Genomic DNA, 57,671 nt, shown 5'->3' with positions numbered 1-57,671 from the left:
CGCGAAGGAGCTGCTGGAGAAGCTCCTCAAGCAGGGTCTCAAGAAGATCGGCATGGAGATCCTCAAGAACGAGGCGATCAACCTCGGCATGGACGCGGGCATCCAGGGCCTGCAGATGGCCAAGGGTGACCGCAAGGACTGGGACTGGTCGAAGACCTCCGACGCGGCGATCTCCGGCGCGGTCGGCGGCGTCGTGGGGGCGGCGTCGGGATCGATCGGCCGCGGCGCGACCGAGGGGCTTTCGCACAGCGCGGGCGGCCAAATCGCGGACGCGGCCATGCGGGCCGGAGCGCGGGGTGCGGTCGAGGGGGTCGCGCAGACCGTCGGGCAGGCCGCGGTGACCGGGGACCTGGGGTCGTTGACGCCGGAGCAGCTGCTGATGGGTGCTTCGAGCGGGGCGGTCGGGGGTGCGGTCGGGGGCGCCAAGGAGCAGATGCACGCGGTCCACGAGGCGAACATCCCGCGGGCTGACGCGGACGGTGACCCGGGTGGCTCTGGTTCCGGTGGGTCTGGTTCCGGTGACTCTAGTGAGGCGGGGGAGTCGCGGCGGGGGGCTTCGGAATCGGAGCCTGAGTCTCGCGGGGAGGCTTCTTCGGGAGCTGAGTCCCGCGGGGAGGCCTCTTCGGAGCCGGAATCGCGTAGGGAGGCTTCTTCGGGGGATGAGTCTCGCGGGGAGTCGTCTGGGTCGGATTCTCGTCGCGAGTCCTCGGAGCCGGAGTCTCGTGGAGAGTCCCCGGAGTCTCGTCGTGAGTCGGCTGAGGCTGGGTCTCGCGGGGAGGCCTCCTCGGAGCCGGCGTCGCGGAGCGACGAGCCACGTCGCGATGGCTCCTCCGAGCCCGAGTCGCGAAGCGAAGGGCCTCGCCATGAGGCCGCCTCCGCGCCGGAACCGCGGGGCGAGCAGCCGCGTCACGAAGCTTCCTCTGCCTCCGAGTCAGGGGGCGCAGAACCTCGTCACGAAGCCTCGTCCGCGCCGGATACGCATAGCGAGCAACCACGCCGGGAAGCCGCCTCCGAACCGGAGTCGCGGAGTGAAGAACCGCGTCGGGAGGCCGTGGAGTCCCCGTCGCGAGGCGGCGAACCGGGGCGTGAGGCGCCGTCGGTGGCCGAGCCCGCGTCGCCGCAACGGGCGGACAGCAGGCAGCAGGCCGCGCCGGTCGCCGAGCACCGGGCTCCGGAGGCGTCACGACCCGGCCCGGACCAGCAGCCGCGTCCGGCAGCGGAGCAGCGCGAGGCCCCGGCTTCGGCACCGAGCCAGCCATCGACGGCCGCCGGCGCACCCCAGGGCGGCTACGGAATGGCCCCGCCGCCGGGATTCGGCGCGGAAGCGGGCCGCCAGAGCGGGGGACGTCCCCAGGACAACGTCGGAGCGGCCGGTTTCGCGGGCGGTTCGAGCCAGCCGTTCGCGGCGGATGGCGGGCCGGCACCGTTCCAGAACGGACCGTCACCGCAGCAGCAGCCGCCTCCGGGCGGATTCCCGCCTCCGCAGCCGGGCGGCCTCCCGAACGGCGGCGGCCCAGGACGCCCGGCCGGCCCCGCCCCGCGACAGGGCGGCCCCCTGCCCGGCGGCGGCGACCAGCCGCGACGTGTCCCGCCACCGGACCCCCGCCGGATGCTGCAGGGCGGCCAGCCGCCGATGCCGCCGGCCGGGTACCGCCCGGGAGGGCAGCATCCGCAGGGCGCACGGCCTCCGCACGGTGGCCAGCCGGGCGGGCAGCCTCCGCACGGTGGCCAGCCGGGCGGACGAGCACCCGGCGGGCAACCTCTGCACGGGGCACAACCAGGCGCCCAGGCACTGCACGGTGGGCAAGCAGCTCAGCCCAGTGGCCAGCCGCCACACGGAGCCCAAGGTGGCCTGCCGCCGCACGGCGGGCAGGCGGTCCATCCCGGCGGGCAACCACCGCACGCAGCACAAGCTGGCGGCCAGCCGCCGCTTGGTGGGCAAGCAGTCCAGCACGGCGGGCAACCGCCGCATGGTGCGGTGCCGGGGGGACAGCCGCCGGTTTCTGGTGGGCAGGTGCCGCGTGGTGGGCAGGCGCCTCAGGCTGGGGCGATGCCGCCTCATGGTGGGCAACCGGGTGCGCGGCCGCCGCACGGTGGGGGACAGGTGCCTCAGGGTGGGCTGCCCCCGCAGGATCCGCGGCGGATGCCGCCGCACTCGGGGATGCCGCCGCAGGGTCCGCCGCGTCCGCCGGTGGCCGGTGGGCAGCGTCCCGCCGGGTATCCGAACCAGCCTCGCGGGCCCCAGGGCCCGGGACCGCACCCCGGTGGACGGCCGCCGATGCCGCCCCCGCCGGGTGGACGGCCGCCGCATGATCCGCGGCTGGGGCCCGCTCGGCCTGCCGGGCCGCCGCCGCAGGTTCCGCCGCCGCGGTTCGGGCCGCCGCCGGAGCACCTGCCGCCGCGGGGGCCGTTCGAGCCGCCGCGGCCGGTGGACCGCGCGCCGGAACAGCCGCGGACGCAGCGGCCGTTCGAGCAGCCGGCCCAGGACCGCCCGGTCCCGGCGACCGAGCCCACGCAGCAGCCCCGCGCCGAGCGGCCGGATCAGCGCACGCCTGCGCCCACCGAGCTGGGAACACCCGCCGAACGCCCGGTGGACGGCAGCACGCCCACGACCGAGCACACCCCTGCCCAGGACCTCCCGGCCGAGCAGGCAACACCCACCCAACCCCCAGCCGACGGCAACTCGCCCACAGCCGAGCACACCCCTGCCCAGGACTTCCCGGCCGAGCAGCGCACCCCGGCTCACGAGAGCCCGGCGAACGAACCCTCACCCACCACTGGCCACGAGAGCGACCACGGCCGCCCAGCGGAGCAACCCACGACCGAGCGCCCAGACCAGCGCACGCACGAGCAAGACCACGCCAGCGAACAACACGCCGAACACGAACCCGTGGCCGAGCAGCGAACGCCCGCCGAGCAGCACGCGCCCGAACAAGACCACGCCGGTGAACAACACGAGTCCCCGGCCGAGCGCGACCAGGCCGAGCACGAGGGTGCCCAAGAGCATCCCGACCAGCAGACGCCCGGCGATGAACCCCTCGCTGACCAACACCCGCCCACGTCCGACGAGGCGCCGCGTGAGCGGGACTACGGGCAGCCCGGCCTGGACGAGCCCTACCTCACCGATCCTCGGTTCCACACCGATGATCCCGCCGGCATCCGGCGGATCGAAGACACGTTCATGGACTCCGGGAAGACGAGCAGCCAGGACGGTGAGTGGCGGCACGAGCAGCTCCACCGCGAAGCTCGGGCCAAGCGCGACGAGTGGCACCCCGGGATGTCCGACGCCGGGGCCGTTGCCGTGCACGCCTACACCCGGACCGAGATGGTCGGGCCGCTCAACCACGCGCTGCGGATGGGTGGTCCCGAGCTCGTCCACCTCGCTCCGCAGGCCGCCGCGCTGGTCTCCGGGCTCAATGAACTTCCGCCGCACGAAGGCGTTGTCTCGCGGCGGGTCGACTTCAAGGGCGACCTTGGGCGGCTTCAAGCGTTCCTCGCGCGGTTCCACGATGGCGCGCACATCACCGAGCCGTCGTTCCTGAGCTCGTCGAAGGTCGACGCGCAGCACCCGCGCAGCAACTTCCCCGGCGAAGTCGAGATGCGGATCCAGTCGAAGACCGGTCGTGACGTCGAGAAGCTGGCCAGCATCGGGCACGAACGGGAAGTGCTCTTCAAGGCCGGGACGCAGTTCAAGATCACCGGCATCGAAGAGGGGCCCGGTCACCCCAACCACAAGCCGGCGCCGGTGCGTGGGGAACCGCACTACGTCGTGCACGCCGAGGAGATCGCGCCCGGGGAGCCGGGGCATCTCGGCGAGGCCGACGCGCGCGACGCCGTCGAGCAGCGCCGTGCCGGTGAGCGTGCCGACGAGGACCGGTTCCAGCGCGAAGCCGACAAAGAGCTCGCTGAGTTCTACGAGAAGCACCCCGAACACGCGCCGAGCAACGACTTGGCGTCGAAGCTCAACCCCTTCGACCCGCCGGGTGCGGAGCCGCTGCCCGAGCGGCCGCCGCCGGCCACCGGGGAGCCGGACGGCGGCTGGGCGCAGCTCGCCGAGCCGCTCGTTCCCGGTGGTCAGCCCGTGCTGCACGCCGGGTCCGTCGAGACGCCGCAGCAGCACGCGCGGCTCCTGCGCGACGCCGTTCCCGAGCTCGCCGGGGTCAACACGCGCAACCACTACAGCCCGGCGGGCCTGGAGAACGGCTACCGGACCAACGCCGCCGAGTCGATGGTCGCCTTCGATCGGCGGATGAACGGCGAGGACGTCGTCGCCGGGCCGGCCCGGCAGCAGAGCCTCAGCGAGCAGCTGGGCGGCCAGTGGAGCGGCAAGGACAGTTTCGACGGCGTCGCCCGTGACCTCGGCGAACGGCCGGTCGGTGCGCGCAGCGCCGTCGCCTTCGAGACGCCCACCGGGGAGTCGCGGCTGGTGGCCGCCGTGCACACCGAGCACGGGGTGCTGTTCGCCGATCCCGTCACCGGGCGGCTCGCCGAACTGCCGCACGACGCCACCGGCATCCACACCATGCCGCTCGGCGGCGGGGACGCGCCGCCGCACCACGTCGCCGAACCCGACACGATCGGCGACCGGCTCAACCCGGCGCCCGAGCGGGTCCCGCACGACGAGGGCTACCTCTTCGACGACGACCACCGCGGCACCCCGGCCGACCACGAGAGCATCCGCCGGGCGGTCGGCGACGAGGACACCTACCAGCAGGTCCACGACCGCGCGCTGGCCCGCCGGGACGCCGCCGGGCTGCCGGTGACCGACGAGGGCGCCGTCGCACTGCACGGCTACACCCGCGGCGAGTACGCCTACGACGTCAACGAGGCCCTGCGCCGCGGCCCGGACCACCCCGGCTTCGACCTCGCGCAGCAGAACACCCGCGCGATCATGGACGGCCTCAACCAGATCCGGCCCGAGTCCGGCGAGACCATCCGCGCCTACGACGTCGGCGGCGATCCGCACCTGGCGGACCTGGTCGCCAAGCCGTACGAGCCGGGCTCGGTGGTCGTCGAGCCGGCGTTCTCCAGTGCGTCGATCAAGACCGACGAGTTCTCGACGTCGAAGTTCGGCGACGACATCGAGCTGCACGTGCGGTCGGACAACCTGCGCGACATCTCGAAGCTCGCCGAGAACCCGGGCGAGCGCGAATCGCTGTCACCGCCCGGAACCCAGCTGCTGGTCCACGAAAAACGGCTGGAGATCGGGCCGGACGGCCGCCGCAAGTGGGTCATCGTGGCCGAGGAGATCGGGCCCGGCCACCCGCGCTACCTCGAGCCCGAGGCCGCGCGGGAGAAGATGGCCGCGCGCCGCGCCGAGAACGACCACAACGCGGCCGAGTTCGAACGCCGCAAGCAGGCCGCGATCATGGAACGGCTCGGCGGCCTCGGCGAGCCCGAGCACGTCACGCCGCAGCCGGAGCACCCGTCGGTCCACGACGTCCACGACGGCCCGGCCGAACCGCCGCCACCTCCGGTGTCGGTGCACGACTACTCGCGGCTGGCCCGTGCGACGAACCCGCCCGCCGAGCCCGCCATCCACGCGGGCGGGACGACGCCGTCCGAGCGCGCGGCCTACGTGCACGACCGCCACCCGTACCTGCGGGACGTCAACCCGGGCTTCCACCAGCCGGGTGCCCTCGAAAACGGCTACATGACGAACTGCACGCGCGGTCCACGGGCGTACATGGACCAGCTGCGCGGTGTCGACACGACGGCCGAGCCGATCCTGCCGCACGAGATGGGCAGCCGCGGCACGCTCGAACACCTCGAGGGCGAGTTCGGTGAGACGTTCTCGGCCCGCGGCAGCTACGACGACGTCATCCGCGAGATGCGCGGGATGCCGGTGGACCACCACGCCGTGGTCGCGGTCAAGTACCCCGGCCCGAACGGCGTCGAGTACGGGCACGTGGCGATGGTCGTGCACACCCGCGAGGGCGTGGCGTTCATCGACCCGCAGTCCGGCGACCTGATGCACCTGCCGCAGCCGGCGAACAGCATCAAGCTGATGCACATCGGCACGCCGGACGAGGTGCACGCCCGGACGGAGAGCCACAGCGAGCACGGCCCGGACGAGGCGCACGGCGGCGGCTACGGCGCCGCGGAGCCGGTGGGTGCGCACGCGGCCGCGGAACGCTTCCTCGCCCGTGAGGACCTGCAGGCCGCGCTGGCGCACCCGGACCTGGCGAACGCCCGCGTCGAGGCCAAGGACGAACTGGGCCGCGCCCACGACCTGGGCCCGCTCAAGGACTACCTCGAAGCGCAGCTGCCGAACCGGCCCGAGCTGGTCCGGCTGCTGAGCGACGAGGCCAACGCCTACATCGCCGACTCGCTGGCCAAGCGCCCGCTCGCGCTGGGCAACCTGCTGGCGCACGACGAGGCCGTGCGGATCTTCGAGGACTCCCTGCAGGACGTCCACGAGCAGCGCGAGCACGGCACGCTCCCGGAGGAGATCCCCGCGGAGCCCAACCACCTCGAGCTCGGCGAGACCGAGCGCCGGGTGTCCGAGGAAGCGACCGCGGACAACGCCCGGTACGAGGACGCCGACCGCCGTCAGCCGCCCTACCCGCGGGAACACCTCGGCAACGCGACGGAGTTCAAGAAGTACCTGGACGGCGTCTACGAACGCGCCGAGGTCGCGATGGCGAAGCTGCGCGAGGTGGTGCCGGACATCGCGGCCCAGACCGAAGGCGAGCCGGACCTGCGCAAGACGCTCAAGGGCCGGGGCCGCGCCGAGGACAAGATCGAGTCCAACTACGGCGGCGACCCGTCGCGGCTGACCGACATCGCCGGCGGCATCGTCCGCTTCGACAAGATCGAGATGCTGTACGCCGCTTTGGAGAAGATCCGGGCCCGGGACGACATCGAGATCGTCGAGTTCGAAGACCGGTTCGTGAAGCCGCAGCCCGCCGGCTACAGCGACCTGCAGATGAAGGTCCGGATCGACGGGCACGTCGCCGAGTTCCGGCTGCACCTCAAGGCGGTCGACGCCGTCTCCGCCTACGACCACGCGCTCTACGAGGTGCGCCGGGACATCAAGGCCCGGGCCGTCGACGAAGGTCCCGGGCCCGATCCGGAGACGGGCAAGAAGCGGCCGCGGCCGTACACCGCGGAGGAGCAGGCCCTGATCAACGCCCTGCTGAAGCGGGAGCGGGAGAAGTTCTGGGAAGCGCTGAACAAGAGGCCGGAGCAATGACGATCGAGACGCCGGCGTACTTCCGGCACCACGACAGCCCGTACCGGCTCGACAAGACGGCCGACGGCGGGCTGGCCGGGTACATCCTGGACTGGAAGACCGGACGGTTCGTCGAGGACAACGACAAGATCGACGACGTCCTCTTCGCGCAGGCCGGGGACATCGGCGCCCTGACCGAGCAGCAGTTCGTCATCCGGACCGAAGACCTGCGGCGGGAGTACCTCCGCGGCGGCGGCCCGATCTTCGCCCTCTACGACACGATCAGCGCCATGCACTCGGTGGCCCGCGAGGAAGGGCGGCCGCTCGGCCGGGAAGAGGCCGCGCTCAAGGTTTCGCTGTACCGCCGCACCTTCAAGATGTGGGAGGACGAGTTCGCCCGCCTCGACGCCGGGCAGCCGCCGACCTTCAGCTACACCTCGACCCTGGCGCGATGATTCACGTGGAACATCGACTTTCGCCCGACGAGCAGCGCACTCTCCTGGTGCGGCTGGGAAAGCTCGTGCGCGAGCACCGCGTCAACGCCGGCGTGCCCGCCGTCGCCGACTTCCGGCAGCTCGGCAAGCACACCGAGACCGCGGGCCACAACACGGCCATGCCCGACGAAGCGGCCGAACTCTTCACCGAGCTGCGGGCCGGCATGTACACCGAAGGCCGCGGCACCTGGCTGCAGGCGCGGTTCGCGCTGAACCCCGACGGCAGCTTCGACTTCGACTTCGCGCTCGACGACGATCCGGTGTGGACCGATCCACCCGAGCCGGCCGACTACCCGGCGGAGCTCGCCGCGTTCCCGCGGGCCGACGAGCACATCCCGGACTGGTGGCGGCTACGGGCGCAGCTACCACTCGGCGTGGTGTTCCGGCACGCCGAGATCGGCGGCCCGGACGTCGAGCGGCCGCCGCTGACCGACACCGAGGTGCCGCTCGTGCTGCAGTACCTCGAGCGCGAGGCCGTGGTGCACGAAACCGACGACGAGCGCTTCCACACCGACGGCACGTGGATCTGGTCCGAAGCGGTCCCGCTGCTGCTCGCGAAGCACGGCGTGCCGCCGGAGCCGGACCTGGTCACGCACATCCGGCGGCACCACTTCCAGCCGCCGTACGTCGAGCCGCTGGTCCGGCGGACCGCCGAGGCGGACCTCCGCGGCGAGCCGCGGCCGAAGCCGTCCCGCGCCGACGTGAAGAAGACCGCCGGGGACGTCGTCGCCGAGCTGGAGACCACGCCGGACCCGCAGCTCGGCGACGAAGAGCTGCTGACCGTGCTGGTGCAGCGGCTCGGCGAGCACGGGGTGTGGCCCGAGGCGTACCGGGTCGGCGAACGCGCGGACGGCGCCTGGTGCCTGAACTACACGCCCGACGGCTGGGAAGTCGCCGCTTACGCCGGCGGGAAACCTCGCGAACCGAAGTACTTCGCCCGGCTCGAGTACGCCGCTCAGCAGTTGCTGGGCGCGTTGCTGCTGCACCCGGCCCGGATGACCGCCGGGCACGAAACGCCGCTGGAAACCGCCAAAGAGCTCGACGACTGGCCGGTGCACCCGGCACCGGGTGAGCCTCCCCTCACCCTGCTCCGCAACAAGCGCATCACCAGGCTGGTGGCGGGTACGGTCGTCCTGCGCTTCGGCGAGGAACCGGGCAATCTCGTTCACCACGGGGAGGTACGGTTCGCCACGACGTCGCTGCCGCTCGAACGCGAACGGGTGCGGCGGAGCTACCGGCTGAGACGCCCTCTGCACGTGATCACCGGCATCACGGTTCCGTGGGCGAACCTGCCGGGTGGCGCGGTGGCCTTCGTGCTGCCGAAGACGATCGCCGAGCACGAGTCCGACGGAAGCCTGGAGAGGATCGAATAGGTGGAAGCGGCGGAAGCGATTGCCAAGGTCGGCCAGTGGCTGCGCGCGGTGCACGGTCCGGACGTCTCCGGCCCCGCCGGCCTGCGGGTGGACACCGAGAAGGTGCTGCGCATCCCCGAGGGCTGGTCGGTGCCCTACAACACCATCGCGTTCCTCGACGAGGGCCGGCCGGAGAAGGAGATCTTCCCGCCGCCGTCGGTCGTCGTCCGCGAGCCGGACGGCGAGCTGCGGCAGGCGCACCCGCACCCCGGCGGGCTGTCGGTGCCGGTGGCGTTCCCCGGCCAGGAGAACTGGCGCGAGGTCGTCGACCCCGAGTACGTGAAGGCCGGGCTCGGCGAGCTGGGCGTGCCGCTGCAGGCCGTCGCCGGGTGGGTGAAGGTCGACGCCGACGGCAACCAGACCGGCGAAGAGCGGGAGAACCCGGAGTACAAGGCCGGGCCGATCCGCCGCGGCTACCCGAAGCCGGAGAACACCCTGGAGACGCTGCTGTCGTTCGGCAGCGTCGGCTGGCTGACCCGGGAGCTGCTGCTCATCGGGTTGATCCGGTGCGAGGTGTACGTCCCGCTCGACCTGGAGACCGGCAAGACCGACCGGTTCTACTTCGCCGAGGAGCGCAACGAGCTCAAGGTGTTCAGCTCGACCCGGCACCTGCCCTCGCGCGAGCACGGCTGGTGGAAGGTCGACGTCGCCACGCTGGCCGAGTTCGAGCACCCGCCGAACCTCGTGATCAACGGCGGCCCGACGACCATCGAGGACGTCTCCAGCGGCGAGCTCGCCGAGATCGTCAAGCGGTTCCCGCGGCACGAGCCGCGCATCGACGTGCACGGCCGCTGCCCGGAGGCGGAGGAGGACCTGAACCGGGTCGCCGCCGAAACCGCGTCCCGGATGGGGCTGCCGGATCCGGTGAAACCGCCGCTCAAGGCGGCCGAGAAGGCGCGGCGGCGCGGCTTCGAGCTGACGGCCGAGGAATGCGCGAAGACCGTGCTCGGCGAGTCGTGGCTCAAGCGGCTGAGCATGCCGGAGCCGCCGCGGAGCAAGCCCAACGACCTGCGCGCGAACGGCCTGGCCCCGGCGTACGACAACGCCGGGCGCACGGTGCCGCGGCTCGACACGTTCGGCAAGTACTTCGAGCGGGACCTCGACGGCTTCCGCTACGGCTGGCAGCGCGTCACCGGTGCGTTCGTCGGCTTCGCGCTCGGCGAGGCCCTCGGCGCGGCCGTCGACCGGATGATGCTGCACGACATCCACGCGAAGTTCGGCATCGAAGGCGTCACCGACCTGATCCCGGCGTACGACCAGCCCGGCCGGATCGGCTCGCTGACGCAGCGGCTGCTCTTCTACACCGAGGCCGTGATCCGCAGCCCGCACCGCGAGCAGCCGGAGTCCCGCGAAGCCGAGCAGCTCTTCCCCGACGTCGTCCGCGGGGCACTGCAGCGCTGGCTGCGCACCCAGGGCGCGCCGATGGACGCCATCGACGGCTGGCTCGTGCAGGTCCCGGACCTGCACGCCCGGCGTGACATCGACGACGCCGAGCTCAACGCCTACCACCAGCTCGCGACCGGGGCGGCCGCTGCGCCGCCGATGTCCGGCCCGGCTGCCCTGATCCCCGCGTTGCCCGCCGCGCTGACCATGGCCGGGCCCGGCAGCGGGCTCAGCGGCGGGGCGCGGCAGGCGGTGCGCGAGCTGGCCGGCGTCACCCACCCCGACGAGCAGGACCTGGCCGCCGCGACCTACCTGACCTGGCTGTTCGAGCACGCGCTGACCAAGGAGGCGTTCAGCTTCCCGATCTGGAACACCAGCCGCGAGGTGCTCAACCCGGACAACCAGTTCCAGCAGGGCCCGGAGTGGACGGCGATCAAGGACCTGGTCGCCGAGTCGGTGCCGTTCTTCGGCGAACACGGGCTGCCCGACCTGCGGATGCCCGAGCTGATCGGCGACGGGAAGACGACGCTCTCAGTGCTCGGACGCGCCTTCGCCGCGTTGTCGGGCTTCGAGAACTACCCGGAGCAGGCGCTGCTTCGCGCCGTCAACCACTCCGGCCGCAGCGCGCTCACCGGGGCGATCGCCGGGGCCCTGCTCGGCGCCCGCACCGGGATCCCCGGGCTGCCGCAGAAGTGGGTCGACCAGCTGGAGCTGCGGTACCTGGTGGAGAACGTCGCTTCGGACGCCTACTGGCACTTCGACCGGCACTCGGCGCTGAGCGCGCTCGGCGACGCCTGGATCGAGCGGTACCCGCGGCATTAGCGCGAGGATGGGGAGAATGGACGAAGAGGAAGCCGCCGCTCGCGCGCGGGAGTGGCTGCGCACGCGGCCCGGCGGCGACCGGCTGCGGATCCGGCCGGAGTTCACCGCGCGCCACGCGGACGGCTGGCGCTTCACGGTCAACGCGGCCGCCTACCTGGACGGCACCGACATCGGCGCGGGCCTGTTCCCCGGCCCGGTGGTGTTCGTGCCGGACGAGGGCGAAATCTCGCTCGACCAGGCGGCGATGGCGAGCACGCCCGCCGAGGCCGAGTGGCGCCCGGACGTCGACCCGGAGTTCGACGAGAAGGCGTTCCCCGAGCTGGACCTCCCGGTGCGGGCCGTCCGCGGCTGGACCCGGGCGGACGGCGAGTACCGGGTCAACGAGCAGTACACCCCCGGCCCGGTCTGGCGCGGGTTCCCGCACCCCACGACCGACGCCGAGAAGCTGCTGAACTACCTGGCCGCGAACTGGATCAGCCGCGCCGAGTTCGTCCGCGCGCTGCTGGACTGCGAGGTGCTGGTACCGCTGCCCGACGGCGAACCGCTGCTGCGGCCGGTGCCCGGCAAGGGCGAGCGCGAAGTCATCGCCTACACCTCGTCGGCGAAGGTGCCAGGGCGCTACCCGCGCCGGTGGCGGGTCCTGGTCCGGGAGCTGCCACCGTCGTCGGGGCTGACGCTCGACCCCGGCACCGGGCTGGTCCGCAGCCTCACCGCCGCCGAACTGGGCACGACCGGCGAGCGCCGGCCGATCGTGGAAGAGCCCGCGCCGGAAGCCGGGCCCGAGGTCGCCGCGGCGCTGCCCGCGCTGGTCGCGGAGTTCGGCGTCGAGCCGCCCGACCTGCCGGAACGGCACCTGCGGTACGCCCTGGACCACGCCCGCGACCAGCACTTCGAGCTGACGCCGGAGGAGTGCGTCCGGTACCTGCGCGGGTTCGCCTGGCAGTACCGCAACGGCGTCCGCCGCCGGGCGGGCCAGGACCCGGAATGGCCCGCCGACCTGGGCGCGAACGGCCTGATCGCGCACGTGGACGAAGACGCGCGGCCCAGGCCGGTGCCGTGGACGTTCGGGAAGTTCTCCGCCTTCGGAACCCCGCCCGACCGCTTCGCGTGGCACCGGATCGTCGGCGCGTACGTCGGCTTCGCGATCGGTGACGCCCTAGGCGGCGGCGCGGACCCCGCGAACTCCCTGCCGATGGGCGGGCTGACGCGGCACCTGCTGTTCCACACCGACATCGTGCTGCGCGGCCTGCCGCCGGTGCCGACCGGTGACGTGCCGGCGACGCTGCCCGAGCCGGACCCGGTCGGCTGGCTCGCCGTCGCGACCCGGCACGCCGGCCCGGCCCCTGCCGAATTCTCCGCGCTGCTGGCCACGGCGTTGGCCGCGACCCCGGCCGGGGCGGTGGCGTTGGCGGACGTCGACGGCGAGCAGTACGCCAAGGACGTCGCCCGCGAGCTCACCGGCAGCGCGGCAGGCGCCGAGGTCACCGAGGGCGTCGAGCTGCTGATTTCCCTGTTCCAGACCCTGCTGACGCGGGAGCCGTTCGCCCTGCCGGTGCACGTCCGCCTGCACGAGGTGGGCGGCGACCTGGCGGCGTCGACGCTGGCCCTGCGCGCGGACCGCGACGCCGACGACGTCACGCAGCTGGAGTCGATCGGCGACGGCCGGAGCGTGCGGTCGGTGCTCGGCCGCGCGCTGTTCGCCGCGGCCAAGCGCGGGTACGACCCGGAAGCCGCGATCCGGCTCGCCGCGCGATCCGGCCCGGTGGCCGGGGCGATCGCCGGTGCCCTGGTCGGTGCCCGGGTCGGCGTGCCCGGCCTGCCCTGGGCAACGAAACTGCCCGACCTCGGCCTCCTCGAGGACGTCGCCAGTGACGTCTTCTGGTACTTCAACCGCAACGGCCTCCAGACGGAGGCCGCGGAACACCCGCGGTGGGAGCGCCGGTACCCGAGCGGCCGGTTCGCCCCGGCACCGAAGGGACCCGGCTTGCGATCGCGGCTGCGGGGCAGCCTGCTCGCCGGGGCGATCGGGGACGCGCTCGGCGCGAAGACGGAGTTCGACTCGATCGACCGGATCCGCGAGCTCGCCGGGCCGGACGGCATCACCGACTTCATCCCGGCGTACGGCGGCATCGGCCGGATCACCGACGACACGCAGATGACCCTCTTCACGCTCGAAGCGCTGATCCGGGCGCACGCCCAGCAGCGCCGGACCGGCTCCGCGGACGTCGTCCACTCGCTGCAGCTGGCCTACCAGCGCTGGCTGCACACCCAGGGCGTCCCGTGGGACCGGGCCCGCGGCCCGCAGTCGGCGGCCGGGGCGCCCGACGGCTGGCTGATCACCCAGCAGGAGCTGTTCAGCCGCCGCGCACCCGGCCTGACCTGCTTCGGCGAGCTGGAGGCGTACGGGCGCTCCGGCGTCCGGGGCACCATCGACCGGCCGGTGAACAACTCGAAGGGCTGCGGCGGCGTGATGCGCGCGGCCCCGATCGCGCTGTGGTCGGACGACCTCGCCGAGGTGTTCCGGCTCGGGGCCGAGAGCGCGGCGCTGACCCACGGTCACCCGAGCGGGTATTTGTCGTCCGGGTGCTTCGCGGTGATCGTGCACGAGCTGCTGCACGGAAAGCCGCTGCTCGACGCGGTCGCGACCGCGCGCGCCGAGCTCGTCAAGCACCCGGGGCACGAGGAGCAGAGCGCGGCGCTCGACGCGGCACTGGCGATGGAGGGCCCGCCGACGCCGGAGAAGCTCGAGCGGCTCGGGCAGGGCAACGTCGGCGAGACGGCGTTGTCGATGTCGGTGTACGTCGCCCTGACCACCTCGGACGCCGACTCGGCGTTGCTCGCGTCGGTCAACCACAGCGGCGACAGCGATTCGACCGGTTCGGTCTGCGGCAACCTCGTCGGCGCGATGTACGGCGAGGAAGCCCTGCGGGAAAGCTGGCTGGAGCAGCTGGAACTCCGCGAAGTCATCGTCGGCCTGGCGGACGACGCGCTCACCGAGTTCGGCCCGGATGCGCCGGGCGACGACCGGTGGTTCGCTCGGTACCCGGTCGACTAGGTTCAAGGCTCACGGGGGACGGGGAGGACAAAAGTGCGTTACCGGGTTGAAGTGGCCGAACGCCCGGACGGCCTGTATGCGACGTGGGGCGAGGGGACCTACCGCGCGCAGCGGTCGACCACGGACGGCACCGTGCTGCTGTCCGTCTTGCCGGAGGAAGAGGCGCCGGAGGGCTTCGACAAGGAGTTCGAGGGCCGTCCGGCGAAGGTCGTCCCGGCGAGCGAGGTGCCGTCGACGTTCACGCTGCGCACCTTCGCCGAGTACGACGGCGAGGTCTTCGAGGTCGCGCCGGGCGACCGGCCGGAGCTGACCCTGCGCTGGGTCCGCGACGACGCCGCGCGCGCGGCCCAGCTGGGCCTGACCGACTTCTCGGTCACCGTGCCGGCCAAGCAGGTGACGGCGCTGTGGCAGACGCGGCTGGACTTCACCGAAGCACCCGAGGCGCGGCCGCAGCCCGGCGCCGGCGACCAGAACGCGCTGCTGCGCGCCATCGGCCGGACGCTGCTGCACACCGTGCCGGGCGGCTGGGCGCGGGTCGGCGCGCAGTTCCGGCAGGTCGGGGACTACGCCGAGATCGAGGTCCGCGCGGTCGGCGACGAGGACGGCCCGGTGTCGGTCTCGCTGCCCGCCGTGCCGCGGCTCGGCGGCCTCTTCGCGCGGCTGCGGGCCGCGATGTTCCAGGCCGAGGCGGGCACCTGGTTCCAGGGCACCTTCACCCTGGACGCGCAGTCGCAGTTCGACTTCGACTTCGACGCCGACCGCGAGCCGGACTGGCGGGTGCCGCCCAACGACGGCGGCCGCCCGTCGATCGCCGCCTACGAGCTGGAGCTGGCGACCTTCCCGCGGACGCCGAAGCACATGCCGGCCTGGCTGACCGCGAAGGCCGGGCTGCCGCTGGACGTCGTGTTCCGGCACGCGCGGGTCGCCGACTCGCACGTCGAGGGCGAGCGCCCGGTCGTCAACCGGCCGCCGGTGCCGCCGGACCAGGTCCGCGGCCTGCTCGACTACCTGTTCCGGGCGCCGGTGGCGCTGCACCGGCCCGCGCCGCTGCCGGACATCTTCGGCGCGCCGGGCGCGAAGCCGGACGTGCCGAACGCCTTCCACACCGACGGCACCTGGATCTGGCCCGCCGCCGTGCCGCACTACCTGCGCAAGTACGGCGTGCCGCCGGAGCCGGAGCTGGTCGAGCACGCACGCGCGGCGAGCTTCCGGCCGCCGTTCGTCGGGGAACTCGTCCGGGCGACGGCCGAAGCGGAGGTCCTCGGGCAGCCGCGGCCGCCGCAGACGGCCGCCGACCTGCCCGACGAGCGCGCGCTCACCCGCGTCGCTCGCGGGGAGCAGGTGCGGAACCTGAAGGGCGCCGAGACCCTGGAGCTGCTCCAGCAGCGCCTCGCCGAGCACGGCGTCCCGCCCGTCGCCTACCGGATCGGCGCGAACGAGATCCCGGCCGAGGGCGTCTGGACGCTGCGCCGCGCCGAGAACGGCTGGGAGGTTTCCCGGCCGCCGTCCGACGAGCCGGTGGCGTTCGGCTCGCTCGGCGACGCGGCCCGGTTCCTCCTCGGCGTGCTGCTGATGCTGCCGCCGCGGCCGGCCGAGGAGTCCGACCTGCCCGCCGACTGGCCGATCCTGCCGATGCGCGGCGAGCCGCCGTTGAACTTCTACCGCGGCAAGCGCCTGATCACCCTGGCTCCAGGCACCACGGTCGTCCGGTTCGGCAACGAGACCGGCAACCTGGTGCACGCCGACGGCTCGCGGTTCGCCGAGACGGCGCTGGCGTTCGAACGCGAACGCGAGAAGCGGCTCTACCGGGTGCAGCGGGCGATCCGCGTGCTGACCGGCGTGGCGGCGCCGTGGGGCGGGATGCCGGGCGGCGCCGTCGCCCACCTGCTGCCCCGGCCGCTCGCCCAGCACCTCGAGACGGGCTCGCTCAGCAGGCAGTGATCAGGACGGCGGGCGACCACCAGTAGTCGGCGAGCGGGGTGACGTCGACTTGCGTGAAGCCCGCCGTCGTCAGCTGCTCGGCCCAGACCTCGGCCGGGTGCTCCCAGTTCGTCCGCTGCTGCCCGGAGACGATCCCGAGCAGCACCGGCAGCAGGAAGCCCTGGGCGACCAGCGTGGCGTCTTCGCCGTACTCGGCCACGCCACGCTCGTAGCGCTCGACGAGCGAGTGCAGGTGTTCCGGCGAGCCTTCCTCGAACTCGGGGACGTCGAACTCGGCGAGCACCAGCGTCCCGGTGCGCGGCTGCAGCGCGCGCAGCACCTCGGCGCGCTGCTCCGGCTCGATGGACTGCATGGCGAACGTCGACTGGACGAAGTCCCAGCCGAGGTCGTCGCGAGCCAGGAAGTCCTGAGCGGTCGACTGCCAGCACTGGGCCGACGGCACCCGCTCGTGCACGCCTTCGAGCAGCGCGGCCGACGGCTCGACCAGGTCGATCCGCGGCGGGAGGTGCGACGCCTGCTCCAGCGCGGGCACCACGGCGAGGCCGTCACCGCAGCCCAGGTCGAGCAGTGACTCCGGCTTGTCGGCGTCGTAGCGGGCGGCCAGCTCGGCACTCAGCGCCCGGTACAGCTCGACGTTGCCGCCGCCGCGGATGAACGCCGTGAACGCGCTCGGCTGGTCGTACACCGGCGCGGAGCCGTCACCGCCCAGGTAGGTCCGCAGTTCGTCCGCCAGTGTGGAGCCGGCGCGCCCGGCCTGGGCGGTCAGTTCGGCGGCCTGGTCGCGGTCACCGGCGCGGTAGGCGGCGAGGGCGTCGGCGAGCAGCTCGATCGAGGTCATGGTCAGGAGATATCAGAACGGGACCCACAACGTCACTCGCGTGCCACCCCCGGCGAGTCCCGACTCGACCAGCGACGTTCCGCCGACTTCGGCCAGCCGGGCGGTGATCGACTCGCTGATACCGAACCCGGCCGGGTGATCGACGGCGCTGAACCCGCTCCCGTGGTCGCGGGTGATCACCGCGATCCCGCCGTCGCGCTCCTCGACGCGGACCACCACCCGATCGGTGCCCGAGTGTTTCATCGTGTTCCGCATCGCCTCGCGCACGGCGTCGCGGATGGCGATCTGGCGGACCTCCGACAACGTGTCGTCGTCCAGTTCGGCCACCACGAGCTGGGCGCGCAGGCCGTCGCGGGCCATCTCGGCGGCGAGCGCGGCGAGCTTCTCGCCCAGCGGCCGGGCGCCGGCCTCGGCCCGCTCGGACGCCGCCGACTCGATCGTGTGCCGGATCTCCATCGCCTGGGCCCGCGCCAGCCGCTGGATCTCCGTCAGCCGCTCCTCGGCGTCGCCGGGGCCGGCCAGCGCCATCGCCTCCAGGGTCTGCAGCACGGTGTCGTGCAGCCGCCGGTGCTGCTGGGCGCGCTCGGCGAGCCGCCCGTTGCGGGTGCCGTAGGCCAGCGCCAGGCGCGTGCCGAGCCCGGTCAGCACCAGCGCGGCGGTGGCCAGGAACAGCTCGGCGAGCAGCACGGAGTACGTCGAGAAGGCGGCTCCGGCGAGAAGCGCGCCCGTGTTCAGCCAGTTCGCCAGCATCCGGAGCGGGAAGCTCAGCAGGCCGAACACCACGCCGCTCGGCAGGCCCAGCGCGAGCGTCAGCAGCCCGATCTCGCCGTAGAGGTGGACGCTGGTGACCGCGAGCGCGTCGAAGTACGCCGACTTCGGCACGGTCGCCGCGATGACCAGCGGCGAAAACACGGTGAAGGCCAGGTCGACGGCCAGGAGCTTCCCGGCGTTCCGGCCGCTGAACGGCGCCGAGCGGAACATCCAGCGGAGGCCGAGGACGTTCAGCGCCACCGACAGCAGCGTGAACACGCCGACCGGCAGCAGCCCGGCCGTGCCGCGCTGGAGGACGTAGACGCCGAACTGGCCCGGCACCGCGAACAGCCGGTACGCGAGCGGGATGAGCACGACGTACCGGGTGGCGCGCAGCAGCAGGCCGTCACGCTCGGTCGGGTCGATCGGGCCCGACATCCGCGAGATGCGCCGCAGCGCGTGCATCGGGGCCGGGTCGGCGATCTCGTCGGGCAGCTCACTCGTGGCGGTGGCGATCGCGGGGGCGCCGCGCCTCAGCAGCGCCACCAGGAAGCTGCCCCCGCCCGCCACGGCTCACACGTCCCCGACGCCGTTTTCCGCGGCCCACTTCTTGAGTTCGGCGACCGCTTCGTCGTGTTCCAGCGGGCCGCGGTCCAGGCGGAGCTCCTTGAGGAACTTCCACGCCTTCCCGACGTCCGGCCCCGGCTTCAGGCCGAGCAGCTCCATGATCTGCTCGCCGTTGAGGTCCGGCCGGACGCGGTCGAGGTCCTCCTTGGCCTTGAGCGCGGCGATCCGGGCCTCGAGGTCGTCGTAGGTCGCCTGCAGCGCGGCCGCCTTCCGGCGGTTGCGGGTGGTGCAGTCGGCGCGGACCAGCTTGTGCAGCCGGGTCAGCAGGTGGCCGGCGTCGGTGACGTACCGGCGGACCGCCGAGTCCGTCCACTCGCCCTTGCCGTAGCCGTGGAACCGCAGGTGGAGGAAGACGAGCTGGGAGACGTCGTCGACGATCTCCTTCGAGAACTTCAGCGCCCGCAAACGTTTGCGGGCCATCCGCGCCCCGACCACCTCGTGGTGGTGGAAGCTGACCCCGCCGCCGGGCTGGAACTCGCGCGTCGCCGGCTTGCCGACGTCGTGCAACAGCGCCGCCAGCCGCAGGATCAGGTCCGGCTCCGACGTCGGCTCGTGCGTCTTCTCCAGCTCGATCGCCTGGGCGAGCACGGTCAGCGAGTGCTGGTAGACGTCCTTGTGCTGGTGGTGCTCGTCGATCGCCAGCCGCATCCCGGGCACCTCGGGCAGCACCCGGTCGGCCAGCCCGGTGTCGACCAGCAGCTCCAGGCCCGGCCGCGGGTCGGCCGCCAGCAGCAGCTTCGACAGCTCGGCCTGCACCCGCTCGGCCGTGATCCGGTCGATCTCCTCCGCCATCGACGTCATGGCGTCGACCACCCGCGGGGCGGCGGTGAAGCCGAGCTGCGCGGCGAACCGGGCCGCGCGCAGCATCCGCAGCGGGTCGTCGGCGAACGACTCCTGCGGCGTCGCCGGGGTGTCCAGGACCCGTTCCCGAAGGTCGCGGAGCCCGTCGTGCGGGTCGATGAACGTCTTGGACGCCAGCTCGACGGCCATCGCGTTGACCGTGAAGTCGCGGCGCAGCAGGTCGCCCTCGATGCTGTCGCCGAAGGTGACCTCGGGGTTGCGCCCGACCCGGTCGTAGCTGTCGGCGCGGAACGTCGTGATCTCGAGCTGCATGCCCTTCTTCGTGACGCCGACCGTGCCGAAGGCGATCCCGACGTCCCAGACCGCGTCGCCCCAGCCGCTGACGATCTTCAGCACGCGGTCGGGCCGGGCGTCGGTGGTGAAGTCGAGGTCGCCGGACTGCCGGCCGAGCAGCGCGTCGCGCACGCTGCCGCCCACGAGGTACAGGCGGTGCCCCGCCCTGGCGAACCGTTCCGCCAGCTCCTCCGCGAGTGGGGAGACCCGCATCAGCTCCACCACCTGCTCCTCGACCACGTCGTTCACGAAAATCCCACTACGTTCCAGGTGCGATAGCTGCAGGCACCGCCGGACACGGACACGGAGAGCCAGCCTACCGGGGCAACCGTTTGCTCTAGCATCGCAGCATGTCTGGATCAGCCGGCCGCCCCGGCGCCTCGAAGCCGCGCAGGCGGCGCAGGCGGCAGCGCGGCAGGCGGCTGACCACGGTCGACGAGACGTCGGCCGGTGGTCTCGTGGTGGATCCGGAGCGCGAACAGGCGGTGCTGATCGGCCGGCTCGACCGGCACGGCAGACTGCTGTGGTCGCTGCCCAAGGGCCACATCGAGGACGGTGAGACGGTGGAACAGACGGCCGTGCGCGAGGTGAAGGAGGAAACCGGCATCTCCGCGCGCGTCATGCGGCCACTGGGCACCATCGACTACTGGTTCGTGGCCGAGAAGCGGCGCATCCACAAGACCGTGCACCACTTCCTGCTCGAAGCGCTCGGCGGTGAGCTGTCCGACGAAGACGTCGAGGTCACCGAGGTGGCCTGGGTCCCGCTGGCCGAGCTGGAGACCAAACTCGCCTACTCCGACGAGCGCAAGCTCGTCCGGAAGGCCAGTCAGATGCTCACTGAACTTTTCGCGCGCCCGGACGTCCACGGACGAGACGAGCACGCCCCTGAGGGAGCCCCCGAGTGAAGCGGTTCGCCGCAACCTGCCTTTCCGTCCTCTTCCTGGCCGTTCCCGCCCTCGCCGGCGCTTCGGTGGCCCAGGCGCAGGAGGGCGCCCGCCTGCGCGTCGACCTGGCCGGGCTCAGCCCGCGGGTGATCACGACCTCGACGACGGCGCTGACCGTCACCGGCACGGTGACCAACACCGGCGACCGCCGGGTCACCCGGCCGCAGGTGCGGCTGCAGGTCGGCGACCGGGCGACGACCGAACGCGGGATCGGCGACGTGCTGTCCGGCGTGGTCGTCAAGGACACCCCGCTGACGGAGTTCACCTCGGTCGCCGACGTGCTGGAACCCGGCCAGAGCGCGCCGCTGGCCATCACCGTGCCCCTGACCGGGCCACGGGCGAGCCGGTTCGGCAGCCCCGGCGTCTACCCGCTGCTGGTCAACGTCAACGGCACCCCCGAGTTCGGCGGCCCCGCGCGGCTCGGCGCGGTCAGCATGCTGATGCCGGTGGTGGCCGCGCCGGGCAAGCAGGCGGCCGGCCGGACCGGCTCGGCACCCAGCATGACCCTGCTGTGGCCGCTGACCAGCAACGTCCCGCACGTCTACGCGGCGCCGTACGGAAGCCCCGTGGTGCTGGCCGACGACCGCCTCGCCGACGAGATCGGCGGGGACGGCCGGCTGAACGCACTGGTGACGTCGGCGGCATCCGCCGTGCGGAGCAACGCCAACCTCGCGAAGTCGATGTGCTTCGCGCTCGACCCGGACCTGCTCGCCACCGTCGACGCGATGACCCGCGGCTACCGCGTGCACACCGACGCGGGGAACATCGACGGCAAGGGCGCCGAGGCCGCGAAGACGTGGCTGACCGAGCTCCGCGCGCTGGTCGGCGGCCGTTGCGTGGTGGCGCTGCCGTTCGCCGACGCCGACCTCGACGCGCTCACCCGCATCCGGCCCGGCGACACCAGCCTGGTCACCCGGGCGGCCGCCGGTACCGCGACCATCCAGGAGCTGACCGACGTCACCCCGCAGACCGGCGTGCTCTGGCCGGGCGGCACGCCCGGCGCGGCGGCGCTCGCCGCGCTGACCGACGCCGGCGTGCGGACCCTGCTCACCGACGCCGGCAAGCTCGCGCCCGCGGCGGCCGGCGGCGGCGTCACCGTGCAGGGCAGCGCCGTCCGCGTGCAGCCGACCGACTCGCTGATCTCCGCCGCGATGACGGGCGTCCCGACCGTGCCCGGCTCGGTCACGGTGCCCGCCACGACCGAGCGGGCGGTCGCGAGCCAGAACGGCCTCGGCGCCCTCGCCTTCCGCGCCGGGCTGGGCCTGGCCGCGGGGCAGCAGCGGCCGGACCACCTGCTGGTCGCGCCGCCGCGGCGCTGGGACACCTCGGCCGAGGAGTTCGGCACCTACCTGCAGCAGGTCGGCGAGTTCCTGAACGCGGGCCTGGTCACCGCGACCGGGCTCTCGACGCTGCTCGCCGCCGTCCCGGCGGTCTCCGGGCCAGTCGGCGACAGCGGGCCGGCCCCGGCCGCGGGTGTCGACCCCGGTGTCGTCTCGACGCTGGCCGACCTCGACGTCAAGGCCACCGGGCTGGCGTCCGCAATGCAGCTCGACCCGACCAAACGGGTGAAACCCGACGACGTCGTCGAGCCGGTCCGGCTGGCCGAGCTGCGCGGTGCGTCCACGGCCTGGCGCGGGCTGCCCGCGGACGCGGCGATCACGAACGCCCAGGCCGAGCTGTCCGCGATCAGCGGGCGGGTGACCGTCTCGCAGCCGAAGCAGACCATCGCGCTGGCGTCCGGCAACTCGCCGCTGCCGGTGTACGTCAGCAACGACCTGCCGGTCGGGATCAACGCCCGGTTCACCCTCGACAACAACACCGGCCTGCGCCCGGAGGACGCCAAGGACTGGTTCTTCCCGGCCAGCGGCGGCAAGAACTACTTCCTCCCGGTCGAGGCGCTGCGGGCGGGCCGGTTCAGCGTCGATGTGTCGTTGCGCACGCCCACCGGTACCCCGCTCGGGTCATCCGCGCGGTTCGAACTGACGTCCACCGAGTACGGCGCGATCACCATCATCGCGACCGTCGCCGCAGGTGTGGCCCTGCTTCTGCTCGCCTCCCGGCGGATCTACCGGCGGGTGAAGGACGCCCGCGCGGGGAAGGCCGTCGTGGACTGATCGCTCGGCCTTTGAGTGTTCCGGGCGGTTCGCGATTACCCTTGGTCCGCACGTGCGCGGCACCGGGCCGCGGTACCGGAGTAGAGCACCGAGGATTGGGCACGCGTTGGAGAGAGAGCCGGGCTTACCACCCGAGCGTGCGGGTCGTCCTCGGCGCGAAGGCCCCCCACCCCCGCAACGGGGTGACGGGCCCCCGCAGGCGTCACAGCCGTCGCAGCCGGTCCGCCGCCAGCCGCCGCCTCCGCCACCGGAGCGCGGCCGCCGCCAGCCGCCCCGCAACGGCCACCCGCGCCAGGTGCCGGACGACGCGACGGTCCGCGACCAGCGCCCGGTCCGCGACGACGCCCCGGCCCGCGACGGCCGCCCCCGCCGCGGCGACCAGCCCCCCCACGACGGTCGCGCGCCCCGCGGCGACCGCCCGGTCCGGGGAGAGCGCGCCCCGCGTGGCGGCGCTCCGGCCCGCGACCAGCGCGCCGCCCGCGGCGACCGCCCGGCCCCGGACGATCGTCCCGCGCGCGGCGACATCCCGCCCCACGCCGACCGCCCGGCCCGCGGCGACCGGCCACGCGACGACCGCCCGGCTGGGGAGGAGTTCCCCGGCCGCGAAGGCGGCTCCCGTGGCGACCGGCCACGCGAGGACTGGCCCCGAGACGACCGCGCCCTCCGCGAAGACCAGCCGCCCCGCGCCCAGCGCGGCGACCGCCCGGCCGCGGAAGAGTTCCCCGGCCGCGAAGGCGGCCCCCGCGACTGGCCGCGGGACGACCGCGGTCCGCACGACGACCGCGCCCTCCGCGAAGACCAGCCGCGCCGGGTTCCGCCGCCGGGTGGCCGGCCGCCGCGTGCCGGTGGACCGGCGCCGACGCGGGTCCAGCCCGTGCCTCCGCCGAGCGGTGGGCAGCCGGGCCCGCCGGGCAACCCGCATCCGGGCCAGCCGCCGCACGGCGGCCCACAACCGGCCGTCCCCCCGCCCGGCCAACCGCTGAGCGGCGCTCAGCCGGTCGTCTCACCGGCCAGCTCACTGCGGGGTCAGGCACCGCACGGCGGCGCCCAGCCGGCCGCGCCCCCGCAAGGCGGCCCGCAACCCGGCCAGCCGCCGCACGGCGGTCCACAGCCGGCCGTACCGCCGCCGGGCCAGCCACTGAGCGGGGCTCAGCCGGTCGTCTCCCCGGGCAACCCGCAGGCCGGGCCGCCGCCTCCGCAGAGCGGTCCGCAACCGGTCCAGCCCGGCCAGGCACCGCACCAGGGGCGGCTCCCGCAGCCCAACCCGCCGCTGACCCCGCCGCCCGGCAGTCCGGCGCTGGGCCCCGGCACGCCCCCGCCGGGCACGCCCGTCCCGCCCCGCGGCCGAGGCTCCCGCCGTCCGGCCCCGGTCCGGCCGTGGCAGGAGGAGGCCACCCAGGTCCAGCGCCCACCCGACCCGGAGGCGACGCGGTTCATCCCGCGCACCGCCGGTGTCCCGATGAACTCGCGCTGGCCGGTCGCCGACCCCGACGTCATGCGGCCGTACGACGCGCTGGCCACCCAGGTCATGCCGGCGCTCAAGGGGCCGCTGGTCAAGCCCCGGCCGGACGGGGAAGCGCCCGAGGCCCCGGCCAAGGCGCCGTCGCTGGCGAAGGCGTCCGGCCGGATGGCCATCGCGTCGCTGATCAGCCGGATCACCGGCTTCCTCTGGAAGCTGCTGCTGGTCGCCGCGATCGGCCAGGGGGTCGCGAACGACTCGTTCAACGTCGCCAACACGATGCCGAACATCATCTTCGAGCTGCTGATGGGTGGCGTGCTCGCCAGCGTGGTGGTGCCGCTGCTGGTGCGCTCGCAGGACGACCCGGACGGCGGCACGGCCTACACCCAGCGCCTGATCACGGTGGCGTTCTCGCTGCTGCTGGTGGGCACCGTGGTGGCGGTGATCGCGGCACCGGCGTTCACGAGCCTCTACGTCGACTCGTCCGGCAGGGCGAGCGCGGACCTCACCACGGCGTTCGCCTACCTGCTGCTGCCGGAGATCTTCTTCTACGGCGTGTTCGCGCTGCTCTCGGCGGTGCTCAACGCCAAGCAGATCTTCGGGCCGACGGCGTGGGCACCGGTGATCAACAACCTGGTCGTCATCTTCACGATCCTGGTCGTCTGGATCATGCCGGGCGACATCGACACCGCCCACGTCTCGATCACCGACCCCAAGGTGCTGACGCTGGGCATCGGCGTCACCGGCGGCATCGTCGCCCAGGCGCTGCTGCTGGTCCCGCCGCTGCTGCGGTCCGGCTTCCGCTTCAAGTGGCGCTGGGGCATCGACAAGCAGATGAAGGAGTTCGGCGGCCTCGCGCTGTGGATCCTCGGCTACGTCGCGGTCAGCCAGATCGGCTACACGATCAACACGCGCGTGCTGACCAGCGGTTCGCCCGGCGGTGTCACGGCCTACAGCAACGCCTGGCTGCTCTTCCAGCTGCCATACGGCGTCATCGGCGTCTCCCTGCTGACCGCGATCATGCCGCGGATGAGCCGCGCGGCCGCCGACGGCGACCACAAGAAGCTGATCGGCGACCTTTCGTACGCGTCGCGGATCTCGACGGTGATGCTCGTGCCGATCTCCGCGGTGATGACCGTGGTCGGCGGCTCGATCGGCATCGCGCTGTTCACCTTCGGCAAGGGCACGCTCGACACCGCCGAGCGGCTCGGCGACGCGCTGGCGATCTCGGCCTTCGCGCTGCTGCCGTACGCGCTGGTCATGCTGCAGATGCGGGTGTTCTACGCGATGAAGGACGCGCGCACCCCGACGCTGATCATGATCGTGATGACGCTGGTCAAGGTGCCGTTGCTGTACCTGTGCCCGGTCTTGCTGTCGCCGGACAACGTCGTGCTCGGCGTGATGATGGTCAACGCGCTGACGTTCGTGGTCGGCGCGATCCTCGGGCAGGTTTGGCTCTGGGTGACGCTGGGCAACTTGCGCAGCAAGCGGGTGATCGGCGTGATCCTGTTCACGGTCGTGGCGAGCGTCCTCGGGGTGGCCGCGGCGTGGGTGGCCGGCAAGCTCGTGCCGGACTTCTTCGGGCCGCGGCTGGGTGCCTGGGCGAAGCTGCTGCTGCAGAGCGTGGTGGGCATCGTCGTGTCGTTCGGCGTGCTCATGGCGCTCAAGGTGGAGGAGCTCCAGCCGGCCACTTCGAGGTTCACCCGGTTGATCAAGCGCCGGTAACGATTCCGGTACGGATGGCGACGACTCCCGCGTCGTATTCTGGGTACCCTCGACGACGGGGATCGAGCGGGAGCGAGTGAGGGTGGACACGAGGCGGAGCGAACAGGCGGGGGGTGCGAACCACGTGGGCAGGGCCCAGGTCGGATCGCTGGCCCCCGGGCGTGTGGTCGGCGACGGCCGCTACCGCCTCCTCGCGCAGTTCGGCGTGGACGAGCGGGGCGACGCGCACCTTTGGCGTGCCCGTGACGGGCAGCTGAAGCGAGACGTGGCGTTGACCCTGCTGGTCGGCGACCCGGCGGATCCCGAAGCCGCCCGGCTGGCCCGGCGGACGCTCGAGCGCGCGACGCACGCGTCGAAGTTCGGCCACGGCGGCGTCGCCCGAGTGCTGGACGTGCTCGCTCTCGGCAGCGGCATCACCTCGAGCGAAGGCCTGCTCGGCGTCGTCGTCGCGGAGTGGACCAAGGGCAGCGACCTGGTCGACCTCGTCGCGCAGCGGCCGGTGGCGCCCGCCGCGGCCGCGCGGATGGTGCAGGCGCTGGCCGAAGCCGTCGAGCAGGCGCACCAGAACGGGCTCGTCCTCGGCCTCGACCACCCCCAGCGCCTGCGGCTGACCCCGAACGGCGCGCTCAAGCTAGCGTTCCCCGGCCCGCTGCCGGAGTCGACGCTGCGCGACGACGTCAAGGCCCTCGGTGCGGTGCTGTACCTGCTGCTGACCGGCCGCTGGGCGCTGCCCGGCGGCCCGCCCGCCATCCCGGCGGCCCCGATGACGCCGCAGGGCCGGATCGTCCCGCCGCGCCAGCTGGTGCCGACGGTCCCGGCCGACCTGTCGTCGCTGGCCGTCCGCACGATCGAGGACGGCGGCAACGGCGGCATCCGCACCAGCGCGGCCATCCTGCGCGTCCTCGACCAGGTGGCCGAGGAAGAGGAGCGCACCCAGCTGATCAAGGCCGTCGGCGGGGACGTCGCCGAGCCCGACGGCACGATCTGGACGACGAAGAAGCCGGTCAAGGACGTCGCCCGGCGGCGCAAGCTCGCCCTCGGCGTCACCGTCCTGGTGGTCGCCACCGTCGTCATCCTCGCCTGGGGCGGGTTGATGCTGATCAACGTCTTCCAGGGCGATTCGAAGGCGACCGGCCCGTCGATCAACGTCGCCGCCCCGCCGGCGTCGAGCCAGTCCGCGGCCCAGCCGCCCGCCTCCTCGTCGGCGCCGGCCCCGCCGCCGGCGCCCACCGTGGGCGCGCCGGTGAAGCCGAAGGGGATCGCGGTCTTCAACCCCGAGGGCAAGGGCGACTACCCCGCCCGCGCGAAGAACGCGACCGACGGCGACCCCGGCACGGTGTGGAAGACCGAGCAGTACAAGCAGCAGTTCCCCGCGATCAAGCCGGGCGTCGGGCTGATCGCGACCTTCCAGGACCCGATCAACCTGAGCCAGGTCAAGGTCAGCGGCGGCACCCCGGGCACGAAGGTCGAGATCCGTTCGGCGTCCGAGCGGGATCCCGAGCTGGCGGACACGAAGGTCGTCGGCAACGGCGACCTGAAGGACGGCGAGACGACGATCCAGCTGGCCCAGCCGACGCAGGGCCAGTACTTCATCGTCTGGATCACCCAGCTGGGCAACGCGGACGGGCAGTACCTGACCCAAATAGCCGACCTGTCCTTCCTGCCTGCGGGGTGACGCACCCGACAGGGTCAGTAGGCTCTGCCGGGTGACAGCTGCAGCTCCCACGGATGCGGATCTGATAGCGGCTCACGCCGCGGGGGACCCTCATGCGTTCAGCGAACTCGTCCAGCGACATCGCGACCGGATGTGGGCGGTGGCCCTGCGCACGGTCCGCGATCCGGAAGAGGCCGCCGACGCGTTGCAGGACGCCTTCATCTCGGCGTTCCGCGCGGCCGGCAACTTCAGAGCGGAGTCCCAGGTCACGACGTGGCTGCACCGGATCGTGGTGAACGCCTGCCTCGACCGGATCCGCCGCCGCCAGGCACGCCCGACCGTGCCGCTGCCGGAGACCGGCTTCAACGAGCCCGCCACGCCCCGTGACTCGATGGCCGAGCGGGAGACCAGCCTGCTCGTGCGCGAGGCGCTCGACCAGCTGCCCGAGGAGCAACGTGCCCCGATCGTGTTGGTCGACGTCGAGGGATACTCCGTGGCCGAGACGGCGAAGATGCTCGGCATCGCCGAAGGCACGGTGAAGAGCCGGTGCGCGCGGGGCCGCGGGAAACTCGCGAAGGTTCTCGGGCACCTGCGGAACCCCGATGCGATTGCGAACGTCCCAACTCACGAAAGCAAACGGGCCGGGCGTCAGCCGGGTAGCGGGGAGGGACGATGACGGACGAAAGCCGGGGGATCGGGGGGACCATCGGTCCGCCCTGGTCTGTCGACGTGCTCGCCGACCTCCACGCCGGTGTCCTGGACGACACGCAGGCGGCGGAGCTGTGGCCGCTGGTCAACGCCGATCCCGAAGCCCGGGCGATCCTGGACGCCCTCGACGCCACGCAGGCCGACCTGGCCTCCCTCGCCGACGCGCCGGCCCCGCGGATGCCCGCGGAGTTCGCCGCCCGGCTGGACGCGGCGTTGGCCGCCGAAGCAGCGGCCGCCTTTCCCGAACGAGCACAGCCTGCCCGACCGCAGCCGAGCGCACCGCGGGAAGCCCAGGTGGTGGACCTCGCGGCGGCCCGGCGCCGCCGGAACAAGCGGCTCGGCTGGGCCGCCGGCGTCCTGACCGCGGCCGCGGCGGCGATCGTCGCCGTGACCGTCGCGATCCCGAACACCTCGCAGCAGACCGGCACCCCGAACGTCGCCGCCCCGACGGGCCCGTCGGTCGGCAGCGACGGCGCCGGCGCGCAGGCGCTGGTCGGCAAGGCGATCGGCGTCCGCGACTTCGGCCCGCTGCAGAACGAGGACCGCCTCGACGCGTGCATCGCGGCCGCGGGCCTCGACCCGAAGGTGCGTCCCGAGGGCATCCGCCCGGTGAACGTCGGCGGCAAGGCCGGGGTGATGATCATCCTGACCACCGGCAAGCTCGCCCAGTTCCGCCTGGTGGCCTTCGGAGCCGACTGCGGACCGGGGAACCCGGCCGTGTTGTTCGACAAGGTCGTCGGGGAGAAGTAGCGCCTGTCACCCTGGGAACACCGCCACCTACGATCGTGTTGAGCCTGGTACACGGGTCACTACGAGCGGAGGTCACGGGTGGCTGCCGAGGAAATCAGGAACCTGATCATCGTCGGGTCGGGTCCTGCCGGATACACCGCTGCCGTTTACGCGGCGCGGGCCCAGCTTGAACCGCTGGTGTTCGAGGGCACGCAGTTCGGCGGCGCGCTGATGACGACGACCGAGGTCGAGAACTTCCCCGGGTTCCGCGACGGCATCATGGGTCCGGACCTGATGGAGGAGATGCGCAAGCAGGCCGAGCGCTTCGGCGCCGAGCTGCGCGCGGAAGACGTCGAGTCGCTGGAGCTGACCGGGGACGTCAAGTACGTCCACGCGAACGGCAAGCGCTACGCCGCCCGCGCGGTCATCCTCGCCATGGGGGCCGCGGCGCGGTACCTGAACGTGCCGGGCGAGCAGGAGCTGCTCGGCCGCGGTGTCTCGGCCTGTGCGACCTGTGACGGCTTCTTCTTCCGCGACCACGACATCGTGGTCGCCGGCGGTGGCGACTCGGCGATGGAGGAGGCGACCTTCCTGACGAAGTTCGCGAAGTCCGTCACGATCGTCCACCGGCGCGACGAGTTCCGCGCGTCCAAGATCATGCTCGAGCGCGCCCGCGCGAACGAGAAGATCAAGTGGCAGCTGAACTCGCAGATCACCGGCGTCCTGGGCGACGGCAAGGTCGAGGGCCTGCGGCTGAAGGACACCAAGGACGGCTCCGAGTCGACGCTGGACGTGTCGGGCTTCTTCGTCGCCATCGGCCACGACCCGCGCAGCCAGCTCGTGAAGGGTCAGGTCGACCTGGACGAGGACGGCTACGTCGTCACGAAGGGCAAGACGTCCTTCACCAACCTCGACGGCGTCTTCGCGGCCGGCGACCTGGTGGACCGCACGTACCGGCAGGCGATCACCGCCGCCGGTTCCGGGTGCAGCGCGGCGATCGACGCGGAACGATGGCTCGCGGAGCACGGCGAACCGGACGCGCACGAGGCGGCCGAGCTCGTCGGCGGCGGCTACGGCGCGGGCACCAACTGACTTACCGGCTTCCAACCATCCCTGAAGGAGAAACCATGGCCAACACCGTCAAGGTGACCGACGCGACGTTCGTCGATGAGGTCCTGACCAGCGAAAAGCCGGTCCTCGTCGACTTCTGGGCCACCTGGTGCGGACCGTGCAAGATGGTCGCCCCGGTGCTCGAGGAGATCGCGGCGGAGAAGGGCGACAAGCTGACGATCGCCAAGATCGACATCGACGAGAACCCGAACACGCCGCGTGACTACCAGGTGATGTCCATCCCGACGCTGATCCTGTTCCAGGGCGGCAAGCCGGTGAAGCAGATCGTGGGCGCGAAGCCGAAGGCCGCGCTGCTTTCGGACCTCGCCGACGTTCTCTGAACCGAACAAGCCCGGCGAACCCGGGGCCTGCGGGAATCCTCCCGCGGCCCCGGGTTCGTCTTCGTTCGGGCGAATCTGACCGATGCGGGTTCATCGAGCGTGACAGCATCCCCGGTGGGTACTCCACGAACGGGTTCTTGACTGACCTACCGGGCCTACGCTGTCACCCAGAGTTGGCAAGGCACAATAGAGGACCTGGGCTCGTCCCAGCGCGAGTTTTCCGAAAGTCCTGCCACGCACCGAGCCCTCAACCGGTGCCTTAGGAAGAGCGAGGAGTGCATGCGGGTACTCCGCCGCGGTGACGCCGGTCCGGACGTCGCCGAGATCAGGTCCATCCTGGCCGGGATGGACCTGCTCCCGCCGGTCACCGGTACCGACGACTACGACACGTTCGACGTCGCCCTCGAGCACGCCGTCCGTGCCTTCCAGCAGCGTCGTGGGCTGATGACCGACGGCATCGTGGGTCCGGCGACGTTCCAGGCGCTCAAGGGCGCCAGCTACCACCTGGGCAGCCGCCCGCTGTCGTACATGATCGCCTCCCCCGTGCACGGCGACGACGTTTTCACGCTGCAGGAGCGGCTCACCGAGCTCGGCTTCGACGCCGGCCGCCCCGACGGCTACTTCGGGCCCGCGACCGAGCGGGCGCTCAAGACGTTCCAGCGCGACATGCGCCTGACACCGGACGGCATGTGCGGTCCGGCCACCATCCGCGAGCTGCACCGCCTGTCCTCGCCGCGGGCCAGGGGCGGGCGCCCCGTGTTCCTGCGCGAGCAGGAGCAGGTCCGCCAGGCCGGTCCGCGGCTGCGCGGCAAGCGCATCGTGATCGACCCGGGCCACGGCGGCGAAGACCTCGGCGTGGTCGCCGGTGGGCTGCGCGAGGCCGACATCGCGTGGGACCTCGCCCGCCGGCTCGAAGGCCGGATGAAGGCCACGGGCATGGAGGCGCTGATCTCCCGCGGCCCGAACCACAGCCCCACCGAGCTGGAGCGCGCCAAGTTCGCCAACGACGCGGGCGCGGACCTGTTCCTCTCGCTGCACAGCGACAAGAACGCCTCGCCGCGCGCGCAGGGTGTCGCGAGCTTCCACTTCGGCAACGGCAACGGCACCACGTCCACGGTGGGCGAGCTGCTGGCCGGCTTCATCCAGCGTGAGGTCGCGGCCCGCACGGGCATGCTCGACTGCCGGACGCACTACAAGTCGTGGGACATCTTCACCCGCACCCGCTGCCCGGCGGTCCGGGTCGAGATCGGCTACCTGACGAACCCGGACGACGCCCGCAAGCTCGGTGACCCGGCGTTCCGCGACATCGTCGCCGAAGGCATCCTGATCGCCGTTAAGCGCCTGTACCTGCTCGGCGAGGGCGACCAGCCGACGGGCACGTTCACCTTCGCCGACGTCCTGGCGCACGAGCTGGCCAAGGCCGAATAGGGCCGACCACAACCCCTAGCGGCTCTCCTTCACCTGCCCCACCACCCCTGGGGACGCGACGCGCGCGTCCCCAGGTTTCGGGGCAGTTCTCCACAGCTTGTCCACCGCTCCTATCAGCGCTCTGTGGATAACTCGGCACTTCTTCCACAGCTGTGCACACCCGTGTTCCAGGCATGCGAAGCACAGGCGCAAACGTTTGCGGGCGCGGAATCAGGCGCGGCCGAGACTCGGCTCGGCGGTGGTGATCGTCACCTGGCCGAGCAGCCGCTCCAGGGCCGCCTCGACGTCTTCCTTCCAGGTGATCGCCGACCGCAGCTCGAGCCGCAGGCGCGGCCACTTCTGGTGCGGGCGGACGGTCTTGAAGCCGACGCTCTGGAGGAAGGCCGCCGGCAGCACGCAGCTGTGGCCGCCGTCGGGGTCCGGTTCGTCGGGCTTCGCGTCACCGAACGCCTCGATCGCGCGGACGCCGCGCTTGGTGAGGTCCTTGGCGACCGCCTGGACGAGCATCCGGCCGAGGCCGCCACCGCGGAACTCCGGAAGCACCTGGAAGGCGGTCAGCAGGACGGCGTCCGCGCTCGGGGGCGACGTCGGGAAGGCGAGGGCGCGCGGGACGGCGTTCGGCGGGGCGTACAGCACGAACCCGACCGGCAGCGTGTCGCTGTAGACGATCCGGCCGCAGGAACCCCACTCGAGCAGCACGCTCGAGACCCAGGCTTCCTTTTCGACCTCGGTCGCGCCGAACTCCTCGGCCTGGTGCTTGAGGTGGGGGGCGAGCTCCCAGTAGACGCACCGGCGGCAGCTCTTCGGCAGGTGCTCCAGGTTGTCCAGTGTGACGCCCACGACGCGACGCGACACTCGTGACCTCCCCTGACCTTGCCCACCCGACCGGCCGCCCGGTCGTCAAGCCGCGCGAGATCCACGGCACGAACACGAGAGCCACGGTCGAGGATAGGCCGATGTGACGAGCACCGGAAGGCCAGGGGGTCCTGATGGGTGCCCGGTTACACTCGATGGGATCTACCAGCTCCCGCGGGAGTGACCGTGTCCACCGAGCCCCGGGTGAACGTCGATGACCGAGAACCGCCCCAGCAAGCCGCAGAGTGGTGTCCAAAAGCAGCAGAGCGGCCGTCAGAACCTCGACCCGCACCTCGAGCGGTACGCCGCGCGCACCGCGGGGATGACCGCCTCCGAGATCCGGGCGCTGTTCGCGGTGGCCAGCCGGCCCGAGGTGGTTTCGCTGGCCGGCGGCATGCCGAACCTGGCCGCGCTCCCGCTCGACACGCTGTCGGCGCAGGTGGCCGAGATCATCGCCGAAGACGGCCTGGTGGCACTGCAGTACGGCTCGGCGCACGGCGTCCCGGTGCTGCGCGAGCAGATCTGCGAAATCATGGCCCTGGAGGGCATCAAGGCGCACCCGGACGACGTCGTGGTGACCGTCGGCTCCCAGATGGGCCTGGACATGGTCACGCGGCTGTTCTGCGACCCGGGTGACGTCGTGATCGCCGAAGGTCCCTCGTACGTCGGCGCGCTGGGCTCGTTCGCCGCGTACCAGGCGCAGGTCGTGCACGTGGCGATGGACGACCACGGCCTCGTGCCGGAGCTGCTGCGCGAGGCGCTCGACCGCACGGCGAAGGCCGGCCACCGGGTCAAGTTCCTCTACACGATCCCGAACTTCCACAACCCCGCCGGCGTCACGCTGGCCGTCGAGCGCCGCGCGGAGATCCTTGAGATCTGCCGCGAGCACGGCGTCCTGGTCGTCGAAGACAACCCGTACGGGTTGCTCGGTTTCGACGGGCAGACGTACCCCGCGCTGCGGTCGACCGACCCCGACAACGTCGTGTACCTCGGCTCGTTCTCCAAGACCTTCGCCTCCGGCCTGCGCGTCGGCTGGGTGCTGGCGCCGCACGCGGTGCGCGAGAAGCTCGTGCTCGCCGCGGAGTCGGCGACGCTGTGCCCGCCGACGTTCAACCAGATGATCGTGTCGCGGTACCTGGCCACGCACGACTGGAAGGGCCAGATCAAGAAGTTCCGCGAGAACTACCGCGAGCGGCGCGACGCGATCCTCTCCGCGCTCGACCAGTACCTGCCCCCGGGCTGCTCCTGGACCAAGCCGGACGGCGGCTTCTACGTCTGGGTGACGGTGCCGGAAGGTGTCGACACGAAGGCGATGCTGCCGCGCGCGGTGACAGCGCGGGTGGCGTACGCGTCCGGAACCGGCTTCTACGCCGACGGGTTCGGCAGCCGCCAGATGCGGCTGTCCTACTGCTACCCGACGCCGGAGCGCATCCGTGAAGGCGTGCGGCGACTGGCGGCCGTGCTGGAGTCTGAAATGGACCTGGCCCGCACCTTCGGTAACGTGAGCGCGCGCCGGATCCAGGGGCCGCAGAACCCGTCCCCGGACACGGTCTAATTCTTCTTCGCTAAGGAGTTTCCACGGTGGTCGACCGTACCGTTGCCGTGCTCGCCGGCGGTCTCTCGCACGAGCGCGACGTCTCGCTGAGGTCCGGGCGGCGGCTCTCCGCGGCGCTCAAGTCCGAAGGCTTCGGCATCGAGGAGTGGGACACCGACGGGGGCCTGCTGGAGCGGCTGCGCACGCAGCGCCCGGACGCGGTGGTCGTCGCGCTGCACGGCGGTGAGGGCGAGAACGGCTCGGTGCAGACGGTGCTGGAGATGCTGGACGTGCCGTTCGTCGGCACCGGCTCCCAGGGCTGCCGCCGCGCGTGGGACAAGCCGACCGCGAAGGCACTGCTGCAGAACGCCGGGTTCGTGACGCCGGGCTGGGTGGTGCTGCCGCACAGCACGTTCCGCGAGCTCGGCGCCCAGGCGGTGCTCGACGCGATGGTGGAGCGCCTCGGCCTGCCGCTGATCCTCAAGCCGGACCAGGGCGGCTCCGCGCTCGGCACCCAGGTGGTGCGCGAGGCGGCGGAACTGCCGGCGGCGATGGTCGGCTGCTTCGCGTACGGGGACACCGTCCTCGCCGAGCGGTTCGTGGACGGCGTCGAGGTGGCGGTGACGGTCATCGAGGGCGAGGACGGGCCCGAGGCTCTCCCCGCGGTCGAGATCGTCCCGGAGAGCGGCGTGTACGACTACACGGCCCGCTACACCGCCGGCCTGACCGACTTCTTCACCCCGGCCCGGCTCGACGACGCTCCCGCCAAGGCGGTGGCCGAACTCGCGGTCGCCGCCCACCGCGTGCTCGGCTTGCGGGACATCTCGCGGACCGACGCGATCGTCGCCCCGGACGGCACGGTCCACTTCCTCGAAGTCAACCCGTCGCCGGGCCTCACCGAGACCTCGACCGTCCCGATGGCCATCGACGCGGCGGGCAAGTCGCTCGGCACGGTGTTCGCCGAACTGATCGCGCGGGCCATCTCCCGCTGACTCTCGACACGCGAAAGGCCCCTGCGGATCTTCCGCGGGGGCCTTTTTCGTGTGATCACCTACTGTGTCCGTCACCGCTCCGATGAGCAATCATCACCGTGACGAAACACCCTGGGGTGATCCCTAATCGGTTTTCGGTGTCTGATTCATCCCATTCGCGTCCATGATCGCGACGATCCGCTCGAGGTCGTCGACCGACCCGAACTCGAGCGTGATCCGCCCCTTCCGGCGGCCGAGGTCGACCTTCACCCGCGTGTCGAAGCGGTCCGAAAGCCGGTTCGCCAGTTCCTGCAACCCCGGCGCCTGGATCGGCTTGCGCGGCGCGGGCTTCGGCTTGGCCGGCTTCTCGCTCTTCTTGAGCGTGACGGCTTCCTCGGTCGCCCGGACCGACATGCCCTCCGCGACAATGCGCGCGGCGAGCTCCTCCTGGCTCTCGGCGTCCTCCAGCGACAGCAACGCGCGGGCGTGGCCGGCGGACAGGACGCCCGCGGCCACCCGGCGCTGCACCGGCAGGGGGAGCTTGAGGAGCCGGATCGTGTTGGTGATGACCGGACGGCTGCGGCCGATCCGGCTCGCCAGTTCCTCGTGCGTGACCGCGAACTCGTCGAGCAGCTGCTGGTACGCCGCCGCCTCTTCGAGCGGGTTCAGCTGGACGCGGTGGATGTTCTCCAGGAGCGCGTCGCGCAGCATCGACTCGTCGGCGGTCTGCCGGACGATCGCCGGGATCGCTTCGAGCTCGGCTTGCTGCGAGGCGCGCAGCCGCCGCTCGCCCATGACGAGCTCGTACTCGTCGTTGCCGAGCTCGCGGACGACGATGGGCTGCATGAGCCCGAACTCGCGGATCGAGTGCTCGAGTTCGGCGAGCGCGTCTTCGTCGAAGACCTGGCGCGGCTGCTTCGGGTTCGGCTTGATCGAGCTGACCGGGATCTCGCGGTACACCGCCCCGGCGACCTCGCCGCTGACCTCTGGACGCTGGCCGGCCGCGCCGTTCGCCGCGAACCAGCCCTTGTCGTCGGCCGTCTTCTTGTCGGCCGCGTCGCCGGACGGCGTCGGCAGTGGCCCGCCGGTCGCCGGTCCGGTCGGGATCAGGGCGGCGAGGCCGCGCCCCAGCCCTCCTCGACGCTCGGTCATGTCGAACTACCCTTCTCCATCTGTGCGCCGCGCTCGGCGATCTCCTTGGCCGCGTCGACGTAGCTCATCGCCCCGCGCGAACCGGGGTCGTAGGCGAGCACGGTCTGGCCGTACCCGGGCGCCTCGGACACCTTCACGCTGCGGGGGATGACCGTCTTGAGGACGGTGTCGCCGAAATGGTTCCGCACCTCGTTGGTCACCTGGTCGGCCAGCTTGGTCCGGCCGTCGTACATGGTGAGCAGGATCGTCGAGACGCGGAGTTCGCGGTTGAGGTGCTGCTGCACGAGCTCGATGTTGCTCAGCAGCTGCCCCAGACCTTCGAGCGCGTAGTACTCGCACTGGATCGGGATGAGCACCTCCTGCGCGGCGACCATCGCGTTGACCGTCAGCAGGCCCAGCGACGGCGGGCAGTCGATGAGGACGTAGTCGACGCCGATCTCGTCGAGGATCTCCGAGGAGATGGCCTCCTTGAGCCGGGACTCGCGGGACGCCATCGAGACGAGTTCGATCTCGGCGCCGGCGAGGTCGATCGTCGCCGGCACGCAGAAGAGGTTAGGGGACTGCTCGGTCGGCTGGGCCGCCTCGGCGAGCGTCACCTCGCCGATGAGCACCTCGTAGATGGAGGGCGTCCCGGACCGGTGGTCGACGTCGAGCGCGGTGCTCGCGTTGCCCTGCGGGTCAAGGTCGACGACGAGCGTCTTGAGCCCGTGGAGCGCGAGTGCGGCGGCGAGGTTGACCGTGCTGGTGGTCTTGCCGACGCCGCCCTTCTGGTTGGCGACGGTCAGCACGCGGCGGCGGCCGGGGCGGGGGAGTGTCCCCTCTTCCGGGTGCAGCAGACGCGCGGCGCGGGCGGCTTCTTCGGCGATCGGCGTCCAGCCCACGTCGTGGCTGGTCTCCGTGGAGTCGGACGGCGGGGGATTCACCGGTCTCGACACCTCCTCCATCTAGACGTCTGGTCGGTGGTCGAGTCGCTACGTTTCACGTGGAACATGGCGGCCCGTTAACGCTTCCTGCTCCGCGCCTTCGGCTTCGTCGCCGACGGCAGGCGCCGGATCTTCACAACCGTGCTGGGGACCTCTAGTACGGCGGCACCGCACTCGACGATCAGCGGGTCGGCCCCGCCGGCCTTCCGGATGGCGGCACCGTCCCGCTCGATCTCGTCCGCCGCGCTGGCGCCTTTGAGGGCGACCAGGAAACCGTCGGGACGAACGAGCGGTAGGCACCAGTCCGCGAGCTTGGCGAGCGGGGCGACCGCGCGAGCGGTGACGATGTCGGCGCCACCGAGCTGCTCACGCACAGGCCGCTCCTCCGCGCGCCCACGGACGATGGTGATCGGGAGTTCCAGCTTCTCGGCCACCTCGGCCAGCCAGTCCACCCGGCGGGCCATCGGTTCGAGCAAGACGATATCGAGGTCCGGTCGCGCGATCGCCAGCGGTACACCCGGAAGCCCGGCACCGGACCCGACGTCGACAACGCGCACCCCCTCGGGCATCTGCTCACCGATCACCGCCGAGTTGAGCACGTGCCGTTCCCACAGCCGCTCGACTTCCCGCGGACCGATCAGCCCCCGCTCGACCCCGTGCCGCTCCAGGAGTTCGACGTACCCGGCCGCTTGGTCGACGTGCGCACCGAACACTCGCTCTGCCGCGGCCCGTACCGCCTCCGCGGACTCGTCCAAGCTCACTCCGTCTACTCCTCGTCCGCCGGTTTCACGTGAAACCGCGCTCGTTCGATTGTCCCCGATGAACCGAAGAAGACGAGCCGACAGTCCGAAGATGTGGACAACTCCACTCGCGCGGCGGCGGGTGTGGCCGGTTCCACGTGAAACATCACGCGTGTAATTCGCTCGGCCGAGGCGCCGCGTTGCCCAACCGGATGCCGCTGAAGCCGATCGAGCTGTCCACCACCGCGTCGACGAACGCCCACAGGTTCGGCAGCAAGCGCAGCTCGATCCCCGCCGACGCGTGGAGCGCGAGCAGGTCGCCGACGGGCTCCGGCGGAGCGAGGGGCAGCACCGGCTCCGTCGACACCATCGCAGACGCGTGCTCGCCGAACACCCGGAACGACGCCGCCGCGAACCGGTACGCGTACAGCCGGGCCGACTGCATCGCCGGGAGCCACTCGTACTCGATCGCGTGGACGCGGGCCGAACCGAGCCGCGCGCGATCGGTCGCCGACGTCTCCGGTGTCGCCCACGCCAGCACGCGGGGGCACTGCCGCGGGAACCAGTAGTCCGGCGCGCGCGCCGCGTCGACCGCCCAGACGTACGCCTCCGGCTGCCGGGCCGTCGCCGCCACGTGCGGCTCGAAGCGGGTGATCGTCGGGTCTTCGGAGAAGTGGAGGACCTCACCGGGCACCGGGCGCATGGGTACAAAGAAGCGGCCCCACCTGACCGAGTCAAGTGGGGCCGCTCTCGAACCGTCCGGGGCTCAGGACTCCGGGAAGATCACCACACGGCGCTTCGGGTCTTCGCCTTCGCTCTCGCTCGTGACGCCCGAGACCGTCGCCACCGCGTCGTGGACGACCTTGCGCTCGAACGGGCTCATCGGCTGCAGCCGCACCCGCTCGCCGCTCTTGAGGACCGACTCCGCCGTCGAGCGGCCGAGCTCCTTCAGCTCCTCGCGGCGGTCCGCGCGCCAGCCCGCGATGTCCAGCATCAGGCGGCTGCGGGAGCCCGTCTCCTGCTGGACCGCCAGGCGGGTCAGCTCCTGCAGCGCCTCGAGCACGGTGCCGCGCGGGCCGACGAGCTTCTCGAGGTCCTCGCCGCCGTCGATGCTCACGATCGCGCGGCCGGCTTCGACGTCGAGGTCGATGTCGCCGTCGTAGTCGAGCAGATCCAGCAGGCGCTCGAGGTAGTCGCCCGCGATGTCGCCCTCCTGGACCAGGATGTCGTCACCGCCCGCCTTCTGCTCCTCCACTGCCTCCGCGGCCGTCTCCGGGGTCACGTCGTCCTCATCGGCGTCGATCGTGTCGATCGTCTCCGACATCATTCGTCTCCTCTCCGAACCGGGCGCGCCTCAGCGGCGCTTCCGGCCCGACTTCCTGGTCGAGTCTTTGAGAAGGCCCGGCACGCCCGTGCCGTTGTCCTTCGAGCCGTTGGTGTCGGCCGGGGCCTGGTCCGCCACGGTCGCGCCGTCCGCCTTCGCGGCGGCGGCTGCCTCCGCCGGGGAGGTCTGCGCGAAGCCGTGGGCCGAGCCCGCCTTCGTGACCTTCTTCGCCGTGCCGGTCTGGGCGGGCTGGTTCTTCTTCTGCTGGACCGGCTTCTGACCGACCTTCGGCGCGGTCGGTTTCTGGCCCGGCTTCGGCCCGAGCGTCGCGCGCTTCTCGGCGGCCTCCGCCTTGCGGGCCGCCTCTTCCTTGTCGATCTTCGTGTAGACGAGCCGCTGCTGCATCAGGGTCCAGCCGTTGTTCGCCAGCCAGTAGAAGAGGAGGCCGAGCGGGAACAGGGCACCGAAGACGAGGACACCGAGCGGGAAGATGTACATCGTCAGCTTGTTCATGATCGCGGTCTGCGGGGTGGCCGACGCGGCGTTCTGGCGGGCCACCGAGTGCCGCGCGGTGAGGTGCGTGGCGATCGACGCGACGATCATCAGGGGCAGCGCGACCGGAAGCACGCTCCAGTGGAAGCCGACGTTCGTGGCCCCGCCGCTGACGACACCGACACCGTTGTAGACGGCTTCACCGAGGTTGACGCCGAAGAGCTTCGCGTTGACGTAGGACTCGACGTCGTGCTGGCTGAACCAGTAGTTCTCGGTCTTCGGGCCGCCACCGGGCGGCGGCATCGTGAACGCGCGCAGGACGTGGTTCAGGCCGATGAACACCGGGATCTGCAGGATCATCGGCAGGCAGCTGCCGAGCGGGTTGACGCCGTGCTCCTTCTGGAGCTTCTGCATCTCCGCGGCCTGGCGCTGCCGGTCGTTCGCGTACTTCTTCTGGATCTTCTTCATTTCCGGCGCGAAGTCCTGCATCTTCTTCATCGACCGGACCTGGTTCACGAACGGCTTGAACATGATGCCGCGGACCGTGAACGTCAGGAAGATGATGCCGAGGATCCAGGCGATCGCCGTCGACTCCCCGAAGACGAACCCGAAGACCTTGTGCCAACACCAGAGGATGAAGGACACGGGGTAGTAGATGAAATCGAGCACTGCTGCTACTCCTCGATCGGTGTTTCAGGTCTGCGGTGTCGCCACGAGAACGTCTCGGGCACGGGGTCGCGGCCGGGTGGCGTCCAGGGGCCGCAGCGCAGCAGCCGGCGCAGCGCGAGGTAGGAGCCGCGTCCGGCGCCGTGCCGGGTGAGGGCTTCGACTGCGTATGCGCTGCAGCTCGGGTAGAACCGGCAGGCCGGCGGGAGGAAGGGCGAAATCGCCTTGCGGTAGAGCTTGATCGGGAGCAGCAGGACCCAGGCGACCGGGCCGGGCCGCGGGGGCTCGGTTCCGTGGTCGTGGTCGTGCGCTGAGTCGTGCTCGGGGGTGGCTCGCATGCCTGTCACACCGCTGATCCGTGGTCGGGGGTCGCGTCCGCGGGACGCGTCGGGCGGGGGACATCCCCGGCCGGACGGCGCGACGACAGAAGCCCCAGCCGACGCAGCGCGGCGTCGAGGTCGGACCCGAGCTCGGCGCTGGACGCGGTCGACGACGGCGGCAATGCCCGTACGACCAACGCAGTGCCGGCGGGCAGTGTTCCGAGCCTGGCCGAAACGAGATGACGCAACCGGCGGCTGACGCGGTGGCGGACCACCGAATTGCCGACGGCCTTGCTCACCACAAAACCCGCCCTGGCCGCCGACAGTGTGTCGGCGGCCGCGGACGGGTCCGTGGTCAGCGCGTGGACGACGAGGCGGCGCCTGCCTGCCCGGGACCCGCGACGGAGAACCACGCGGAAATCCTCACTCCGCCGCAGACGTGCGGCAGCCGGCAGCACAGCGCGCCCCGATCGTGCGATCAGGCGGACAGCGCGGCGCGGCCCTTGCGACGGCGGGCCGCCAGGATGGCCCGGCCGGCGCGGGTCCGCATGCGCAGGCGGAACCCGTGGGTCTTCGCGCGGCGGCGGTTGTTCGGCTGGAAGGTGCGCTTACCCTTGCTCACTGCTTCTCCTGTGTGTCGCGTCGGACGCGGGGATTTCCTCCCCGTCGCCTGGCGTGTCGTGCGGGCGCACGGCAGTCTCTGGTGTCTCCTACCAACGTGTGGCCTCGTCACGACGAGCGACGACAACGTGGGCACGCGAAACGCACCCGTCGCATACGGGAGACCTTACGAGGGTACGCACCCCCGTCGGGCGGCCGGTAAGCACCCCCTCGGCCACGGTACGCGACCGGTCGGCACGCCCGGGAAGTTCGACGCCGCGGCACCGAATGGCAACCGGCCGTGCACCGTGAAATGCTGGCCGCCCAGGATGCCTTGTGGCCGCGAGCGGGGCTTGTTAGCGTGCCTCTCTCGGGTCACCGGTCGAGGTGCACGAGTATCCGGGTGGTGGAGTGCCCACCGGCGTACGACGAGCCCGCAGGTGGTGGCGCCGCGGGTCGCCGTACATTAGTGCACAGCTGTGGACAACTATGTGGATATTCGCTGTGCCGGTGCGCGGACAGGTCTCCTGTGATCGCCGGGTGGAGTGACCGGGGAGTTCCGGGGCCGGCTCGGCCGTCCACGCCGACGAGGGGAGGGGAGCCAGACAGGTGTCGGATCACCAGCACAATCTGGGTGTCATCTGGGAACAGGTGGTACGCGAACTGTCCGACGGGACCCTGTCCCCCCAGCAGCGCGCCTGGATGCGCGTGACCCGTCCGATCGGCCTGCTCGACGGCACGGCGCTACTGGCAGCGCCCAGCGACTTCGCGAAGGAAGCGATCGAACGCGGGCTGCGCGGCGCGATCACCGACGCGCTGTCCCGGCGGCTCGGCCGCGCCATCTCCCTCGCGGTCAAGGTCGACAGCGCCGAAGCCGTCGCCCCGGCCCCCGCGCCCCGCTACGTGCCGTCACCCGGCCGGGTGGAAAACGGCGCGGGCCCCGAACCCGCTCCGCCGATGCCGGCCAACGGCGCCCCGATGATGCCGCCGCCGCGGCCCGAACCGGCGCAGCCGATGCCCCCGATGCCGATGCCGGCGCACCAGGCCGTCGCGCCGAAGCCGGATGATGGCGACGACACCGACGAGGAAGTCGACGAAGAGGGCGAGGCCCTCGCCGCGGTCCACGAGATCTGGCCGACGTTCTCCGGCCAGCCGATCGCGGGCCAGCCGTACACTGCGCCGGCGCAGCCGCAGACGTCGAAGACGAAGCTGAACGAGAAGTACACCTTCGACACCTTCGTCATCGGCGCGTCCAACCGCTTCGCGCACGCGGCCGCGGTCGCCGTCGCCGAAGCGCCGGCCCGCGCGTACAACCCGCTCTTCATCTGGGGTGAGTCCGGGCTCGGCAAGACGCACCTGCTGCACGCGGTCGGCCACTACGCGCAACGGCTCTTCCCGGGCATGCGCGTCCGGTACGTCTCGACCGAAGAGTTCACGAACGACTTCATCAACTCGCTGCGCGACGACCGCAAGGTCGCGTTCCAGCGGCGCTACCGCGACATCGACATCCTGCTCGTCGACGACATCCAGTTCCTGGAGGGCAAGGAAGGCACGCAGGAAGAGTTCTTCCACACCTTCAACACCCTCCACAACGCGAACAAGCAGATCGTGGTCAGCTCCGACCGCCCGCCGAAGCGCCTCGAAACGCTGGAGGACCGGCTGCGGACGCGGTTCGAGTGGGGCCTGATCACCGACATCCAGCCGCCCGAGCTCGAGACGCGCATCGCGATCCTCCGCAAGAAGGCGGCGCAGGACAGGCTGGCGGTGCCGGGCGAGGTCCTCGAGTTCATCGCTTCGCGCGTCGAGGCGAACATCCGTGAGCTCGAAGGCGCGCTGATCCGCGTCACCGCGTTCGCGTCCCTGAACCAGCAGCCGGTGGACAGCGCGCTCGCCGAGATCGTGCTGCGCGACCTGATCCCCGACTCGCACGCGCCGGAGATCACCGCGCCGACCATCATGGGCGTCACGTCCGAGTTCTTCGACGTCACGCTCGACGACCTGTGCGGCCCCGGCAAGACGAAGGCGCTCGCCACGGCCCGCCAGATCGCGATGTACCTCTGCCGCGAGCTCACCGACATGTCGCTGCCGAAGATCGGGCAGACGTTCGGCGGCCGCGACCACACGACCGTCATGCACGCGGACAAGAAGATCCGCAAGGAGATGGCCGAGCGCCGGCGCATCTACGACCAGGTGCAGGAGCTCACCTCGCGCATCAAGCAGCGCGCTCGCCAGTAGCACATCCCTTACCTCCCAACGACTTCGGGGCGTCCGCTCAATGTGGACGCCCCTTCGTCGTCTCCGGGCACAGTCGTCTTTGGACGCTCTGGGGCGCGAAGCAGGTGTACGCGCCTTCGCTGCTTCGCGCGCGTACGCGTGCTTCGCCAAACTCGCGAAAATTGTTTGTACACAAGGGGTTTTCCCCACCGTGTGGGCGGATTGCCCACAGTGCCAACGGATCTCCCACCAGCGAAGACCCGGATTCCCTCCACACCCCGCCCACAGGCGATCCACAGCGCATCCACACCCTTGTCCACGCTGATTCCACAGGTTGCCCACATGATGTGCACAGGAGGAGCCGATCACTCGGAAGAGGGGTTCGGACCCCGTCCGGCACCCCCAGACCCTGGGTACAAATCGCCCCACACCTGGGGACAACCGTGGGGACAACTGGGGACAGCTGTGGATGGATCCGGGGTCGCCCGAAACCATCCACGGACGGCCCGAACTACCCACAGGTCCGCCACCACGGTTCTCCACACGCCCGCGAGCCGTCCGACCTGCGCGAACGAGCTCGATCCACACAATCCACAACGCCTATTACTGCTACTGCCCTTAGATCTTTTGAAAGAGAGAACAAAACAAAAACAGGCGGAGGACGAAGTTGGGGACAGCCGCGAGATCGAGTCGTCATGTCGACAAAGTCAAGGGGAGGCCGAGGTGACGGCGGCCCCCGCGACGGCCTAACGTGGACGCCTGCACCTGGTCCGCGCTCCGGCCGCTCACGCGGAGGGCGGACCGGCCGGAGGGGGCAGCCGGTCTCTGCCCAGCGAGAACGTGGCCTGGCCCGAGCCCGAACGGGGCTCGATCGTCGAAAGGATGCGCGCATGAAGATCCGCGTCGAGCGTGACGGGCTCGCCGACGCCGTCGCGTGGGTGGCCAGAAGCCTCCCCTCCCGGCCTCCGGTGCCGGTGCTGGGCGGTGTCCTCCTCGACGCCGGTTCGGACGGCGAAACCGACGCGCTGACGGTCTCCGGCTTCGACTACGAGGTCTCCGCCACGGTCGGGGTCCCCGCGACGATCGCGGACGGCGGCCGCCTGCTCGTCTCCGGCCGTCTCCTGGCCGACATCACCAAGGCGCTGCCCGCGCAGCCGGTCGAGATCTCCGTCGACGGCGCCCGCGCCACCATCACGTGCGGCAGCGCGCGGTTCTCCCTGCCGACCATGCCGGTCGAGGACTACCCGCAGCTGCCGTCCCAGCCCGCCTTCGCCGGCGAGCTCGCCGGCGACGCGTTCGGCCAGGCCGTCACCCAGGTCGTCGTCGCCGCGGGCAAGGACGACACGCTCCCGATGCTCACCGGCATGCGGCTGGAGATCTCCGGCAGCTCGCTGACCCTGGTCGCGACCGACCGCTTCCGGCTCGCCATGCGCGAGTTCACCTGGCAGCCGGCCGAGGGCCTGGCCGACGCCGCGGTGCTCGTCCCCGCGCGCACGCTCGCCGAGGCCGCCAAGACGCTCGGCGCCTCCGGTGCCACGATCCGCCTCGCGCTCGCCAGCGGTGAAGGCCTGCTCGGCCTGTCCGGTTCGGGGCGCTACACGACGACCCGCCTGCTCGACGCGGAGTTCCCGCCGTACCGGCAGCTGCTGCCGGCGTCGCACACGTCGCGCGCGGTGATCGACGTGTCGGCGCTCACCGAGTCCATCAAGCGCGTTTCACTGGTGGCCGAGCGGGGGACTCAGGTACGACTGGAGTTCGGGGACAACTCGCTGCGGTTGTCCGCGGGCGGCGACGACGAGGGAAGCGCCGAAGAGGAGCTTCAGGTCGAGTACGAAGGTGAGCCGGTGACGATCGCGTTCAACCCGGGTTACCTCGTCGACGGTCTCGGCGCGCTCCACAGCGACCGGGCGGAGCTGACGTTCACCACGCCGAACCGCCCCGCGCTCATCAAGCCCGCCGACGCCGAGGGCAACGTCGTCCCCGGCTACCTCTACCTCCTGATGCCGGTCCGCCTCCCGGGCTGACCCGCAAACTCCTGAGCACGTAAGGGGATCCCGATGGTTCAGCTCGGTCTGATCGGCCTGGGCAAGATGGGCTTCAACATGCGTGAGCGGCTGCGTGCGGCCGGTCACGAGGTGGTCGGCTACGACCGCAACCCGGACGTCAGCGACACGACCTCGCTCGAGGACCTGGTGTCCAAACTGGACGGCCCGCGGATCGTCTGGATCATGGTCCCGGCCGGCGAGCCGACCCGGGCGACGGTCACCGAGCTGAGCAACCTGCTCGCCGCGGGCGACATGGTGATCGACGGCGGCAACTCGAAGTACACCGACGACAAGCTGAACGCCGAGCTGCTGGCGGCGAAGGACATCGGCTACGTCGACTGCGGTGTGTCCGGTGGCGTGTGGGGCAAGGACAACGGCTACGGCCTGATGGTCGGCGGCGCGGCCGCCGACGTCGAGAAGGCGATGCCGATCTTCGACGCGCTACGTCCGGAGGGCCCGCGCGAAGAGGGCTTCTCGCACGCCGGCGACGTCGGCGCGGGTCACTACGCGAAGATGATCCACAACGGCATCGAGTACGGCATGATGCAGGCCTTCGCCGAAGGCTTCGAGCTGCTCGAGGCCGCAAAGGTCGTCAAGGACGTGCCCGCGGTGATCAAGGGCTGGCAGCGCGGCACGGTCGTCCGGTCCTGGCTGCTCGACCTGCTCGTGCGCGCGCTCGACGAGGACCCGGAGCTGGACGACCTCGAGGGCTACGTCGAGGACTCGGGCGAAGGCCGCTGGACGCTGGAAGAGGCGATCAACAACGCGGTACCGGCGCCGGTCATCTCGGCCGCGCTGTTCGCGCGGTTCGCTTCGCGGCAGGAGCACTCGGCCGCGATGCGCGCGGTCGCCGCGCTGCGCAACCAGTTCGGTGGGCACGCCGTGAAGAAGATCGGCGGGTAGGGAGTTACTGGTGTATCTGCGACACCTGCAGGTCACCGACTTCCGCTCCTGGCCGCAGGCCGATCTCGCCCTCGAACCGGGGCCGACCGTGCTGGTCGGCCAGAACGGCCGCGGCAAGACCAACCTGCTGGAGGCGATCGGCTACGTCGCGACGCTGGGCTCGCACCGTGTCGCGACGGACGCGCCGCTGATCCGGCACGGCTGTGAGCGCGCGCTGGTGCGGGTCGCGGTGGTCAACGACGACCGCGAGCTGACCGTCGAGCTCGAGATCACCGCCGGCCGGGCGAACCGCGCCCGGGTGAACCGCGGTGCCGTCGGCCGGCCGCGGGACGTGCTCGGGATCCTGCGCACGGTGCTGTTCTCCCCGGAGGACCTGGCGCTCGTGCGCGGCGACCCGAGCGAGCGGCGCCGGTTCCTCGACGAGCTCCTGGTGCTGCGCGCGCCGCGGTACGCCGGGGTCCGGGCAGACTACGAGAAGGTGCTGAAGCAACGGAACGCCCTGCTCAAGACGGCCGGGAAGCGCCGTACCGGTCGCGAAGACCCGTACGCGCTGTCGACCCTCGAGGTCTGGGACGACCACCTCTCGGTGGCGGGCGCGGAGTTGCTGGCCGCGCGCCTGAACCTCGTCGCGGACCTCGGGCCGTACGCGGCGGCGGCGTACATGGGGGTCGCGCCCGACTCGCGGCCGGCGAAGATTTCGTACAAGTCGTCGCTGGGTGACGCGCTGCCGGAGACGTACGGCGTACCGGATGGCGAGCGGGCGCAACCCGAGGTGCTGAAGGACGTCTTACTCAAGGCGCTGGGTGAAGCCCGCAAGGCGGAGCTCGAGCGCGGTATCAGCCTGGTCGGCCCGCACCGGGACGAGCTGGAGCTGGTCCTGGGCCAAGCGCCGGCCAAGGGGTACGCGAGCCACGGCGAGTCGTGGTCGTTCGCGCTCGCCCTCCGGCTCGGCAGCTACGAGCTGCTGCGCGGGGAGGCGGGCGAGCCGGTACTGCTGCTCGACGACGTGTTCGCCGAGCTCGACCGCAAGCGCCGGGCCCGGCTGGCCGAGGTGGCCGCGAGCGCCGAGCAGGTGCTGGTGACCGCCGCGGTCGACGAAGACGTGCCCGGGGAGCTGGCCGGCGGCCGGTTCGTGGTGGCGGATGGTGAGATCACGCGTGGCTGAGCAGGGCGACCGACGACCACCCCGGGTGACGGGCGGCACAAACCGCACCCGATCTGGGGACAAACCTGTGGACAGTGTGGATAACACGGTGAATGAGTTATCGCTGCCCGTGACTTTGCGGCCAGATGGGTGGCACAAAACGCCTGCCGGTAGCTCTGAGCCTCTTGCCGATACTGCGCGTGACGGCGCCGTTGGGCCGAACGAGACCCCGACGACGGGACGCGACCTCGCGCACGCGGCGCTCGAGGCCGCGAAGGCCAAGGCGAAGGTGCGGGGCACGTCGCCCGGCCGCCGCCGGCCCGCGACGGGCGGCGGGCAGAACCCCCGGCGTCGCCGCTGGTCGGGCCCCGGCGCCGACGCGCGTGATCCGCAGCCGCTCGGCCAGCTGGTCTCCCGGCTGATGCGGGACCGCGGCTGGAACGAGAGCGTCACGAGCGCCCGCGTCTTCGCGCAGTGGGCGCGGCTGGTCGGCGAAGACGTCGCGGAGCACGCCCAGCCGGTCGCGCTGAAGGACGGCGAGCTCACCGTCCGCGCCAGCTCGACGGCGTGGGCCACCCAGCTCCGGTTGCTGCAGGGAAAGCTGCTGGCCAAGATCGCGGCGGGGGTCGGCAACGGCGTCGTCAAGCGCATGCGGATCCAGGGCCCGACCGCCCCGAGCTGGCGGAAGGGGCCTCGGCACGTGCCGGGCCGCGGCCCCCGTGACACGTACGGCTGACCCGGGTTGCGCGATGCTCGGTTGAGTGGGCCGAGAACGCATCCAGACCTCCCGGGATACGTCAAGACTCGGCTCGAACCGATTTCGTCCGTCTGTGACGCGTTCAGGGGTGTCCTTGCCGCATGTCAGCGGACGCGGCCAAGTACACTGGAGAGGAGCGAGTGTCCGCTCGGGCGAGACGAGGAGAAACAACGCCGGTGACCGAGAACAAGAGCGAGTACAACGCGTCGTCGATCACGGTGCTCGAAGGCCTCGAAGCGGTCCGCAAGCGCCCCGGCATGTACATCGGTTCCACCGGTGAACGCGGGCTGCACCACCTCGTCCAGGAGGTCGTCGACAACTCCGTCGACGAAGCGATGGCCGGGTACGCCACCAAGGTCGAGGTTACCCTCCTCGCCGACGGCGGCGTCCGCGTCGTCGACGACGGCCGCGGCATCCCGGTCGACATGCACCCCAAGGAGCAGAAGCCGACCCTCGAGGTCGTGCTCACCGTGCTCCACGCGGGCGGCAAGTTCGACAGCGACTCCTACGCGGTGTCCGGCGGCCTGCACGGCGTCGGCGTCTCGGTGGTGAACGCGCTGTCGACGAAGCTGCTCGCCGAGGTCAAGTACGGCGGCCGCAGCTGGCGCCAGGAGTACACCGACCAGATCCCCGGCCCGCTCGAGGACCTCGGCCCGGCGAGCGAGACCGGCACCACGATCACCTTCTGGGCCGACGGGAACATCTTCGAGACCACGACCTACAACTTCGAGACCATCTCGCGCCGGCTCCAGGAGATGGCGTTCCTCAACAAGGGGCTGACGCTGTCCCTGCGTGACGAGCGCGTCGCGGACGAGGAGACCGAGGCGGACGCCGAGGGCAAGGTCGCGCGGGTCAAGGAGAAGACCTACTGCTACCCGGGCGGGCTCGAGGACTTCGTCAAGCACATCAACGGCAGCAAGGACCCGATCCACTCCAGCGTGATCTCCTTCGACGCGAAGGGCACCGGCCTCGAGGTCGAGGTCGCGATGCAGTGGAACAACGGCTTCACGCCGTCGGTGTACACCTTCGCCAACACGATCAACACCCACGAGGGCGGCACCCACGAAGAGGGCTTCCGCGCCGCGCTGACCCGCGTCGTCAACGCGTACGCGCGCGACAAGAAGCTGCTCAAGGAGAAGGACGCCAACCTGACCGGTGACGACGTGCGCGAGGGCCTCGCCGCGATCGTCTCGATCAAGCTGTCCGAGCCGCAGTTCGAGGGCCAGACCAAGACCAAGCTGGGCAACAGCGAGGCCAAGACGTTCGTGCAGCAGACGTCGAACGAATGGCTGGCGGACTGGTTCGAGCGCAACCCCACCGAGGCGAAGACGATCATCAACAAGTCGATCTCCTCGGCGCAGGCCCGGATGGCCGCGCGCAAGGCGCGTGACCTGGTCCGCCGCAAGGGCGCGCTGGAGATCGGCGGCCTGCCCGGCAAGCTCAAGGACTGCCGCTCGACCAACCCGGCGGAGTGCGAGCTCTACATCGTCGAGGGCGACTCGGCCGGCGGCTCGGCCAAGGAGGGCCGGGACTCGATGTACCAGGCGATCCTGCCGATCCGCGGCAAGATCATCAACGTCGAGAAGGCCCGGATCGACCGCGTCCTCAAGAACACCGAGGTCCAGTCGCTGATCACCGCGCTCGGCACCGGCATCCACGACGAGTTCGACATCCAGAAGCTGCGCTACCACAAGATCGTCCTGATGGCCGACGCCGACGTCGACGGCCAGCACATCACGACGCTGCTGCTCACCCTGCTGTTCCGGTTTATGACGCCGCTGATCGAGCACGGCCACGTCTTCCTCTCGCGGCCGCCGCTGTACAAGATCAAGTGGCCGCGGGCCGAGCCGGAGTACGCCTACTCCGACCGCGAGCGCGACGCCGTCATCCAGGCGGGCGTCGAGGCCGGGAAGCGGCTCCCGAAGGACGACGCGATCCAGCGCTACAAGGGTCTCGGCGAGATGAACGCCGAAGAGCTGTGGGAGACCACGATGGACCCGGCCAACCGGCTGCTGGGCCAGGTCACCCTCGACGACGCCGCCCAGGCCGACGAGCTGTTCTCGGTCCTGATGGGCGAGGACGTCGAGGCCCGCCGCTCGTTCATCACGCGCAACGCCAAGGACGTGCGCTTCCTGGACGTCTAGGCGTCCCCCGTTCTTCGCCCCGCTAGGCCCCTGCACCCGAGAAGGACCTCATGACGGAAACCTTGCCGCCGGCTCCGGACCACGACCGGATCGAGCCGGTCGACATCCAGCAGGAGATGCAGCGCTCCTACATCGACTACGCGATGAGCGTCATCGTGTCGCGCGCGCTGCCGGACGTCCGGGACGGCCTCAAGCCGGTGCACCGGCGGGTCCTGTACTCGATGTTCGACTCCGGCTTCCGGCCGGACCGCGGGTACAACAAGTGCTCGCGCGTCGTCGGCGACGTCATGGGCAACTACCACCCGCACGGCGACTCGGCGATCTACGACGCGCTGGTGCGGCTCGCCCAGCCGTGGTCGATGCGCTACCCGCTGATCGACGGGCAGGGCAACTTCGGCTCGCCGGGCAACGACCCGGCGGCCGCCATGCGGTACACCGAGTCCCGGCTCGCGCCGCTGGCCATGCAGATGCTGGCCGACATCGAAGAAGACACCGTCGACTTCTCCGACAACTACGACGGCCGCACGCAGGAGCCCGACGTCCTGCCGTCGCGGTTCCCGAACCTGCTGGTCAACGGCGGTTCCGGGATCGCGGTCGGGATGGCGACGAACATCCCGCCGCACAACCTGCGCGAGGTCTCCGACGGCGTCGTCTGGGCGCTGGAGAACCCGGAGGCCACCGACGACGAGCTGCTGGCCGCGCTGCTCGTCCGGATCAAGGGCCCGGACTTCCCGACCAAGGCGATGATCCTCGGCACGTCCGGCATCGAGGACGCCTACCGCACCGGCCGCGGCTCGGTCCGGATGCGCGCGGTCGTCGAGGTCGAGGAAGACGCGAAGGGCCGCACGATCCTGGTCGTGTCGGAGCTGCCGTACCAGGTCAACCCGGACAACCTGGTGGAGAACATCGCGAACCTGGTCCGCGACGGCAAGCTCACCGGCATCTCCGACATCGCGGACGAGTCCAACAGCCGCTCGGGCATGCGGATCGTCATCACGATCAAGCGGGACGCGGTCGCGAAGGTCGTGCTGAACAACCTGTTCAAGCACACCCAGTTGCAGCAGAACTTCGGCGTCAACATGCTGGCGCTGGTCGACGGCGTGCCGCGCACGCTGCGGCTCGACCAGATCATCCGCCACTACGTGAAGCACCAGATGGACGTCATCGTCCGGCGGACCCGCTTCCGGCTGCGGAAGAAGGAAGAACGCGCCCACATCCTGCGTGGCCTGGTCAAGGCGCTCGACGCGCTCGACGAGGTCATCGCGCTGATCCGGCGGTCGCCGTCCGCGGACGAGGCCCGGCCGGCCCTGATGACGCTGCTCGACATCGACGAGATCCAGGCCGTCGCGATCCTCGACATGCAGCTGCGGCGCCTCGCGGCGTTGGAGCGCCAGCGGATCATCGACGAGCTGGCCGAGATCGAGCTCGAGATCGCCGACCTCAAGGACATCCTCGAGAAGCCCGAGCGGCAGCGCGCGATCATCCGCGACGAGCTGATGGCGATCGTCGACAAGTACGGCGACGACCGGCGCACGCAGATCGTCGGCTTCGGCGGCGACGTCAGCGACGAAGAGCTCATCGCGGTCGAGGACGTCGTCGTCACGATCACCCGCACGGGGTACGCCAAGCGGACGAAAACGGATCTCTACCGGTCGCAGAAGCGCGGCGGCAAGGGCGTGCAGGGCGCGACGCTGAAGCAGGACGACATCGTCCAGCACTTCTTCGTCTGCTCGACCCACGACTGGATCCTGTTCTTCACGAACAAGGGCCGGGTGTACCGCACCAAGGCGTACGAGCTGCCCGAGGCCAACCGCAACGCGCGCGGCCAGCACGTGGCGAACCTGATGGCGTTCCAGCCCGACGAGCAGATCGCCCAGGTCATCGAGATCAAGAACTACGAGGTCGCGCCGTACCTGGTGCTCGCCACCAAGCGCGGCCTGGTGAAGAAGACCAAGCTGACGGACTTCGACTCCAACCGCTCCGGCGGCCTCATCGCGATCAACCTGCGCGAAGGCGACGAGCTGGTCGGCGCGGTGCTGGCGGCGGCCGAGGACGACCTGCTGCTGGTGTCGGCGGAAGGCCAGTCGATCCGCTTCCACGCGACCGACGAGGCACTGCGGCCGATGGGCCGCCCGACGTCCGGCGTGATGGGCATGCGCTTCAACGACGGCGACGAGCTGCTCGGTATCAGTGTGGTCAAGGAGGGCAAGTTCCTGCTTGTCGCCACCGACGGCGGGTACGCCAAGCGCACGGCCATCGAGGACTACCCGGTCCAGGGCCGCGGCGGCAAGGGCGTGCTCACCATCCAGCACGACCGGAAACGTGGCAGGCTGGTGGGAGCACTGATCGTCGACGCCGAGGACGAGCTGTACGCGATCACCTCGAGCGGCGGCGTGATCCGCACACCGGCGGGCGACGTGCGCAAGGCAGGACGGCAGACGAAGGGGGTCCGGCTGATGAATCTCGGCGAAGGAACCACTCTTCTCGCCGTCGCACGCAACGCGGACGAGCCCTCGGACGTCGCCAATGGTGACGCTCCCGAAGCGCCGGAAGCGGCTGACGAGACGACGGCGCCGTCGGAGCAGTAAGTTCACAGCAACGGACAGCGCCCCACGGCACGGGTAAGGACTGACTCTTCGTGACACCGACCGAGAATCCCGAGGCAGCGGGTTCGAACGGAACGCCGGCCAGCCCGCCCTGGCAGCGGGTCGACAAGGAAGGCGACGCCGAAGCAACGGTCAAGCTGGCCACGGACGAGCCTTTGGCCGGCGAAACGCAGCCCGTCGCCGCCGAACGCCCGGTGGTGACGGGCAGCGCGGCCCCCCGCCTCTTCGGCGGAGCCCCGGAAACCCCACCCCCGGGCGCGGAGGTCCCCCCGGCCTCGACGCAACGAGCCCGCCCGAGCGCGTTGCGCCGCCCAGGCCGCGGCCCCCGCCGGGCGTCGCTGCAGGTCAAGCGGTTCGACCCGTGGTCGGTGCTGAAGCTGTCCCTGGTACTGGGCGTGGCGATGTTCTTCGTCTGGCTGGTGGCGGTCGGAGTCCTGTACACGGTGCTGGACGGCATGGGTGTCTGGGACAAGCTGAACGGAACATATTCGTCCCTGGTGGGCGGCGAGGGAGCCAACGCCTCAGCCGAACCCCTGATCAGCGCCGGCCGAGTGTTCGGCATCGCAGCCATCCTGGGCGCGATCAACATCGTCCTGGTCTCGGCCCTGGCCACGGTCAGCGCGTTCATCTACAACGTCTCGGCCGACCTGGCCGGAGGCCTGGAGGTCACCTTGTCCGAACGAGAGTGACCCGGTTGCAGGGCCCCTTCGGGGGTCCTGTAAAGTTCTCCTCGTTCAAGGGCCTATAGCTCAGGCGGTTAGAGCGCTTCGCTGATAACGAAGAGGTCCCAGGTTCAAGTCCTGGTAGGCCCACGCAAGTCAAAGCCCGGTTTACATCCATTGTGAGCCGGGCTTTTTGCTGTCGGCCTGACTAACTGTCTGACTACATCTCTCGGCCCTACGGCTCCGCCAGCGTCCGTTGTCACGTCCCCAGGCCGCCACTCAGCCGCGACGTCGTCCAGCAGGAAGGCCGGGCCCGACGCGACCCGGCGCGCCGGGCGGGAGGTAGCGGCTCCAGGCGTCGGCAAGCCCGCCGTCGCCGTCGATGCGATAGCCCTTGAGCGTCTTGCCGCTGACCTTGAGGTCCTTCGGCCGGATCAGGTACCGGTCAAGTTCCTTGGCCAGGCGGGCTTTCATGACCTGGGTGGAGCCACCACGTTGTTCGCACCAGCAAATAGCTCGGTGTCGTTTCGCCAGGTCCGGGCTTAGCTTCAGGCAATGGCGAACGAACTGACCATTCCGCTCCTACCTTGTCCTTCCATCGACGAGATCGCGTCGTTCTACGAGATGCTCGGCTTCGAGATCACCTATCGGCAGACGCGGCCGAATCCGCACGTCGCGGTGCGGCGGGAAGACATCAATCTGCACTTCTTCGGGATGGACGGCTACGACCCGGCGCAGTCGTACAGCACCTGCCTGGTCATCGTGGCGGACACCAGTGAGCTGTTCGAGGCCTTCGCGGCGGGAATGCGGTCCGTGCACGGGAAGCTGCTCGTCTCCGGCATTCCGCGGATGACCCGGCCGCGGCTGCGCAACGACCGGTACACCGGGTTCACCGTCGTCGATCCGGGTGGCAACTGGATCCGGATTCACAAGGCCGGCAAGGAACCCGAGGCGCGGACCAAGCTCGCCAAAGCCATGGAAAACGCCGCGAGGCAGGCCGATGCGCGCGGCGACGAACGCCAAGGGCTGAAGATCCTGGAGGGCGCGTTGAAGCGGGCGACCGGCGACGAACCGGAGTTCCGGGCGGCGCAGGAGTACCGCGACGAGCTCATCGAACGGGTCAACGGGCTCTGAGCCACCTCACAGGTCAGCCCTGCCGGGAAGAGAAGGCCGGCAGGGCTGAGCGAACACGGTCGGCGCGCCGCACGGTCGCCTCTCGGCGAGTGGCGCATCGCGGCTCCAGCCTGACGGAACTCCGCGGAGGCGATGAGGTGAGGCCCGGGGGACACGGTGGGCACACCGACCACTACCTACAACAGGACGGACCGGTCCGGTATTTCCCGGTGTGTGTGACGTGCGTTACCAGTGGTTCCACGTGGAACCACCAGTGCCTGCCACTCGCTCCGGCCGGGTGCAGTAACATCGCGGGGTAAGGGAAGCAAGCTGAGAAGGGGGCTTCGGTGAAGAAGCTGCTGGCACTCGCGGTCATCGCGGGCGGCGTCCTGTTCGTCGTCAAGCGCAACAAGGCGGCCAAGGCCGAGGCCGACCTTTGGCGCGAGGCGACCGCTCCGGTTCCCTCCACCAACGGCACCACCCCCGCCAAGCCGGCGGGCGCTTCCCAGAACTGATCCTCGCGCGGGCGGCCCACTGCCCGCGTCCGGGGCTGTAGCTCAATTGGTAGAGCACCGCCTTTGCAAGGCGGGGGTCAGGGGTTCGATTCCCCTCAGCTCCACATCCCGAACGGCCCGCACCAGCGTGCGGGCCGTTTCCGTACCCGGGTCAGACCTGTGTCAGGTCGGTGTCAGGCCGTCCTCCGACAGTGGTTCCCATGACCGACCTGGCGATCACGGCCTCGAAACTCCAGAAGGCCTACCAAGGCAAAACCGTCCTCGACGGCATCGACCTCGAAGTCGAAGCCGGCACCATCTTCTCCCTGCTCGGCCCCAACGGCGCCGGGAAGACCACCACCGTCAACGTCCTCACCACGCTCGTCAAGGCCGACGTCGGCAGCGTCCGGGTCGCCGGGCACGACGTCGCCACCGAAGCCAAGGCTGTGCGGGCCGCGATCGGGGTCACCGGGCAGTTCGCCGCCGTCGATGAACTGCTCAGCGGGCAGGAAAACCTGCAGCTCATGGTCGACCTCAGCCGGGGCGGTGCCGGCAAGAACACCGTTGCCGAGCTGCTGGAGCGGTTCGAGCTCACCGAGGCGGCGCACAAACCCGCGTCGACCTACTCCGGGGGCATGCGGCGGAAGCTCGACCTCGCCATGACGCTCGTCGGACGCCCGCGGATCATCTTCCTCGACGAGCCGACCACCGGCCTGGACCCGCGCAGCCGGCGGACCATGTGGGCGATCATCCGCGACCTCGTCGCCGACGGCGTCACCATCTTCCTCACCACGCAGTACCTGGAAGAAGCCGACCAGCTCGCCGACCGCATCGCCGTGCTCGACCAGGGGCGGCTGGTCGCCCAGGGCACCGCCGGCGAACTGAAGCGCCGGATCCCCGGCACCCACGTCCGGCTCCGCTTCACCACCGCCGCCGAGCTCGACGCGGCCGCTCGGATCCTCACCGATGCCACCCGCGACGACGAAGCCCTCGCCCTGCGCGTGCCCAGCGACGGTGGCACGAAATCACTCCGGTCCCTTTTGGACAGGCTCGACGAATACGCGCTCAGCGCCGAAGAGCTCTCCGTCCACACCCCCGATCTCGACGACGTCTTCCTCGCCCTGACGGGCCACGCCACGGAGGTTCCCGCGAAATGAACGCCCACTCGATCGTGATGCTGCGCCGCAACTTCAAGCACATCGCGCGGAACCCGGTATCGGTGTTCAACGCGGTCCTGATGCCGGTCGTCGTCATGCTGATGTTCGTCTACATGTTCGGTGACGCCTTCAGCGTCGGCGTGGACTACGTCGACTACGCGACGCCGGGGCTGATGCTGCTGGCCGTCTGCTACGGGCTCGGCGCCACCGCCACCGCGGTGAACTCCGACATGACGAAGGGCATCATCAACCGCTTCAAGGTCATGGACGTCTCCCGCGGCGCGGTGCTGACCGGGCACGTCGTCGCCAGCGTGCTGATCAACCTGATCGCCATCGCGGCCCTCCTCGGCGTCGCCTTCCTGCTCGGCTTCAGCCCGGCGGCGGGCTTCTTCGGCTGGCTCGGCGCGTTCGGCGTCGTGGTGCTGCTCGGGTTCGCCACCGGCTGGCTCACGATCGCTCTCGGCCTGGCGGCGAAGACGCCGGAAACCGCGGGCATGGCTTCCGTGCCGCTCGTCATGCTGCCGTTCTTCAGCAGCGCGATCGTGCCCGCGGACAAGATGGGGCCCGGCCTCAAGCAGTTCGCCGAGTACCAGCCCTTCACGCCGATCATCGAAACCCTGCGCGGGCTGCTCAACGGGACGCCGGCCACCGGCACGCTGATCGCCGCGCTGGCCTGGTGCACCGGGATCGCCGTCGTCGGCTACCTGTGGGCGTCGGCCACCTTCAAGAAGCGAGCGTGACCGCGGCCAGTTCCGGCCAGCTCGCTGCCGCCCCCGCCCGCGTCGCCTCGGTGAACCCCTCGTCACCGAGGCGACGTCGTGCGGTCTCCTCGATCCGGCCCACGTCCGGGTGCGACCGGTCCGGCAGGCCCCGGACCCCCGCGCTCGCTCCCAGCAACCGCGCGGCCTGCTCGTCCTGTCCGGTGCGCAGCGCCAGGTCCGCGATGCCGACGAGAATCCGCGCGATCGTCAGCGGATGTCCGGTCTCGGTCGCCGCTTCGAACGCCGCCGCCC

At 71.2% G+C, this 57,671-nt stretch carries 46 protein-coding genes and 2 tRNA genes (2 of these 48 running past the window's edge); 31 read left to right on the top strand and 17 right to left on the bottom strand.

The features are described from left to right. The 6 genes in view from ACWED2_RS11600 to ACWED2_RS11575 are tightly spaced (at most 33 nt apart) and all read left to right on the top strand, a layout consistent with a single transcriptional unit that may run on beyond the window. Window positions 1-7,195 carry the 3' portion of a WXG100-like domain-containing protein gene (locus ACWED2_RS11600; RefSeq protein ID WP_449690362.1) on the top strand. 506 nt of this gene lie to the left of the window's left edge, so only the last 7,195 of its 7,701 coding nucleotides appear in the window; the start codon falls outside the window, past its left edge; its stop codon occupies window positions 7,193-7,195. Further along, on the top strand, window positions 7,192-7,629 hold the full coding sequence (locus ACWED2_RS11595; RefSeq protein WP_449690361.1) for a hypothetical protein: 438 nt from the start codon (window positions 7,192-7,194) through the stop codon (window positions 7,627-7,629). The genes ACWED2_RS11600 and ACWED2_RS11595 overlap by 4 nt, the downstream gene beginning before the upstream one ends. Beyond that, window positions 7,626-9,041, top strand: a complete 1,416-nt coding sequence (locus ACWED2_RS11590) for a TNT domain-containing protein (protein WP_449690360.1) — start codon at window positions 7,626-7,628, stop codon at window positions 9,039-9,041. The genes ACWED2_RS11595 and ACWED2_RS11590 overlap by 4 nt, the downstream gene beginning before the upstream one ends. Next, the gene (locus tag ACWED2_RS11585) at window positions 9,042-11,285 is read left to right on the top strand and encodes an ADP-ribosylglycohydrolase family protein (RefSeq protein WP_449690359.1); all 2,244 of its coding nucleotides are present in this window, start codon (window positions 9,042-9,044) and stop codon (window positions 11,283-11,285) included. It abuts the gene before it with no gap. A gap of 16 nt (window positions 11,286-11,301) precedes the next feature. Continuing rightward, complete coding sequence (locus ACWED2_RS11580) at window positions 11,302-14,340, top strand: ADP-ribosylglycohydrolase family protein (protein WP_449690358.1); 3,039 nt, start codon at window positions 11,302-11,304, stop codon at window positions 14,338-14,340. A 33-nt stretch (window positions 14,341-14,373) separates the two neighbouring features. Beyond that, complete coding sequence (locus tag ACWED2_RS11575; protein WP_449690357.1) at window positions 14,374-16,281, top strand: glycohydrolase toxin TNT-related protein; 1,908 nt, start codon at window positions 14,374-14,376, stop codon at window positions 16,279-16,281. On the opposite strand, the gene ACWED2_RS11570 is transcribed toward ACWED2_RS11575, so the two are convergent. Genes ACWED2_RS11570 through ACWED2_RS11560 form a run of 3 tightly spaced genes read right to left on the bottom strand, consistent with a single transcriptional unit; the run spans window position 16,268 to window position 19,879 of the window. Continuing rightward, window positions 16,268-17,119 (bottom strand): class I SAM-dependent methyltransferase, encoded by an 852-nt coding sequence (locus ACWED2_RS11570; protein ID WP_449690356.1) that lies wholly within the window; start codon window positions 17,117-17,119, stop codon window positions 16,268-16,270. The genes ACWED2_RS11575 and ACWED2_RS11570 overlap by 14 nt on opposite strands. Window positions 17,120-17,131: 12 nt before the next feature. Further along, window positions 17,132-18,439, bottom strand: a complete 1,308-nt coding sequence (locus tag ACWED2_RS11565; protein ID WP_449690355.1) for a sensor histidine kinase — start codon at window positions 18,437-18,439, stop codon at window positions 17,132-17,134. Between the two features lie 3 nt (window positions 18,440-18,442). Then, a complete protein-coding gene (locus ACWED2_RS11560; protein WP_449690354.1) occupies window positions 18,443-19,879 on the bottom strand; it encodes a CCA tRNA nucleotidyltransferase in 1,437 nt (478 codons plus the stop codon). Between the two features lie 101 nt (window positions 19,880-19,980). Between ACWED2_RS11560 and ACWED2_RS11555 the strand changes: the two genes are divergently transcribed. Together ACWED2_RS11555 and ACWED2_RS11550 are read left to right on the top strand one after the other, a co-directional pair. Then, entirely contained in the window at window positions 19,981-20,535 is a 555-nt protein-coding gene (locus ACWED2_RS11555) for an NUDIX hydrolase (RefSeq protein WP_449690353.1), read from the top strand. Next, a complete protein-coding gene (locus ACWED2_RS11550) occupies window positions 20,532-22,688 on the top strand; it encodes a DUF6049 family protein (protein ID WP_449690352.1) in 2,157 nt (718 codons plus the stop codon). Before ACWED2_RS11555 ends, ACWED2_RS11550 begins: the two co-directional genes overlap by 4 nt. A gap of 202 nt (window positions 22,689-22,890) precedes the next feature. Here ACWED2_RS11550 and ACWED2_RS11545 read toward each other — a convergent pair whose 3' ends face one another. Beyond that, window positions 22,891-23,664, bottom strand: a complete 774-nt coding sequence (locus ACWED2_RS11545; RefSeq protein ID WP_449690381.1) for a hypothetical protein — start codon at window positions 23,662-23,664, stop codon at window positions 22,891-22,893. A 39-nt stretch (window positions 23,665-23,703) separates the two neighbouring features. Further along, window positions 23,704-23,928 carry a hypothetical protein gene (locus tag ACWED2_RS11540; protein WP_449690380.1) on the bottom strand — a complete coding sequence of 75 codons (225 nt, stop codon included), beginning with the start codon at window positions 23,926-23,928 and terminating at the stop codon, window positions 23,704-23,706. A 57-nt stretch (window positions 23,929-23,985) separates the two neighbouring features. On the opposite strand from ACWED2_RS11540, the gene murJ reads away from it, so the two are divergent. The 7 genes from murJ (at window position 23,986) to ACWED2_RS11505 (ending at window position 31,842) form a co-directional block, all read left to right on the top strand. Then, the gene (gene murJ / locus ACWED2_RS11535; protein ID WP_449690379.1) at window positions 23,986-25,872 is read left to right on the top strand and encodes a murein biosynthesis integral membrane protein MurJ; all 1,887 of its coding nucleotides are present in this window, start codon (window positions 23,986-23,988) and stop codon (window positions 25,870-25,872) included. Between the two features lie 82 nt (window positions 25,873-25,954). Next, window positions 25,955-27,547, top strand: coding sequence for a hypothetical protein (locus tag ACWED2_RS11530; RefSeq protein WP_449690351.1), 1,593 nt, complete (start codon window positions 25,955-25,957; stop codon window positions 27,545-27,547). A gap of 31 nt (window positions 27,548-27,578) precedes the next feature. Continuing rightward, window positions 27,579-28,202, top strand: a complete 624-nt coding sequence (gene sigM, locus ACWED2_RS11525) for an RNA polymerase sigma factor SigM (RefSeq protein WP_086841008.1) — start codon at window positions 27,579-27,581, stop codon at window positions 28,200-28,202. After that, entirely contained in the window at window positions 28,199-28,984 is a 786-nt protein-coding gene (locus ACWED2_RS11520; RefSeq protein ID WP_449690350.1) for a hypothetical protein, read from the top strand. The genes sigM and ACWED2_RS11520 overlap by 4 nt, the downstream gene beginning before the upstream one ends. Window positions 28,985-29,062: 78 nt before the next feature. Beyond that, window positions 29,063-30,055, top strand: a complete 993-nt coding sequence (gene trxB, locus ACWED2_RS11515; protein ID WP_449690349.1) for a thioredoxin-disulfide reductase — start codon at window positions 29,063-29,065, stop codon at window positions 30,053-30,055. 35 nt (window positions 30,056-30,090) lie between these two features. Then, the gene (trxA, locus tag ACWED2_RS11510) at window positions 30,091-30,414 is read left to right on the top strand and encodes a thioredoxin (protein WP_072475336.1); all 324 of its coding nucleotides are present in this window, start codon (window positions 30,091-30,093) and stop codon (window positions 30,412-30,414) included. A 279-nt stretch (window positions 30,415-30,693) separates the two neighbouring features. After that, window positions 30,694-31,842: an N-acetylmuramoyl-L-alanine amidase gene (locus ACWED2_RS11505; protein ID WP_449690348.1), complete on the top strand. Its 1,149-nt coding sequence runs from the start codon at window positions 30,694-30,696 to the stop codon at window positions 31,840-31,842. Between the two features lie 210 nt (window positions 31,843-32,052). Here the strand turns inward: ACWED2_RS11505 and ACWED2_RS11500 are convergent, their stop codons facing one another. Next, window positions 32,053-32,697, bottom strand: coding sequence for a GNAT family N-acetyltransferase (locus tag ACWED2_RS11500; RefSeq protein ID WP_176173847.1), 645 nt, complete (start codon window positions 32,695-32,697; stop codon window positions 32,053-32,055). 214 nt (window positions 32,698-32,911) lie between these two features. Between ACWED2_RS11500 and ACWED2_RS11495 the strand changes: the two genes are divergently transcribed. Both ACWED2_RS11495 and ACWED2_RS11490 read left to right on the top strand, forming a co-directional pair. Beyond that, window positions 32,912-34,252, top strand: a complete 1,341-nt coding sequence (locus ACWED2_RS11495; RefSeq protein WP_449690347.1) for an aminotransferase-like domain-containing protein — start codon at window positions 32,912-32,914, stop codon at window positions 34,250-34,252. A gap of 26 nt (window positions 34,253-34,278) precedes the next feature. Further along, window positions 34,279-35,223: a D-alanine--D-alanine ligase family protein gene (locus ACWED2_RS11490; RefSeq protein ID WP_449690346.1), complete on the top strand. Its 945-nt coding sequence runs from the start codon at window positions 34,279-34,281 to the stop codon at window positions 35,221-35,223. Window positions 35,224-35,346: 123 nt separating this feature from the next. Here ACWED2_RS11490 and ACWED2_RS11485 read toward each other — a convergent pair whose 3' ends face one another. From ACWED2_RS11485 to rpmH, 9 genes are all read right to left on the bottom strand, one after another. Then, entirely contained in the window at window positions 35,347-36,354 is a 1,008-nt protein-coding gene (locus ACWED2_RS11485) for a ParB/RepB/Spo0J family partition protein (protein WP_449690345.1), read from the bottom strand. Beyond that, the gene (locus ACWED2_RS11480; RefSeq protein WP_396136865.1) at window positions 36,351-37,277 is read right to left on the bottom strand and encodes a ParA family protein; all 927 of its coding nucleotides are present in this window, start codon (window positions 37,275-37,277) and stop codon (window positions 36,351-36,353) included. Before ACWED2_RS11480 ends, ACWED2_RS11485 begins: the two co-directional genes overlap by 4 nt. A gap of 77 nt (window positions 37,278-37,354) precedes the next feature. After that, window positions 37,355-38,038: a 16S rRNA (guanine(527)-N(7))-methyltransferase RsmG gene (gene rsmG / locus ACWED2_RS11475; protein WP_449690344.1), complete on the bottom strand. Its 684-nt coding sequence runs from the start codon at window positions 38,036-38,038 to the stop codon at window positions 37,355-37,357. Window positions 38,039-38,183: 145 nt separating this feature from the next. Further along, complete coding sequence (locus ACWED2_RS11470) at window positions 38,184-38,720, bottom strand: DUF6886 family protein (protein WP_449690343.1); 537 nt, start codon at window positions 38,718-38,720, stop codon at window positions 38,184-38,186. 63 nt (window positions 38,721-38,783) lie between these two features. Continuing rightward, window positions 38,784-39,341: a Jag family protein gene (locus ACWED2_RS11465; protein WP_449690342.1), complete on the bottom strand. Its 558-nt coding sequence runs from the start codon at window positions 39,339-39,341 to the stop codon at window positions 38,784-38,786. Between the two features lie 30 nt (window positions 39,342-39,371). Then, on the bottom strand, window positions 39,372-40,502 hold the full coding sequence (gene yidC, locus ACWED2_RS11460) for a membrane protein insertase YidC (protein WP_449690341.1): 1,131 nt from the start codon (window positions 40,500-40,502) through the stop codon (window positions 39,372-39,374). A 5-nt stretch (window positions 40,503-40,507) separates the two neighbouring features. Next, a complete protein-coding gene (gene yidD, locus ACWED2_RS11455) occupies window positions 40,508-40,837 on the bottom strand; it encodes a membrane protein insertion efficiency factor YidD (protein ID WP_449690340.1) in 330 nt (109 codons plus the stop codon). A gap of 5 nt (window positions 40,838-40,842) precedes the next feature. After that, the gene (gene rnpA, locus ACWED2_RS11450; RefSeq protein WP_449690339.1) at window positions 40,843-41,277 is read right to left on the bottom strand and encodes a ribonuclease P protein component; all 435 of its coding nucleotides are present in this window, start codon (window positions 41,275-41,277) and stop codon (window positions 40,843-40,845) included. A gap of 20 nt (window positions 41,278-41,297) precedes the next feature. Further along, window positions 41,298-41,441 (bottom strand): 50S ribosomal protein L34, encoded by a 144-nt coding sequence (rpmH, locus tag ACWED2_RS11445; protein ID WP_043787046.1) that lies wholly within the window; start codon window positions 41,439-41,441, stop codon window positions 41,298-41,300. A gap of 587 nt (window positions 41,442-42,028) precedes the next feature. Between rpmH and dnaA the strand changes: the two genes are divergently transcribed. From dnaA to ACWED2_RS11400, 9 genes are all read left to right on the top strand, one after another. Further along, a complete protein-coding gene (gene dnaA / locus ACWED2_RS11440) occupies window positions 42,029-43,654 on the top strand; it encodes a chromosomal replication initiator protein DnaA (RefSeq protein ID WP_449690338.1) in 1,626 nt (541 codons plus the stop codon). Window positions 43,655-44,523: 869 nt separating this feature from the next. Continuing rightward, window positions 44,524-45,657: a DNA polymerase III subunit beta gene (gene dnaN, locus ACWED2_RS11435; RefSeq protein WP_086850712.1), complete on the top strand. Its 1,134-nt coding sequence runs from the start codon at window positions 44,524-44,526 to the stop codon at window positions 45,655-45,657. A 33-nt stretch (window positions 45,658-45,690) separates the two neighbouring features. Beyond that, window positions 45,691-46,581, top strand: a complete 891-nt coding sequence (gnd, locus tag ACWED2_RS11430) for a phosphogluconate dehydrogenase (NAD(+)-dependent, decarboxylating) (RefSeq protein WP_449690337.1) — start codon at window positions 45,691-45,693, stop codon at window positions 46,579-46,581. Between the two features lie 10 nt (window positions 46,582-46,591). Further along, complete coding sequence (gene recF / locus ACWED2_RS11425; RefSeq protein WP_449690336.1) at window positions 46,592-47,746, top strand: DNA replication/repair protein RecF; 1,155 nt, start codon at window positions 46,592-46,594, stop codon at window positions 47,744-47,746. A 109-nt stretch (window positions 47,747-47,855) separates the two neighbouring features. Continuing rightward, the gene (locus tag ACWED2_RS11420) at window positions 47,856-48,461 is read left to right on the top strand and encodes a DciA family protein (RefSeq protein ID WP_449690335.1); all 606 of its coding nucleotides are present in this window, start codon (window positions 47,856-47,858) and stop codon (window positions 48,459-48,461) included. Window positions 48,462-48,658: 197 nt separating this feature from the next. Further along, the gene (gene gyrB / locus ACWED2_RS11415; protein WP_449690334.1) at window positions 48,659-50,626 is read left to right on the top strand and encodes a DNA topoisomerase (ATP-hydrolyzing) subunit B; all 1,968 of its coding nucleotides are present in this window, start codon (window positions 48,659-48,661) and stop codon (window positions 50,624-50,626) included. 50 nt (window positions 50,627-50,676) lie between these two features. After that, window positions 50,677-53,214 carry a DNA gyrase subunit A gene (gene gyrA / locus ACWED2_RS11410; RefSeq protein ID WP_449690333.1) on the top strand — a complete coding sequence of 846 codons (2,538 nt, stop codon included), beginning with the start codon at window positions 50,677-50,679 and terminating at the stop codon, window positions 53,212-53,214. 50 nt (window positions 53,215-53,264) lie between these two features. Beyond that, window positions 53,265-53,921, top strand: coding sequence for a DUF3566 domain-containing protein (locus ACWED2_RS11405; RefSeq protein ID WP_449690332.1), 657 nt, complete (start codon window positions 53,265-53,267; stop codon window positions 53,919-53,921). Between the two features lie 49 nt (window positions 53,922-53,970). Beyond that, window positions 53,971-54,044: transfer RNA gene (locus ACWED2_RS11400), tRNA-Ile, on the top strand. Window positions 54,045-54,173: 129 nt separating this feature from the next. Here ACWED2_RS11400 and ACWED2_RS11395 read toward each other — a convergent pair. Then, window positions 54,174-54,407 (bottom strand): DUF3631 domain-containing protein, encoded by a 234-nt coding sequence (locus ACWED2_RS11395; RefSeq protein ID WP_449690378.1) that lies wholly within the window; start codon window positions 54,405-54,407, stop codon window positions 54,174-54,176. 42 nt (window positions 54,408-54,449) lie between these two features. On the opposite strand from ACWED2_RS11395, the gene ACWED2_RS11390 reads away from it, so the two are divergent. The 5 genes from ACWED2_RS11390 to ACWED2_RS11370 all read left to right on the top strand — a co-directional run bounded on the left by ACWED2_RS11390 (window position 54,450) and on the right by ACWED2_RS11370 (window position 57,398). After that, window positions 54,450-55,028 (top strand): hypothetical protein, encoded by a 579-nt coding sequence (locus ACWED2_RS11390; RefSeq protein ID WP_449690331.1) that lies wholly within the window; start codon window positions 54,450-54,452, stop codon window positions 55,026-55,028. 326 nt (window positions 55,029-55,354) lie between these two features. Beyond that, window positions 55,355-55,522 (top strand): DLW-39 family protein, encoded by a 168-nt coding sequence (locus tag ACWED2_RS11385; RefSeq protein ID WP_285987514.1) that lies wholly within the window; start codon window positions 55,355-55,357, stop codon window positions 55,520-55,522. Window positions 55,523-55,553: 31 nt separating this feature from the next. Beyond that, window positions 55,554-55,626, top strand: a tRNA-Ala gene (locus ACWED2_RS11380). 96 nt (window positions 55,627-55,722) lie between these two features. Further along, complete coding sequence (locus ACWED2_RS11375) at window positions 55,723-56,658, top strand: ATP-binding cassette domain-containing protein (RefSeq protein WP_449690330.1); 936 nt, start codon at window positions 55,723-55,725, stop codon at window positions 56,656-56,658. Next, a complete protein-coding gene (locus tag ACWED2_RS11370; protein WP_449690329.1) occupies window positions 56,655-57,398 on the top strand; it encodes an ABC transporter permease in 744 nt (247 codons plus the stop codon). The genes ACWED2_RS11375 and ACWED2_RS11370 overlap by 4 nt, the downstream gene beginning before the upstream one ends. Here the strand turns inward: ACWED2_RS11370 and ACWED2_RS11365 are convergent. Further along, a protein-coding gene (locus ACWED2_RS11365; RefSeq protein ID WP_449690328.1) for an ATP-binding protein crosses the window boundary here: on the bottom strand, window positions 57,382-57,671 show its 3' end. 2,401 nt of this gene lie beyond the right edge of the window; the window shows 290 of its 2,691 coding nt (coding positions 2,402-2,691); its start codon lies beyond the right edge, outside the window; the stop codon is at window positions 57,382-57,384. The genes ACWED2_RS11370 and ACWED2_RS11365 overlap by 17 nt on opposite strands.

The organism is Amycolatopsis sp. NPDC005003, assembly GCF_053600695.1.
This window is presented reverse-complemented; position numbering and strand designations above follow the sequence as displayed.

What these genes read in the sequence shown, in the direction of transcription:
- ACWED2_RS11555 (WP_449690353.1), top strand. Translation starts at nt 19,981, where the DNA reads ATGTCTGGATCAGCCGGCCGCCCCGGCGCCTCGAAGCCGCGCAGGCGG.
- yidD (WP_449690340.1), bottom strand. Translation starts at nt 40,837, where the DNA reads ATGCGAGCCACCCCCGAGCACGACTCAGCGCACGACCACGACCACGGA.
- trxA (WP_072475336.1), top strand. Translation starts at nt 30,091, where the DNA reads ATGGCCAACACCGTCAAGGTGACCGACGCGACGTTCGTCGATGAGGTC.
- ACWED2_RS11505 (WP_449690348.1), top strand. Translation starts at nt 30,694, where the DNA reads ATGCGGGTACTCCGCCGCGGTGACGCCGGTCCGGACGTCGCCGAGATC.
- dnaN (WP_086850712.1), top strand. Translation starts at nt 44,524, where the DNA reads ATGAAGATCCGCGTCGAGCGTGACGGGCTCGCCGACGCCGTCGCGTGG.
- ACWED2_RS11520 (WP_449690350.1), top strand. Translation starts at nt 28,199, where the DNA reads ATGACGGACGAAAGCCGGGGGATCGGGGGGACCATCGGTCCGCCCTGG.
- ACWED2_RS11370 (WP_449690329.1), top strand. Translation starts at nt 56,655, where the DNA reads ATGAACGCCCACTCGATCGTGATGCTGCGCCGCAACTTCAAGCACATC.
- ACWED2_RS11495 (WP_449690347.1), top strand. Translation starts at nt 32,912, where the DNA reads ATGACCGAGAACCGCCCCAGCAAGCCGCAGAGTGGTGTCCAAAAGCAG.
- ACWED2_RS11590 (WP_449690360.1), top strand. Translation starts at nt 7,626, where the DNA reads ATGATTCACGTGGAACATCGACTTTCGCCCGACGAGCAGCGCACTCTC.
- ACWED2_RS11580 (WP_449690358.1), top strand. Translation starts at nt 11,302, where the DNA reads ATGGACGAAGAGGAAGCCGCCGCTCGCGCGCGGGAGTGGCTGCGCACG.
- gnd (WP_449690337.1), top strand. Translation starts at nt 45,691, where the DNA reads ATGGTTCAGCTCGGTCTGATCGGCCTGGGCAAGATGGGCTTCAACATG.
- ACWED2_RS11595 (WP_449690361.1), top strand. Translation starts at nt 7,192, where the DNA reads ATGACGATCGAGACGCCGGCGTACTTCCGGCACCACGACAGCCCGTAC.
- ACWED2_RS11485 (WP_449690345.1), bottom strand. Translation starts at nt 36,354, where the DNA reads ATGACCGAGCGTCGAGGAGGGCTGGGGCGCGGCCTCGCCGCCCTGATC.
- ACWED2_RS11375 (WP_449690330.1), top strand. Translation starts at nt 55,723, where the DNA reads ATGACCGACCTGGCGATCACGGCCTCGAAACTCCAGAAGGCCTACCAA.
- ACWED2_RS11470 (WP_449690343.1), bottom strand. Translation starts at nt 38,720, where the DNA reads ATGCGCCCGGTGCCCGGTGAGGTCCTCCACTTCTCCGAAGACCCGACG.
- ACWED2_RS11465 (WP_449690342.1), bottom strand. Translation starts at nt 39,341, where the DNA reads ATGTCGGAGACGATCGACACGATCGACGCCGATGAGGACGACGTGACC.
- ACWED2_RS11390 (WP_449690331.1), top strand. Translation starts at nt 54,450, where the DNA reads ATGGCGAACGAACTGACCATTCCGCTCCTACCTTGTCCTTCCATCGAC.
- ACWED2_RS11570 (WP_449690356.1), bottom strand. Translation starts at nt 17,119, where the DNA reads ATGACCTCGATCGAGCTGCTCGCCGACGCCCTCGCCGCCTACCGCGCC.
- gyrA (WP_449690333.1), top strand. Translation starts at nt 50,677, where the DNA reads ATGACGGAAACCTTGCCGCCGGCTCCGGACCACGACCGGATCGAGCCG.